Origin of the sequence: Bradyrhizobium sp. SZCCHNS3016 (assembly GCF_032484535.1) — a bacterium.
GTDB lineage: Bacteria > Pseudomonadota > Alphaproteobacteria > Rhizobiales > Xanthobacteraceae > Bradyrhizobium.
The window spans coordinates 1-48,419 of record NZ_JAUETE010000028.1 but is presented as its reverse complement, the minus strand read 5'-3'; the positions used below and the strand labels follow the sequence as shown (position 1 = coordinate 48,419).

Genomic DNA, 48,419 nt, shown 5'->3' with positions numbered 1-48,419 from the left:
CGGCTGCGCTTCATGCTCTGGTCCTCGTTGGGGCCAGAACGAACTTCAAGCTGGATTAAGCCCGAGGGGCAAGGTCATAGGATGACCATGCCGCATCGGTTCGCCCGCGCGGCCGACGCGATTGAAAATGATCGAGAGGCGCGGATGGAAACGACCTCGGCGGGGCAGCCGCATCGTCTGAGCGCAATTGCGAGCTTTCATGCCCACATCTATTTCGATGATGCCACTCGAACCGAAGCCGCACAGCTGCGGCAGTGGATGGCCGACCGCTTCCTCGTGACGCTCGGGCGTTGGCATGATGCGCTGGTCGGGCCTCACGAGCGGCCGATGTATCAAGTTGCCTTCACGGTCGACGTATTTCCAGTGCTGGTGCCATGGCTGATGCTCAATCATGGCCGCCTCAGCGTGCTGGTGCATCCGAATACGACGGAGCCGTTGGCCGATCACACCGCGCACGCGTTGTGGATCGGACAGCCGCTCGGCATCCGCGGCGAGAATCTTCCCTCGCACGGCGAGGCAGAGCTGCCGCGCGAGCCGAACACCACGCCGACGATCGCCGCCTGAGCTCGCGCGCGCACTGGTGACCGCGCCGTCTCCGCACGGTCGGAGCCTGGGCGGACTTGCCGGACTACAGCGTGCGCGCGAGATCGAACGCGCGGAGAATGACCTCGGCGGCATCGATGTCGAAATTGCTCGGGCCGAGCAGGCGCGGCGCCAGCGGGCGGCGGCCGGGCAGGACATGTCCGCCACCTTCGACGCGATACAGCGACACGCCGCCGATCACCTGGCAATCGCGCCAGCTGAGTTGCGTGACGGAGGTGTCGCTGGCGAGATCCCGATGAGGCAGCGCCGCGGCCTGGCGCGCGCCGCAGCCGTCGCGCCGCGCAAAGAACTCCGCCGTCTTTTCGGCGCTCCACACCCGGCCGCGCCCGCCGCGCAGCCCGACCTCGCCGCCGCGATAGGGCACCATCGGATCAGCCGTGCCGTTGATCATGACCACCGGCACCGGCCGCGCGGCGCAGGGCGCGATGCCATCCGGCATGTTGGCGATCACCGCGCCGATCCCGGCAAACAGCTCCGGCGCCTTGCAGGCCAGGGTGAAGCTCATCATGCCGCCATTCGAAATGCCGGCAAGATAGATGCGCCGGGGGTCGGCCGTACCGTCGGCGACGAGCTGCCGCACCAAGGCGCGGATGAAGCCGACATCATCGGGACCGCCGGAGCGGCCGTCGCGGCCGTCGTTCCATTGCCGGTCGAGGCCATCGGGAAAGACCGCGGCGAAGCCATGAGCTCTCGCGGCTTCGGCAAAACCGGTCGTGCGCGCGGCGCCGGCGCCGCTGCCGAGCGCGCCATGGAGCACGATCACAGTCGGCTGCGGCGTCTTGCCCGTGGTCATCACCAGCGCATGACGCGGACCGTCGCGTGTGTCGATGGTGATGCCGCGCTCCGCGGCGACCGCCGCGGTCGAGACGAGCAGAGCCGCCGCCATGGCGGCCATGAACGATCGGAGATGTGACGTCATGAGCATCCTTCTCGGCTGTCGGGTGACTCCCCGCGGTGGAGCTTCTGTCCGGGCGCAGCGGCCAGCACGCGCAGCCGCATCGCCCAGCTCCGGGCTGCCGCGAGGTCGCGGGCGATCGCAATCCATTCGCCAAATGCGATCCGCAACGGATTGAAGCTCGGCGCAACGCCGACGAGGCCGTAGCGCAAGGTTTCGCCGGCCGGGGCCTCGGCGAAGCTACCGAACAGCCGGTCGAAAATGATGAGCACGCCGCCATAGTTGCGATCGAGACAGGACTCGTTGGCAGCGTGGTGGACGCGGTGATGTCGCGGCGTGTTCAGCACATATTCGAGTGGACCGAGATGCGGCGCGAGCTCTGTATGGATGAAGAACTGGTAGAGAAGATTGACGCCGAGCATGCCGATGATGGCGAGCGGATGGAAGCCGAGCAGCGCCAGCGGCAGATAGAACAGGAAATGACCGGAGATCTCGCTCGTCCAGCCGAGACGAATGGCGGCGGTCAGGTTCAGATGCGTCGAAGAGTGGTGCACGGCATGCGTGGCCCACAGCCAGCGAACCCGATGCGAGGCGCGATGGTGCCAGTAGTAGACGAACTCGCTGGCGAGAAACAATGCGAGCAGGGCGAGCGGCCGGCTCGCGTCGAAATCGAAGATCCTGTCGCGATAGGCGATGGTGAAGGGAAAGGCCGCGACGAGCGCGACCATTGCGCGGATCAGATGCTGTCCGATCGCGATGGCGAACGAGGCTGCGGTCTCGCGCGGGTCGTGAGTCTCGCGGCCTGCGAGCCGGCCGAGCCCATATTCCAGCGTCATGAAGCCGAGTGCCGTCAGCAGCACGATCATGCGCGTCGACGGCGGCAGGGAAGAGAAGATGGGCATGGCGCGCATCCGACCTCATCGAATGGAGGCGGCGCGCCGGTCCGCCCCGGAGAGGCAGGCGGACCGGCGACATCGATGCTTCAGGGAGGCCGCGAGCAGCAACGCTACGGCGTCCGTTCAGCGCGTGACGGTGCGGCTGTAACTGTAGGAGTTGCCGCGCGGTCCCGTGCCCTGGCCCTGCCGGGTGCAGCTGCCGTCACTGCAGCTCGCGGAGCCGGAGCGCGACCAGCTGCGGCCGGCGGGACCTGTGCCGCCACCCTGCCAGGCGCAGGCGCCGCCGGAGCAGCTGCCGGAGCCGCCAAATGAGGTGGTGCCGCGCGGTCCGGCGACCGAGCCGCTGCGGGTCCAGGCATTCGCGTCGACCGCGGCTGCCGCCGAAAGGACTGCCACGAGCAAAAAGGTCGCGATGGATGTCTTCACGTCAGTCTCCCAATTCGTTCGCGCCGGCGATCGCGTCGCCTGCAGAGGGATACTGTGCGTTGGATGTCGCGGGCGGATGCACCGCCGGTGTCGTTTGGTCGCGGTGATTGGCCGGATTGTAACGGCTTGTCACGCGATCGCCGTCCGATACCGCAACATCGAGCGGCGCGGCGGGCTCTGGTCCAGCCGCACCCTCGACGTTCCGGCGCCTGTTCAGGCCGCTACCGGCCCGTCGGTGTGCTTCACCACCTGGTCTTCGTCGCCGTGTTGACGTTGGTCACCGCCGTGGCCGTGCTGGACGTCGTCGTCGCCGTGTTGTTGATCAGGGTCAGCAGCTTGTAGTAATCGACGACCTTGGCGTTGGCGACGTACATCACGTCCTTGCTGCGCATCTGGAAGCCCGAGGCCAGCAGCATGCCGGAGGGATCGCGCAGGTTGACGTGGTAGATGGTCGGAATGCGGTCGTAGATGAAGCGGCTGGTATCGATGCCGAGCTTCTGCAGCAGCGGGCGTTCCTCGTAGCGATAGAGGAAGACCTCGGCTGGATCCGATTGCTGATCGTTCAGGCCGCCCGCCTTGCCGATCGCCTGGGCCAGCGTCAGCGTCTCCGTATCGAACGAAATCTCGGAATTGAAGCCGAAGACGTTCTGATTGAGGGCGCCGAGGGCCGTGAAGGTGGGGGATTCCCGCGTGATGTAGACGACGTCGTTCGGGCGGATGAAGATGTTCTCGCGCGGATCCTGCACCACGCGGCTGAGCAGCACGCGCACACGTTTGCCGTCTCGCTGCAGGGTCACGTAGCTTTCGATGGCCTCGTGCTTCGGGCCGCCCGCACGTGCGATCACCGCCAGCAGGCGTTCGCCCACGCTGTTGAGGGCCAGCACGCCCGGCGTATTGACGTCGCCAAGCACGCTGACCACGCTGGAATGCTGCTGGTTCAGGCTGACGACGACCTGCGGCTCGAGGGCGCGCTTCTGGAGCCGGAAGACGATGTCCTGCTCGATCTGCGGCAGAGTCCGGCCGGCGGCGGCGATCTCGCCCGCATAGGGAACCCGGATATTGCCTTGCTGGTCTACCGCCTGCGCCGGCAGATCCACGAAGTTGCCCGGACGGGCGCCGGCGGCCGTGGGCGGCGTGAACAGCCCGCCTGGGGCGGCTTCGAAAATGGAAACGTTCAGCACGTCGCCGATGCCGGCGACCTGCACCGGCTTCGGCCGCTTGTCCGGAAACACGCCCTGGAACGTGACCATGTTGGGCTGCGACAGGAAGCCGATCGTCTCGGGGCTGACGTCGACCAGCGCATAGGGAAGCGCCGTGTTCGACCGCACGCTGGCCGTGGCATTGTCGTTCACTGCGTCGCTGGTCGGTCCTGTTCCGGGGAGCAAGGAACAGGCTGGCAGAAGCGCCAAGATCACCAGAGTTAGGAGCGCGCGCGAGCCACGGCAAAGGCTATGAAAGCCGCTCGGGTCCTCTGCGCTGTTGCGCACAGGAGACCCCCCGCCGCCGGTCGACCCGGGCGGATTGATCAAGGCCTTCAAACCCATCCCCGAATACAGCAAAAATACGTTTCCCCACGCTGCTCCCTCCACCAAGAAGGGAGAACGTCCACATATTTCAACCTACCCGGCGGCCATACTGGACGAAAGCGCACCGCCGTGCGGGTTGGTCCGCTTTTGCCCGGCCGTGCCAATTAGGTCACAGTCTGACCTTACCATATTACCGCAACGGGCTGACAACGCCGCCGGAGGTCCCGTGGTGGACGGATGATCCGTCCCACCTAACAGGAGCCGAGCAATTTTAAGCACAAAGCCGTTGCGCAACGGTTAGCCCGAGTCGCTTCGCTCAAGCAGGGGGCGACGACATCGCGGTCCGCGCAGCGAATCGGTGAGCCAAGGCCATCGGACGGGGCGTGTCGGGACCGCAAGCGGGCGGCCGGCTGTCCAAGGCCGCCGATCAAGTCTATGCTGCTGCGCCAGCCCTCGAGGCTCTTTGCAACGGAGCACGCAATTGTCGAACGTGATCAGGATCGCCGCAGCTGCTTTCGCGATCGCCTTCACGGGCCTATCCGATCCCGCGTCCGCGCGCGGCCTCTATCCGCTGACGGAGTGCGGGCCGGATCTCAGCAGACTCTGCCGGCTGCACGGGGCATTCGAGGCCACTCCGTTTCATTACAATCTCGCGATTCATCCCGGGTGCATTCGGCGTGTCGCCGTCCAGACGCCCCGGGGCGTGCTGTACCGCCGCGCGCTGGTGTGCGGAGCGCCGGAACGGCCCATGGTGTGGTAACCTCGGCCCCTTCCTCGGCGTCTCCGAAGGGCGCTGGACGCCCCGCTCGGCCGCTTCATGGTCAAGCTTGGCGCGAGATGGCGGCCGCGATGGTTGATGCGGGCCTTGCTCGTTCCGACGGCTGGCGCCCGCCCCAGCCGTGTTCGGGAGTGTCGATCATCGCGCAGACGATTAAATGGGCAGTTCCGCACCGTGTTTTTTACGTGATCTGAAATTAAATTAATCGTGTCCAGACGATTCCGCGCGGTCGGAGACATAAAACGGTAGACTGAACAAACTAAAGCTTCAATTGTACCGGACCAAAGGTGCTTAATAAGTCCTTTCTGGCAATGCGGTAGCATTTTACTGCAAACCGTAGCGAGTGCCGGAAGTATTTAATGTCTTGCTGTCAGATGGTAAATTAACTTGTCGCGAGTGGTTAATTTAATTTCTAAAATCGAATCCGTGCATCGTCGCGATGACGGTTTGCCGGAACTCGAGGAAAATCCCTCAAAACTCGCCAATGAGTGGGGTCCGTCCTTGTGTGACGAGCTTGGTACCGCGTTGATCGAGGATATTGAGACGGATGGCGGCGGTGGCGCTCTGAATGCTGTCCTGAAATCGCTGAATAAGATGCGCCTTGCGAAATCACGTTTCGGCCGGCCATCGTCGGGCCGTTCGCAGCAATCCGCGCTGCGGTCTCAGATCGAGCTTTGTGATGCCCTGCTCGAGGAGATCCAATCCATCAGCAGCAGCCTGGGCAAGCGCGCGAAGAAGTCCGCGGCTCCCAGGCGTCGCCCGATGGCCACGCGGCGCCGCCGCGGGACGGCTCATTTGATCGCGCCCCAGCCGGCGGTGCCGGGTCGGACCAGGCAGCAGAAATAATCGCATCGGAAATTGATCGGTGCGGCGGCCGGCCGTCATGGTCGCGCCGGTTGCCGGCGCGAGGCGACAGCCGCTCAGCATCGACCCCGACGGCGCATCAGATCGCCCAGTGCTGCTGTCGCTGGCAGCGACGGCCGGACGTCATCTGGACGTTCTTCAGCCGTCGTATCGCGCAAAGACGGCGCCCCGAGACGGTGCCGGCCGGAAACCATGTCACCGGTGGGCGGGGGATCGGGCCGCGGGGGGGGGGGCCGCAGCCGTCCTCCACGCCACAGCCGATCGCGCGGCAGTTAGTTTCCGCTGCCGGTGGTGTGCCTGTCTCACGCCGCGCGACCCCGGATGCCGTCGGCGCGACGTGTTTGAGTCTGATTCGCATGAGCGCGCCTGAAGATCCCGTGTTTGGCGAAGGCGCTTGATTCGCCGAATCGATGTCGGCGGCTTTGCGGCATGTTCACGGTGCGGGCTCAATTAAACCAGCTCGCGACATTTTGTGCGCATGCAAAAATATCTCGATCCGGGTTATCGGGATGCTCGCCCAAATAGGTTGTAAGCTCTCGCGGCAGCTTTGAAAAACATGTCGCGGTGAAAATGTTCAGCGACCGAATTCGGCACCGTTCGATCATCAAACCTACGTCACTTTGACGCGATCTTGCCTCAATACGCAGCGAATCCGCTGCAAATCGTGTTGATTCGGCGACTTCTTTCAGCGTGCAGACGAATGTTGCCACAATCTGGAGGCGGTGCGACACAATTTCGGAAAAGGGGGTTGCAGGTTGATAATTGTTTGAGTTACAACCATTAGGTCTAGCCGGGTTGGTATAAACTCAAATATTCAGTTTTTCCGAGCGTGAGCCACTTGCGGAACGAAATACCGAATTATATGACGTTAATTCGGCAGGATAGAGATCACAGACAAAGGTCGCTGCATGTCCACCAAGAAGATCGATTTCGAGGCGATGTCTTTCGATGACCTCTGGTCTCTCCATGAGCAGATCAGTCAGATCCTCGCCGTGAGGATCACATCGGAGAAGCGCGAGCTCGAACGTCGTCTGGCGGTTCTCAACCGCAGCCGCGGTGCCATCGAAGGCGCCGGCAGCGAGGGTGGGCAGTCCTACACCACCAGCGGCAAGGCGCGGCGGAAATATCCCCGGGTCCTGCCGAAGTATCGCAACCCACAGACCTCCGAGACCTGGTCCGGCCGAGGCAAGCAGCCGCGTTGGCTGGTGGCAGCGATCAAGACCGGGCATCGGATCGAGGAATTTGCGATCAATGGGGCTGGCGCTTCGAAAAGTCGCCGTCAGCGCGCCTGATCGGGGTAGCTTCAATCAAGCTCGCCGAGCCGATAGTTGAGCGACGCTGCGCGTCGATACTGGGCCTGATTCGCCCTCTCAGCATCCACGAACGACATGTGAGCGGTTTGACGCCGCAACGTCGCGATCCGCCGATCAAGACCTGACCGAAGTGGGCCCGTCCGATCTGCCCTGTACGGCTCCGCCGATTGGCTCGCGATCATCATCCGTTGCGAATGCGCCTAATAGGCATTGTTGCCGCGGATCAGCTCGATCGGCGTCCTCAGCAGGATCGCGACGTCGAGCGACAGGCTCCAATTGTCGATGTACCAGAGGTCGAATTCGACGCGCTGTTCGATCGACGCACGCGTGGGCGTCGGGCCGCGGCAGCCATGCACCTGCGCCCAGCCGGTCAGTCCGGGCTTGACACGGCGACGGAACGCGTAGTTGCGCACGAGCTTGTCGAATTCGTTGTCGTGCGCCAATGCGTGGGGGCGGGGGCCGACCAGGGACATGCTGCCGTCCAGGACGTTGAGCAACTGCGGCAGCTCATCGATGCTGGTCCGGCGCAGCCAGGTCCCGAGCCGGGTGAACCGGCTGTCGCCGATCTGGGCCTGGACGATCGAAGGCCCGTCCTCGAGAACGGACATCGTGCGAAACTTGTAGATCTGAAAAGATCGGCCGTTGAATCCGCAGCGTTGCTGCCGGAACAGCACCGGCCCGGCCGAGTCGAGCTTGATGGCGATCGCCACCAGCAGGAGTAGCGGCGACATCAATGCCAGCGCGATGCCCGCCAGCATGACATCCATGAGCCGCTTGGTGGCGTGTTCGAGCGGGCTCAGCAGGCCGCGCTGCAGCTCGATGCAGACCGCATTGCCGAGCTCGCGGCACGGCCGCTTGAAGATGTCCGAAGCCGTTCCGACCGGCACGAAACTCACTGGAAACGGCAGGACTCTCAGCTCCGCGCCGAGCGTTCGCAGATCGGACCAGGGTTCGGGATTGGCGCCAACGACGATCTCTTCGATATCGGAGCCGCGCACATAATCGATCACGCTCGAAACGATCCGCTGCCGCTGATCCGGATCCGCGTCGGGTTCAGGAAGCAGGAAGTGTCGCTGGACGCGAAAGCCGGTGTCGGTGAGCACCTGGGTCAGTCCGGCGTTGTCCTTGCTTGCTTCATCGGTGATCAGAACGATGTTTCGGCCGGAAAATCGTCTCTCCGCCAGCCCCTTTGCCAGCAGATATGCGGTGGTGCGGCGATGCAGGATCAGCGCCGCGAGCCCGAACATCGCGAATACGATGCTGGTGCCGCGCGAGAATTCGCTCCCGATCTTGAGCGCGAACAGCGCGCCGGCCAGCACGAGGAACGCCGTGACCCAGGTCAGGCAGGCCGCGCGGATCTGGCGCGGCAGGATCAGGAGCTCGGCCGGCCGGTACATCCCGCGGATCTTCATCAGCGAGACGAACAGCGCCGACACGAGGATCGCCAATCCGAGCGATTTACTGACGTCGTTGGCTCCCGCCGGATCCTGCAGATGATACAGAAACCCGGACAGGACGCTCGACATGGTAATCGTTGCAATGTCCGCCGCGATCGCGAAGGGCTCCACCGAGTCGTAGTGGACGGGCCATTTCCGCCCTTGGAATTGTCGTTCCAAGAGGACGGCCGGCATGCCATTTCGATCGAGAGTCTTGGGCTGATCCACGTAATGCATGGGATGTCGGTGTTCGAAACTCGGTTAAATAGCGATTAGCCGTCATTATATGTTTTGGCATTTAATTTAAACAATTAAAAAATGCCATTGGGATTTATTCGCGCCGTAGGACATCTCCCGATACCGCGACGAGGCCGGTGACGCCGGAATGCCGGTTCTGGAGGACGGAAACGAGGGCGCTCGCCCCCCTCGAAGTCGGTCCTGGCAATGCCCGCGTGACGATTTAATGTTCGTGAAACGGATATTTCAATGCGGGTGGCCAAGAATGGCATTTAAAAAGAGATATAATTGGATTATTAATCTGGTGCCGGGCGCCCGCGACGCGGGTGACACGTCCGTAGCCGACCGAATGCAGGGGAGGTTTTCCTCGTGCAGCCGGGAGGGCGAAGCGAGGGCACGGCGAGCTGTCTTCGAGGCCGGCCGGCGAGATTGGAAGATTATGATGCTCATTTCAAAGATTGAGAACCCGAAGGACGTCGCGCCATGAAGGTCGTATTATTCTGTGGAGGGCTCGGGACGCGGATCCGGGAATATTCCGAGAGCATTCCGAAGCCGATGATTCCGATCGGCCACCAGCCGATCCTCTGGCACGTCATGCAGTATTACAGCCAGTACGGGCACCGGGATTTCGTTCTGTGCCTGGGCTACAAGGCCAATGTGGTGAAGGACTATTTCCTGAACTACAATCAGGCGTCCGCCACCGACTGCACGATCTCGCAGTTCGGCAAGAAGGTCGAGCTGCTGGGCGATCGCCCCCCGGATTGGCGGGTCTCGCTGGTCGACACCGGAATCTGGCGCAACATCGGCCAGCGACTGCGGGCGGTCCGGCACATGGTCGAGGGCGAGGAGATCTTTCTCGCCAACTACAGCGACGGCCTGACGGACGCGCCGCTGCCGGAGATGATCGATCGTTTCAAGCGCAGCGGGAAGATCGGCTGCTTCATCGCCATCCATCCGCCGATCAGCTTTCACCTCGCCGAATTCGACGCCGACGGCACCGTGGGCCGCATGGCAGCGAGCAACGATTCCAACATCTGGATCAACGGCGGCTACTTCATCTTCCGCAAGGAGATATTCGACTATATCGACGAGGGTGATGAGCTCGTCGTGCAGCCGTTCAAGCGGCTGATCGACCGCGGCGAGCTGATGGCCTACCGCTACGAAGGGTTCTGGCGCGCCATGGACACGCTCCGTGACCGCCAGGTGCTCGAGGAGATGATCGAGCGCGGCGACACGCCCTGGCAGCTCGGCGCCAACCTTCCGGCGGTGGTGAACGGATGAGGGCGCTGCAGCTCGCCGGTCGCGGCGACCGGCTGTCGGTCCTGTGTCTCGGCGCGCACTCCGACGACATCGAGATCGGGGCCGGAGGCACGCTGCTGTCCTGGCTCGACCAGGGCGTCCGCCTGGATGTTCATTGGTGCGTGCTCAGCGGCAATGGCGAGCGCGGCGTCGAGGCGCGGGCGTCTGCCGACGATTTCCTTGCCGAAGCCGCCGGCCGCAATCTCGAGATCATGCAGTTCCGCGACGGCTTCTTCCCGGAGCAAGGCGAGGACATCAAGGCCTGGTTCGAGCAGCTGAAGGGCCGGATCAATCCTGATGTCATCCTCGCTCACCGCCGCGACGACGCCCATCAGGATCATCGGCAGGTCAACCGCCTGGTCTGGAACACGTTCCGCGATCATCTCGTCCTGGAGTACGAGATTCCGAAATGGGATGGCGATCTCGGACGGCCCAATCTCTACATGCCCGTCTCCGAGCGGATCATGAAGCGGAAGGTTGCGCTGCTGATGGCGCATTTCGGCAGCCAGCGCTCCAAGCAGTGGTTCGATCCGGAGACGTTCATGGGTCTGGCGCGACTGCGGGGCATGGAGTGCCGCGCCGCCGAGCGCTATGCCGAGGCATTCGTCGTGCGCAAGCTGTCCTTGGGGTGAACGGCGGCCGAAGCCGCCGTCCGCGAGGTCCTCGCGGAGGACGCATCAATGTCCGATCTGCGAGGAGATGATCGGCGCTTGGCCGCGATGCGTGGCTGCGGCCGGCGGTCAGCCGGCCGCCCGTCGGGGAAGTTCGACGATCTCCTCTGCCGGCGGACGCTCGATTGCGGTGGCCGGCACCTTCTCCAGCCAGACCTCGCGCCACCACGCATAGATGCCGCGCGGGCAGAACAATCGGTTCTCGCTGTAGCGCGACTGGCAATAGACGCCGTCGAGAATGACGGCCGGTGTCTTCATCCGCCGGATGTAGCCGGTGCGCTCGTCGATGAACTTCTCGACGCGCGTTCGCACCCGGAACACCTTTCCGCAATAGGGCACCATCTCGGCGTCGAAGCCCATGCCGCGGTTGTTGGTCTGCTTGTCGATGGTGGCCAGGATGTCCTTGTGCGGGCGGACGCGGACGAGATCGCCGGGCTGCAGCCCGAGATCGGCGATCGGCGCGTCCTTGTCCGTCAGGAGATCTCCGCGCTTGCGCGGAAACGGGACGCCGTCCCACAGCGACTGGACGCGGTCGTAGATCCAGCGCGCGGGCCGGCCGAGCCGCGGACGGCGCGCCATGGTGGCGCCGACATAGGCGAAGTAGAGAAAGCCCTTCAACATCTTCGCGAGCGAGACATTGCCGGACGCGACGTCCTCGGCATATTGCCGGGCGTCCCACCATTTGAGCGGCTGGGTGTAGGTCGGCAGCTCGGTTGCCTGGCAGGCGTAGCGCGGGCCTTTTCCCGGCTGCTGGTCCGGCGACTTCGTCGCGTCCCACACCGCGCGCACCGTGCATCCGCCGGACGGCTGAAGCGCAGCCGCATCGTGCGGGCCGGCCGGCGCGGGTTTGGCCGCATCCACCGGGGTGAGCCACGCCTCCTTCCAGAAGATCAGGCAGGCCGCCTGGCAGCCGCCATAAGCCTCGCCGTCACAGCGGTGCTCCAGATGCACCGCGTTGGGAAGGCGCCGGCCGAGCCATTCTCCGGTGTTGTATCCGGTGACCGTGTCGCAGGTCTTGTGAGCGCGCTTGTAGACCTGGAAGCGTTGGCCGCACCATTTGAACATCTGCGGCATGAACGGCAACCCTTCGAGACGCCCGTTGGCATCGAGCGTCGCCAGAATCTCATCCTTGCTGCGCACTTCGACCCAGTCGCCGGCGGATAGTGTCATGCTCTGTCTTTCAATGCTTAAATCAATGCGTCATCAATGCGGGTGGGGCATCCCGCGCGGGACGCCTCATTTGCCAGGGATCGAATTAAAGCTGCCGAGATCTGCGGTCAACATTTGTCCCTTTTGTGCCGTTATTTAATTTGAGTCAATTAATTAAATCAAGAGGGTGCCTGATGCCGCGCCGGCCGGATGGTCGCGACATCAGGCGGATCGGGGTAAATGCACGGGTTTTCCCGGAGTTTTGTGTGCCGCGCCGGAGGAAACGGCTGGCGACGTCGCTTGCTGACGGATTCACTGGACGCTGGCTAGAAAATTAAATTATAATCTATTGGAGGGTGATTTAAATTCTCGTTTTGGTTGGTGACATAGAGGGTGCGATTTTGAAGGTACTGATCACCGGAAACATGGGCTATGTGGGTCCGGTCGTCGCGCGGCATCTGCGGGCGCAGCGCCCGGATGCGACGCTACACGGCTTCGACAACGCCTATTTCGCGCACTGCCTGACCGGAGCGCCGGTTGTTCCGGAGCGATGTCTCGACGAGCAGATCCATGGCGACGTCCGCGACATGTCGCTCGACCTCCGTGGCTATGACGCCGTGGTCCAGCTGGCGGCGATCTCCAACGATCCGATGGGCAATCGCTTCCAGGAGGTGACTCTCGACGTCAACCAGAACGCCACCGTATCGCTCGCCAGGAGGGCTGCGGCGGCTGGTGTGAAGAATTTCGTGTTCGCGTCGAGCTGCAGCGTCTACGGCATCGCCGACGGACCGCCGCGCAAGGAGAGCGATCCGCTCAATCCCATCACGGCCTACGCCAAGTCGAAGATCGGATCGGAGCAGGAACTCGCCGCGATCGACACCGGCATGACCATTACCTGTCTGCGCTTTGCGACGGCCTGCGGCATGTCGGATCGGCTGCGGCTCGACCTCGTCCTCAACGATTTCGTGGCCTGCGCGCTCACCCGTCGCCAGATCAGCGTGCTCTCCGACGGCACCCCCTGGCGCCCTCTGATCGATGTCGCCGACATGGCGCGGGCGATCGACTGGGCGATTGACCGGCCGGCGGCGACGGGCGGCCGCTTCCTCACCATCAATGCCGGCTCCGACGACCGCAACTACCAGGTCAAGGATCTCGCCAATGCGGTGGCTGCGCGAGTGCCCGGGACCAGCGTATCGATCAACACCTCCGCGCCGGTGGACAGCCGCTCCTACAAGGTCGATTTCGGCCTGTACCGCTCCCTCGCACCCGATCATCAACCGCAGGTCACCCTGGACCAGTCGATCCAGAACCTGGTCGAGGGTCTCAAGAGAATGCAGTTCAAGGATGCCGAGTTTCGCTCGTCCGATCTGATCCGTCTCAAGGTCCTGCAGGACCACATGGAGACGGCCAGGATCAACGACAGGCTGCAATGGACGTGATCGCGCCGGGGCAGACGCTTCGCCTCGGCCGGCAAAGACAGTGACGGAGATACCATGGAACTGACCCTTCCCACCGCCGTCGGCGTCGCGCCCAAGTGCCGGCACTGCGGCGACGACCTGACCCTCAAGCTGATCGACCTCGGTGCCTCGCCGGTTGCGAACGACTACATCGATCCGGCCAACTACATGCGCGCGGAGCCATTCTATCCGCTGGAGACCTTCGTCTGCCGCGAGTGCCGTCTGGCGCAGACACGCGACCTCCTGGCCGCGTCCGAGATCTTCCGCGCCGACTATGCCTATTTCTCCTCGCACTCCACCTCATGGCTCGAGCACGCGCGGCGCTACGTCGAAGCCATGGCCGATCGCTTCAAGCTCGGTCCTGCCTCGCGGCATGTCGAGATCGCGTCGAATGACGGGTATCTGCTGCAATACTCCCTCCAGAAGGGGATCGACTGCCTTGGCGTCGAACCCTGCGAAAGTGTTGCGCTGGCTGCACGTACCAAGGGCATCGAGACCCGCATCGAGTTCTTTGGCCGCAACTATGCGACCCGCCTCCGGGAGGAGGGCTGGTCGGCCGATCTCCTCACGGCCAACAACGTGCTCGCGCACGTTCCTGATATCAATGACTTCGTCGGTGGCGTCAAAATTCTGCTGGCGCCGGAGGGCGTCGCGACCTTCGAGGTCCAGCACCTACTGACCCTGATGCAGCGGCATCAGTTCGACACCATCTATCACGAGCATTTCTCCTATCTGTCGCTGATCGCGGGCCTGCGCATCTTCGCACGGGCGGGCTTGCGCGTTTTCGACGTCGAGCTCCCGGAAACGCATGGCGGCTCGATCAGGTTCTTCGTCTGTCACGAGGGCGCCGCTCATGCGGAGAGCCCGAACGTCGCCGACGTCCTGGCACGAGAGCGGGCCTATGGGTTGCATGACGACGCGATCTATATGGCCTGGAACGAGCAGGTCAAAGAGACGAAGCGGGCTCTGCTCGAGCTGCTGACGGCACTGAAGCGCGACAACAAGAAGATCGTCGGCTACGGTGCCCCGGCGAAGGGCGTGACGCTGCTCAATTATTGCGGGATCCGCACCGATTTCCTCGACTTCACGGTCGATCGCGCCCCGTCCAAGCAGGGCCGCTACATGCCGGGCGTTCGCATTCCGATCCTGCCGCCGGAAGCGATCTTCGAAGCCAAGCCCGACTACGTCCTGATCCTGCCGTGGAACATCAAGAGCGAGATCAAGGCCCAGATGGCGGCCATCCGCGACTGGGGCGGCCGGTTCATCGTGCCGGTCCCCAAGGCGACCATCGAGGAGTAGAGCAGGGCATTGCCGCACGATTGCGCGAAGAGTTTTGAGCCATGAGGTTTGTCCAGCTGGGACGGTCGGATGCGCGGCTGATCGAGCTTACCGTTCGCTCCGACGAGCGCGGCAGCTTCACGCGGACTTGGTGCGCGAAGACCTTTGCGGAGCAGGGCATCGCGTTTATCCCGGTGCAGGGCAACAGCTCGGTGACCCGTCTCCGCGGCACCGTCCGCGGCATGCATTTCCAGCGCGCGCCGAAGCCCGACGCCAAGATCGTCCGCTGCAGCGCCGGCTTGATTCACGACGTCATTGTCGACATCAGGCCGAGTTCCGCGACGCGCGGCGAGGTCTATGCCTGTGAGCTCGGTCCCTCGACGGCGCGGATGCTCTACGTCCCCGCGGGCTTTGCCCATGGCTTCCAGACGCTGACCGACGACGTGACGGTCGAGTATCTGATGGGTGAGGACTATGTCGAGGAGCTCTCGGACGGTTTCCGGCACGACGATCCGATGATCGGCATCCGATGGCCGCAGCCGGTGACGGTGTTGTCGGCCAAGGATGCCGCCTGGCCCTCGCTTGCTGAGCGGGAGCTGTGGTGAAGCAGCATGACGGCAGCTCGGTGTCTTGGGGGAGGAATCTGGCGGCCCCGGAGCGGCCCGATCGCCTCGAACGTTCTGACTATTTGTCGAGGAGGATCACGGAATGACGAACATTTTCGTTGATGCCATCATGCCCGATGACGAGCGGCGCCAGAAACTGTACGAGGGTGCGCTGTTCCTGTACTCGCCGACGCCCTCGCTCGATGCGCTGGTTGCGTTCGCCAGGGAGCTGATCGAGGAGGCGTTTCATCCCTACGATCCGCGGACGGCGCAGTTCGAGCTCCCTGTCGAGCGATACGTCGAGATCCTCGCCAAGCTGAAGCCGTTCCTCATTCATCACGCCCGGTCGAAGGAGCTTGTGCAGGGAACGCTCCGCGAGCTCGGCTGCGATCCCGAGCTGACCTATTTCGACGTGCCGCGGCTGCGGTCGGCAACGAGCGACGACTATCTCACCACCGGGATCGCATTCGCATTCCACCCTCATCGCGACACCTGGTACTCGGCGCCGCCGTGCCAGCTCAACTGGTGGCTGCCGGTGTATGACATCGCGCCAGACAACGGCCTTGCATTCCACCCGCGCTATTTCGACGAAGCGATCAAGAACGGCTCCAGAAACTATAACTATTACGAGTGGAACCGGACCTCGCGGGCATCGGCGGCGCAGCACATCAAGACCGATACACGGGTGCAGCCGAAGCCGGAGCAGGAGATAGCACTGGATCCGCAGATCCGGGTGATTGCGCCGAGCGGCGGTGTCACGATCTTCTCCGGAGCGCATCTTCATTCGTCGGTGCCGAATACATCGGGCGTGACGCGGTTCAGCATCGATTTCCGCACCGTGCATTTTGCCGACGTCAGCCGCAGGCACGGCGCCGTCAACGTCGACTCGGAGTCCACGGGCACGAACCTGCGCGACTTCCTGCGGGTGACCGACCTCGCGCGGCTGCCTGAGGAGGTCGTCGCGCCGTATGATCAGGACGGGGCGCCCCGCGATCATCTGATCTATCAGCCGACAATCGTGCCGCTGGCGACCGGCGGTCTCGCAGCCGATGCCGCGCAGGCATCGGCCTGACGGATGATGCAAGGTTCGCAGGTCATGCTGGACATCCTCACATCATCGATTGGGCCGCGGGCGCCGGCGATCGATCTCCATGATCTGATTACGGAGCTGTTTCCAATCAACCGTAGCCTCACGGGAGCTGGGGTCCGTCAGACGCTCGAGATCGTCTCACGCTATGTCGACCTCGTGATTCACGAAGTGCCGTCCGGAACGCCCGTCCTCGACTGGCATGTGCCGGCGGAGTGGAACATTCGTCGCGCGACGATCTCGACCCTGTCCGGTCGCCGTCTCGTCGACTTCGCCGACAACAATCTGCATGTGATGGGCTACAGCAGGCCGGTCCAGGCGGTGCTCAGCCGCGCTGAGCTTGCGAAGCACGTCTATACCTTGCCGGAGCAGCCTGATCTCATTCCATACCGGACCGGCTATTATGCCGACGATTGGGGCTTTTGCCTGCCGGATCGTCTCTGGCGGGAGATGACGGACGACAGCTACCGCGTCGAGATCGACAGCGAGCTCTCGCAGGGATCGTTGACCTACGGCGAATTCTTCGTCCCCGGACAGACGGACAAGGAAGTCCTGATCACCTGCCACGTCTGCCATCCGAGTCTCGCTAACGACAATCTCTCAGGGATTGCCGTCATGACGGCGCTGGCGATGCGGCAAGCGCAACGGCCCCGCCGGCTCGGGTATCGATTTCTATTCCTGCCGGCAACGATCGGCGCGCTTGCATGGCTCGATCGCAACGAGTGGGATCTCGACCGTGTCGAACACGGCCTCGTCCTCACCTGTCTCGGCGACCCCAGTGGATTTCACTACAAGCAAAGCCGACGGGGCGCGACCATCGATCGCGCCGTCGCACATGTTCTGAAGCAGTCAGGCCATCCTCACGAGATTCTGCCGTTCAGTCCCTATGGATATGACGAGCGGCAGTTCTGCTCACCGGGATTCGATCTACCGGTCGGGTGCCTGATGCGCGGCGTGCACGGCACATTCCCCGAATATCACACATCGGCCGACAATCTGAATTTCGTCAAGCCAGGCTGTCTCGACCAATCCTACGCCGTCGTCGAGGAGGTGGTGGATCTGCTCGATCGTGACTGCATCTATGAGCGCGTCGATGGGCGAGGGGAGCCGCAACTGGGACGGCGCGGGCTGTATCGCGCGATTGCCGGCCAGCGCGAGGCAGGTGGCGCGACGCAGATGGACCTCCTCTGGGTTCTCAACCTGGCGGATGGCAGGCACAGCCTGCTCGACATGGCGATCCGTGCCGACGTTCCGTTCGCGCGCATCGAGGCCGCCGCGCGGATCGCGCTGGACGCCGGTCTGGTCATCGTGACGTCGCCGCCTTCTCCGGACAGCGCCGCAGCAAGTGATCCGAAAATCCAGGGTGAGGCGTCATGAGTTCGCAGCCGGGCAAGCCCCGCATCGCCGTCTTTTCACTCCGAAACATCTTCGGCAAAGCGCTCAATCGCGGTCCCCACGTCGAGTTCGAGGACATCATCTGCGAGATCGATTCCGCCGAGCTGTTCGCGCCCGAGCTCGATCCGTCGCGCAGACGGGCGAGCTTCGCCACCCGTCTGGGCTACCACGCTCCGGTGCTGTTGAACCCCGGGATCGCGCGGATCAGGCCACAGCAGCAATACGACGTTCTATTTGCAATCTGCGGATTCCCGCAGGATCTGATCATGTTCGACGCGATCGAGGATCTGAGAGGGGCGTGCAGGACCTCGGTGTGTCTGTTGGACGAGCTCTGGGTGAAGGAGATCGCCAAGCACCGGCATTTCCTGAAGATACTCGCCAAGTTCGACGTCGTGATGCCGTTCCAGATCAGTACGGTGCAGCCGCTCAGCGAGGAGATCGGCCAGGCATGCGTGCATCTTCCGCTCGCCATCGACGCGATCCGCTTTTGTCCCTATCCCGATCCCCCCGAAAGGGTCATCGACGTCTTCAGCATGGGGCGCCGCTCCCGCGTCACGCACCAAACGCTGCTCACGATGGCGCGGGACAGCGGCCTGTTCTATCTCCACGACACGATCGGCGGCAGCCAGGCCATCGACCTCCGGGAGCACCGGGCCCAGATGGCAAGCCTCGCCAAGAGGAGCAGGTATTTTCTGGTCAATCCCGGCAAGTTCGACGAGCCGCAGGAGACCGGGCGGCAGGTCGAGTTCGGTTACCGGTATTTCGAGGGCGCGGCATCGGGAGCCATCATGCTCGGCGAGCGTCCCGACAACGAACTCTTTCCGCGGCTGTTCGACTGGCCCGAGGCGATGGTCGACGTGCCGCACACGTCGCCCGACATCGACCGGATCATCAGGGAGCTGGACGGTGACCCGGTCCGACAGGACCGGATGCGGCGAGCCGGCATGGCCCAGACCTTGATGCGGCACGACTGGGTGTATCGATGGGAGACGATCCTGGGGACCACGGGTCTGCAGCCGATGCCGGGCGTCGCTGCACGCAAGGATCGGCTGAAGAGGCTGGCCGAGATGGCGGCCGGTCCGGGGGTGGCGCGCGAGCATGAATTAAATCGCGAGCCGGCATTGTTGGCGCAGTGATGTTTCAATCCTTTTCTCCGCCACAAAGTGGCGTCATCGCTCCCCGGCGGCCCATGTTTCGGCTGCGGACGATTTTATACCGGCTGCATTTCGACGATCGGATGTTTCATTGCCCTGTACGGATCTGTTTGGCCGTGACTGGGAATAGGAAAGTTGGTTGCAATGTTTGAAAGCGATTGAACGGAGATGTCGGAAGCCGTCGCCGCCTATTTCGAGGAACATCGGGAGTCGAACGATCTCGGACGCCGCGCGTTGCGCGGAGGTCTGATTTCCATCGTCATCCAATACGGCAATGCCGTGCTCCAGATCGGAGCGGCTATCGTGCTGGCCCGGCTGCTCGCGCCGGAGGATTTCGGGCTCGTCGCCATCATCACCGTGCTGACGAGCTTCGCGCCGCTCCTGATCGACTTCGGCTTGCTCGACGCCACCGCCCAGCGCAGCAGGATCACACCGGCCCAGGTCAGCGGCCTGTTCTGGGTCAGCACCGGCATCGGCGCGGCGGTGGCGATCGTCGTCGCTGCATCCAGTCCGCTGATTGCCTGGGTCTACGGTGATCCGCGACTGGAGCCGATCGCGCTCTGCGTCGCGATCACCTTCGTGCTGTCCGGGCTGACCAATCAGCACATGGCGCTGCTCCGGCGCACGTTGCAATTCGGCCGCATCGGTCGGATCCAGCTGTTCGGCACGCTGGCGGGGACGGTTGCCGCCGTCGCCATGGCGTTCGAGGGCTACGGCTATTGGGCGCTGGTCATTCGCCCCGTCGTGACATCGATCTGCGTCGTGGTCGCCGCGTGGTCGGCCTGCCGTTGGCGGCCCAGCGCGCCGGTGTTCGACGCCGAGGTGCGATCGATGGTGCGTTTTGGCCTCCATGTGGTCGGATTCACCGTGGCCTATACGCTGTCACGGGCGGTGGACCGGATCGCGCTCGGTCTGCTCTACCGGCCCGATCAGGTCGGGTACTACCAGAATGCGATGAACCTGTACGACAACTCGATCTATGCGGCGCTCAATCAGACGCATGCGGTGGGAAGCTCGGCGCTCAGCAAGCTGCAGACCAATCCGGTCGCGCTGCGGCAGAAGTACGAGGCGGCGCTCTCGATCCTGGCCTTCTTCCTGATGCCGGCGGCGGCGATCCTCTCCGTCACCGCCGAGGACCTGACCGTCGTCCTGCTCGGGCAGAAGTGGCAGGCTGCGGGAGCGCTGCTCAGCATCATCGCGCTGCGCGGCATTTCGCACGTCGTCGAGGGCTCGCAGGGCTGGCTGCATCTGTCGCTCGGAAGGGCGGACCGGTGGCAGACCTGGGGGATCATCTCGCTCGTCGCGCAGGTCGTTGCGGTGCTGGTGGGGCTGCCCTTTGGTCCGGTCGGCGTGGCCTGGGGCGTCGTGGTCGGATACTCGCTGATCGCCCTGCCGTCGGTCATGTATGCCGGACGTCCGATCGGCATCGGTGCGGAGGTCGTGATCCGGGCCGTCGGACCGCAGACCATCGGCGCCGTCGCGACCGCAGCTGCCGGCTGGTGGCTGCAAGCCGCGCTTCTGGCGGGCTATCCCGCCCTCCTGCGCATGTTCCTGTCCGGCTGCTTCTGCGGCTGTCTCTATCTCGCGATCGTCGTCGGCATGTTCCGGGTCCGCGAGCCGCTCAGGATCGCAGGTACGATCGTGCAGGATTTCGCCGGCAAACGCTGAGAGGAAGCGAAAGGAGGCTCGGACAGCACCGCACGTCGCGATTAACTATCGCAATCATTGAATACCCCATATAAAACATCCCGTGATTTAAATGATTTAAATGGTCATGGCCAGCGACAACCACCCGGACTTGGATGTGATGGAGGCGGCTCCTGCGCCGTCGGCGCAGCGCGAACCCGAATGGTCCGCAGCCGGTTTCGCCGACCGACGGCGGCTCAGCATCCTCAGCGTCTCGCACATGCCGGCGAGCCCGCCGCGGTTCGGGGCACAGGCGCGCATGCACGGGCTGATGACCCAGCTCGCGCGCCGCCACGACCTCACGGCGGTGATGCTGGTCGATGACGCCTTCGACATCGACGAGTGTCGGCGGGCCATGCAGGCCTATTGCCGCGACGTGGTGCTGGTGCCGAACCCCTACGGCCGTGACGGTCTGGCGAAGCGGCTGCTGCAGCTGCGCTCGCTGGTCTCGTTGCGCAGTTTCGATCGGCTGCGCGTGGCCCTGCCGGAGCTGCAGCGGGCGCTGGATCGGGTGCTGCGGACGACACCGTTCGACATCGTCAATCTCGAATTTCCCTATCTCGGCCACTGCATGTTCCGTCAGGCGCCGGCCGGCGCGCCGCCGCCGCGGCTGATCGTGGACTCGCATGAGATCGCCTATGATCTGGCGCGGCAGTTCGCCGCCACCGGTGCGAGCCTGGGCCGCCGGCTCTACGCCGGTGCGAACTGGCGCAAGCTGCGCCGCGAGGAGATCGCGGCCTATCGCGAAGCCGATGGCGTTTATCTGTGCAGCGCGGACGACGAGAAGCGTCTGCATGACGACATTCCGAACGCCCGCACTGCGGTCATTCCCAACGCCGCCGATATCGACTTCTATCAGCCGCGCAGCACCGACCCCGCGCCCGACGGCCGGACGCTGGTCTATTTCGGCCTGCTGTCGACGGTGCCGAACATCGATGCGGTCACGCATTTCGTGCGGGACATCTGGCCTCGTATCACCGCCCGGCATCCCGATGCGCGCTGCAAGATCATCGGCGGCCGGCCGCCGCCGGCATTGACGGCGCTGGCCGGGCCGCGGATCGAGCTGACCGGCTTCGTGCCGGACCTGCGGCCGCACCTCGCCGCGGCCGCGGCGGTGATCGTCCCGCTGCGGCTCGGTGGCGGCACGCGGCTGAAGATCGTCGAGGCCATGGCGATGGGCAAGGCGATCGTCTCGACCAGCCTGGGAGCCGAGGGCATCGAGGCCATGCCCGGGCGCGACATCCTCATCGCAGACGAGCCCGACGCCTTTGCGGATGCGGTCGATCGGTTGCTGGCCGAGCCCGATCTCGCGGCGCGGATCGGCGGCGCGGCGCGACAGGTGGCGGTCGAGAAATATGCCTGGAGCGCGGCGGCCCAGGCGCTTGAAGACTTCTACTGCGAGATCCTGGAGACAAGATCGTGATGAAGGCCGCGCTCATCGGGGCAGGGCAGATCGCCCGCCAGCATCTGGCCTGCCTCAACAGTTTGCCGGGCGTTCAACTGGTCGGCATCTGCGATCTGTCGCCGGCGACGGCGGAGGCCGCAGCCGAGCGTTACGCCATTCCGTCCTGGTTCACCGATCATCGTGCGATGCTGCAGACCGTCCGGCCCGATGTGGTGCATGTGACGACGCCGCCGACCTCGCATTTTCGGCTGGCGATGGACGCGCTCGAGGCCGGCGCGCATGTGATCGTGGAGAAGCCCGCGACCTCGACCTTCGACGAGCTGCAGACCCTGACGTTGCGCGCCAAGCAGACCGGCCGCCATGTCGTCGAGGACTACAACTACGTCTTCAACCGGGCACCGCAGGAGATCCTGCGTCGCATCGAGACCGGCGAGTTCGGCGCCGTCACCCATGTCGACGTGCAGATCTGCCTCGACATCCTCGGTCCCGACGGTTTTGCCGATCCGAACTCGCCGCATCCGGCGCTCAGCCTTGCGGGCGGGGCGATCGCCGACTTCCTGCCGCATCTCGCCTCGCTGTCACATGCATTCGTCGGCCCGCATCGCAAGGCGCATACCGTCTGGAGCAAGCGCAAGCCGTCGCCGCTGCCGTTCGACGAGTTTCGCAGCGTCGTCGAGGCCGAGCGCGGCACGGCGACGCTCGGCTTCAGCGCGAGCGCTCAGCCCGACGCGTTCTGGCTGCGGGTCTATGGCGAGCGGATGCAGGCGACCGCCAATCTGTTCGAGACGCGGCTGACGTTCGACGGCCCCCGCAACGTGCCGAAGCCGCTGCGCCCATTCTTCAGCGCACTGGAGGAGGGCCGCGACATCCGTCGTGCCGCGCTGTCGACCCTGCTGCGCAAGTTCAAGGGCCCAGGCGCCTATGAGGGGCTGTGGGAGTGCCTCGCTCGCACCTATCAGGCGCTTGGCTCGGGAGCATCCTTGCCGATCACGATGGAGGACGTCCTCGCGGTCAATCGGATGATCGAAGCGATGAAGCCGACGAAGCAGGCGGACATGAGGGAGCTGGCGATATGAAAGCCCTGGTCACGGGCGCCAATGGTTTTCTCGGCCGGCATGTCGTCGATGCGCTGCTCGCCCGCGGCATCGAGGTTCGCGCCATGGTGCGCCCGGCGACCCGCGTCGACGGGCTGGGCTGGCCGTCCTCGGTCGACATCGTCAGGGCCGACCTGCGCACCTCGCGCGACCTTGTTAGCGCGTTCGAGAATGCGGATGTGCTGATCCATCTGGCGGCGGTGGTCTCCGGCGGCGAGGACGCGCAATTCGCCGGCACGGTAGGCGGCACCGAGAGGCTGCTCGAGGCGATGGCGGGCAGCGCCTGCCGCCGGCTCGTGCTGTGCAGCAGCTTCTCGGTCTACGACTACACGGCGACGCGCGATATCCTCGACGAAAGCGCACCGCTCCAGCAGACACCTGATGTCTACACCCGCGGCGGCTACACCGTCGCCAAATGGTGGCAGGAGCGGGTGACACGCCGTTACGTCGAGAAGCACGGCTGGGACCTCACCGTCCTACGTCCCGGCTTCATCTGGGGACGCGGTCACGGCTATCTTGCGGCGCTTGGCCAGCAGATCGGGCGGCACCACGTCGTGATCGGGCCGCTGACCCGCATCCCCATGACCCATGTCGAGAACTGCGCCGACGTGTTCGCGCTGGCCGCCGCAGATCCGCGGGCGATCGGCCAGACGCTGAACGTCGTCGATGGTCCCGGCGAGCGGGTCTGGACTTATCTGTCGGACTACATGCGCGGCACCGGCGAGCGCGGCCTCCGGTTGCCCATCCCGCATTGGCTCGCCAGCAGCATCGTACGGCTGGCGTTTGCGACCGTGTTCAGGCGGGCGACCAAAGTGCCGGCGATCCTGACGCCCAAGAAATTCGACGCGATGCTCAAGCCGCTGCGCTTCGACAATCGCAAGCTGAGGGACACGCTTGGCTGGACGCCGCCGCTCGACTACGAACAGTGTCTGGCGCGGACCTACGGTCCGTTGCCGGCTTCGGCGGCAGCGCCGGCGTCCTGGTCGTCTGGAACGGCTGCTTCCATTTGAGGGCCGCGTCCGCCATTTTGACGTCGCGCGTCTCAAGCGGATTGTTCTGATGTGTGGCATCGCTGGGATCATCGGACGGGTGGACGACGACAACCGCGCAGCGCTGCAGCGGATGAACGACGCCATGCTCCATCGCGGTCCGGATGCCGGGGGAATTTGGGCCTCGGCCGCGGACGAGCGTGGCTGGGGCGCGCTGCTGGCGCACCGCCGGCTCGCAATCCTCGATCTGTCGCCCGCCGGTGTGCAGCCCATGATCGATCCGGTCACCGGGCACGTCATCGTCTTCAACGGCGAGATCTATAATTTTGCCGATCTGCGGCAGCGTCTGGTCAACGACGGCCAGCAGTTCAGTTCGACGGGCGATACCGCGGTGATGCTGCGCGCGCTCGGCCTGCATGGGCCAAAGGCGGTGGCCTGGTTGCGCGGCATGTTTGCGTTCGCCTGCTGGGACCCGAAGGAGCGCCGGCTGCTGCTGGCGCGCGATCCCCTCGGCATCAAGCCGCTGTACGTCGCCCGCGCGTCGAAGCCCGATGCGGGCTGGTCGGTGGCCTTCGCATCCGAGCTGCGCGCTCTCCTGGCGTCCGGTCTTCTGGGCAGGCCCCAGCTCGATCCGCAGGCCGTCGCCAGCGGCGTCTGGAACGGCTTCGTGGTCGGCCCCGGCACGGCGGTCAAGGGCGTCGAGCTGCTGTCTCCCGGCCATCTCACCGCGTTCGACGGTGTCGGCAACACCATCCGCGACGAGGATTTCTGGTTGATCCCCGAGCGCGCCCCGGACCCGACGATGGATGAGGATCAGCTTGCCGCGATCCTGGAGGAGGGGCTGAGGCTGCATCTCGCCAGCGACGTGCCGCTTGCGGTGTTTCTCTCGGGCGGCGTCGATTCCTCGGTCATGGCCAATCTGGCGCAGCGCGCGGCCACGAGTCCGATCCACACCTTCACGCTGGCGTTCGAGGAGCAGGAGCTGAACGAGGGGCCGATCGCGCGGCAGATCGCCGCCGCGATCGGGACCGAGCATCACGAGGTGGTGCTGACCGAGCAGCATTTCGTCGACAACCTCGAAGCGGCGCTCGACAGCCTGGACCAGCCGACCTTCGACGGCCTGAACTCCTACTACATGTCGCATGCCATCCGCGGCGCAGGCTTCACGGTGGCGCTGTCGGGTACCGGCGGTGACGAGTTGTTCGGCGGCTACACGTCGTTTCGCGACCTGCCGGTCCTGCAGCAATGGTCGAAGCGTACGGCCTGGGTGCCGGCCGGCCTGAAGGTTGCTGCGGCGAAGCTGGCTGCCAATATGCTGTCACCCTCGGGCGGGACGGTCGCGCCGCAGACGCGCTGGGCCAAGCTCCCGGAGATGGTTCGACGCGGCGATGATCTTCTGGCGCTCTACCAGATGGCCTATGCGCTGTTCCTGCCCGGTTTTCAGCGCGAGCTGCTCGCGCCGGACCTCGTCGATACGCTGAACGATGGGCTGCCGGCCGCGATGAGAGCGAAGATCACCGCGGAGACCCGCGCACGCGCCCCGCTGTCGGCGATCAGCGTCATGGAGCAGCGCCTGTTTCTGGGCGAGCGCCTGCTGCGCGACAATGACGTGGCGAGCATGGCGGCCTCGCTGGAGCAGCGGGTGCCGCTGGTCGATCAGGTGCTGTTCGAAAGCGTCGACCGGCTGCCCGACGCGACGCGCTATCAGCCGCTGCGAAGCAAGGCGATGCTCAGGCGGATCGGCCTGCGTGGCCTCGATCCGTCGCTGTTCGACCGGCCGAAGAGCGGGTTCGTGCTGCCGCTCGATCGCTGGATCCGGCGCGGCCTGCAGGATGCAATGGACCGAACCCTGCGGGATCCGCAGGCCGTTGCGCCGGTGGGGCTGGACCCCACGGCCGTGGAGCGCCTCTGGCGCGCCTTCCTCGATGGCGCGCCGGGGATCTATTGGTCGCGCGTATGGTCGATCTATGTGTTCGTGCGTTGGTGCCACCGTCACCGCGTCTTCCGCTGACGTCCGACATCAGAAGAGCCGGCGCCATCGAGGTGCGCGTGCTCAGGCCTCCGGCATGACGCTTCCGCCGCACACCGGCACGCGAACGCCGGTCACGAAGCCTGCGAGGTCCGAGGCCAGAAACGCGATCATGTTGGCGACGTCCTGATCGTAGCCGCGCCGTCCGAGCGGCACGGACCGCTCGTAGAGCGGCTGCACCTCGTCACGGTCACGACGGTCCTTGTCGGAGATGACCCAGCCCGGGGCGACCTGATTGACCGTGATGCCATGCGGTCCGAGCTCCCGCGCCAGGGACCGCAGCATGCCGTCCGTGGCGCATTTGGCTGCCGTGTAGGGCGCTCGGTTGGGCAGAGCCAGGCTCGTCATCTCCGTGCCGAGAGAGATCAGGCGTCCCCATTTTCGCTCGATCATTGGGCCGGAAAACACCCGCGCGGTGGCCCAGGCCTGCAGGACCGAGGAGCGAAACACCTTGTCGAACTGGTCGGGTGTCTGCTCGACGACGGGACGTTCGTCGAACCATGTCACTGCATTGTTCACGACGATGTCGACGGGGCCGAGCGTGCTCTCGGCGATGCGGCGCATCGCCTGGACATCTTCAAGCACGGCAACGTCACCCGACATCGTACACGCGTGCTGCGGCTGAAGCTCGTTCAGCTCATCGCAGAGTCGTTCGGCAGCAGCGCGTGCCGTCAGATAGTGGATGGCGACCTTGGCACCACAGGCCGCCAGCGTCCGGGCGATCGGACGGCCGAGTTCTCCGGCCGCTCCCGTGACCAGCGCGACCTTGCCCGACAGATTGATCTGGAGCGGTGACCTCAACGGTCTCAGCGCCGGATCGTCCGGCAGGGGACCGAGCGTATTTCGTCGAATTCGTCGTGCAACTGCGCTCGCGATCCGCATCCACCCGTCCCCGAAATTATTGATTGGCTCGGCCGAGTATTAAATACGCGATTAATTAATTAAACTGCACAATTTGCCGCATTCGTTCGGGCGGGTGCACTGACCGGTTCATGAGGGCGCCCGTGCCCGTGCTCTTGGTGCCGGCTGCAGCAGCCGGTGAGCGTTGACGAGGGCCGATGCGCTCAGGATGCGCGTGTCGTCGGACTCTCGACGAGACGGTCGCCAAGCGGCCAGTCTGCGCCAGATGTATCCTGCGCTTGGCCTGCAGCAGGCACCGGCCTGAACTTGTGCCGGAGCTGCCTGAAATACGGCTCGATGAAGCGCTCGATGGCCGCCGCATAGAGGACTGAGATCAGGAGCGCGAGCGGAAACAGGATGTAGGGTTTGGCGGCGATCGCGGGCAAGTTCTTGTCGATCGTTCGGATCACGACGTTGTGGATCAGATAGATCGCGTAGGAATAGGTGCCGAGCGTCATCACCCAGGCGTGATTGAGATGACGAAACAGCGGCGCGTCGGCGAAGCGGACCGCGAAGTAGAACAGCGGCATCAGCGCCAGTCCCTGAAGGCTGTAGCGGGCGGTCTCCCGGAACACCGGATCACGGTAGACCAGGGAGACCAGCAGCGCCCCCGCGGCGCCGGCGAGCAGCGCCCATTGAGCCGCCGACATCCGTCCGGAGGAAGAGCGCTGCCGTACCGGGGTCATGACCAGCGCCAGGATGCAGCCATAGGCGATCGAGTCGATGCGGGTGTCCGAGGCGTAATAGGTGCGGTCGGAGAAGAATTCCGGGGCGTGCACCAGATGGATGCGCCAAGCGAGGACGCCGAGACAGACGAGCCCGAGCAGCGCGCCGATGGTGCGCGGCCGCAGCGCCGATCCGAGCAGCAGGGTCATCAGCAAGGGATAGACGATGTAGAAGTGCTCCTCGACCGCCAGGGACCACAGAATGCCGGTGCCGTCGGGAACCGTATTGCCTGGATCGAAGAACAGGCCGTAGTAGTTGGCGAAATACAGGACCTGGGCCGCCAGCCCCTTGGCGGTCATTCCGCCGTCCAGCAGGCCCGCGGCGGTGAGACCGTAGGCGATCGCCAAGGACAGCAGCAAAGGCGGCATCAGCCGGAACACGCGCCGCGCATAGAAGCTGGGAACGTCGAGCGCGCCGGTGCGCTCATGCTCGGCCAGCATCAGCGTGGAGATCAGGAAGCCGCTCAGGAAGAAGAAGATGGTGACGCCGAAGCCGCCGGGGACCATGGCCTGAAGTCCGGAATGGCCCAGGACCACGATCAGCACCGACAGCGCGCGGATGCCGTCGAGTGATGGAATGAGCAGGGATGCGCTGCCATGCGCGTTCTTCCCGCGTGACGCTGTCGGCGCGGCCGCACCGCCGTCGACAGACGGCATCGGCGGCACGGCGGAAGCATCACGAAGGCGGCTGAACTCGAGAATGTTGGCCATGCTGTCCAAATGGAGTCGGAGAAACACCTAGCTTCGCAATTCTCGCGTCAGTACCGCGGCGATCTGTCCGCCGAGCGTCATCGCGTATCGGCTGCGGCGTGGCTGGCCCGCCAGAGCTGAGCCCGCTCCGCATCGATCCGGGCCGTCGCGGCGCGCTTGCCCAGGCGCAGGCAGGCGTGCTGATAGGCGCGGAGGAAGCGCCGGAACTCGAGATCGTCGTAGCGCGGCAGGCCTGCCAGCCAGCTCCGGAAATAGCCCCACAGCATCGCTGTGCTGCCGATCAAGGCGGGATAGGCCGGCAGGTGATAGACCGCCACCGCGAACTGGTACAGCGGCGACGTTCCCATGAAGTACTGGCCGAAGCCCTTCCGCAGGCGTCCAGTCCAGATGCCCTTGTGACTGGCGCCCTGCGGCCGCAGATGGATGAAGCGCAGTGCTTCGGTGTCGATGCTCTCGGCGATCCAGCCGAGCATGCGGCAGCGGTGGCAGTCGATACCGTCCCACATGACCTGGCGCACGAAGCCGCCGATCTCCTGGAAGCAGGCGACGCGGTAGAACTTGGTCATCCCGACCGACATCTCGTCGCCGCAGACCTCCGGCTCCAGGGCGCCGGTCTGCGGGTGGACGAACCACGGCTTGCCCGAGGTGGTCCCGACCCGCGGATCGCTCTCCATTCGCTCCATCAGCAGTTCGAAGTAGCGCCCGGGCAGATCGAGGTCCATGTCGAGCTTGCAGAGATAGTCGAAATCCTCCAGCCGCACGCTATCCAGGCCGGAATAGAACGCCTCGATCACGCCAGGACCGACCTTGCGTCCGCCGCGATCGGCGCGGCGGATCACGCGCAGATAGGGCAGGCGCTGGGCGTACTCCTCGAGAATGGCGGGGGTGTCGTCGGTCGATCCGTCGTCCACCACGATCCATAGCGACGGCGGCACCGATTGCGCAGCGACGCTGTCGAGAGTCCGGCGGAGGTATTGGCCCTCATCCCGGCAGGGCGAGACGAGCAGGTAGCGGCGCGATGGCGTCACGTATCAAATCCCTTGCGGAAGACGGAAGGACCGATGCAAACCTGCTGCGAGCAGGGGAGTCACCGGTCGCCTTTCAATAAATTAAATCGTGATTTAATATTATGTCATGTCGCGTGTCAAAGTCATGGTGTTTTTAGATCGGCGCGCCATTTCAATGTGTGGTCGGTCCTGCGAGAAGGTCCTATGGATAGCGTCCGCCTCGTGATCCCCGGTTGCACTCAGGCTCCGTCCCGGTCGTCTGCACGGGGGCCGCGCCGGATCGATGCCGTGGGCATCCGGGCGCTTTGCACGGCAGCGCTTGCCCTGCTGATCCTCAGCGGAGCTGCCGAGGCCGCCGAGCCGGCCGCGTCCACCCGGCCGGCATTGGCCGGCAGTCTCCTGCCGGCGGAGCGCCTGGCCGCCTGGAATCCGGGGTTGATGTCAGCCGGCGGTATTCCGAGCCGCACCATCATCTATCGCACGCTGTCTCCGAGCGGGAGAGACGACAGCGGCGCGATCCAGGCCGCCTTGAACGCTGCGCCCGCCGGCCAGGTCGTGATGCTCAACCCCGGGACGTTCATCGTCAACGAGCCGCTCTTGATCAGTCGCCCGGTCACGCTGCGCGGCGTGGGCGCAGGTGCGACCAGGCTGGCGAAAACCAACGGCGCACGCGCACGAACGTCGGCCGTGATTGCCGGCACGAAGGGAATCCTCACGCCGGTCGACCCGAGCTCGTACAGTTATGATCCCAAGCCTGTCATCATCGTCGGACCTTCGCGCTGGAACAATGGCCCCGACAGCAGCGCGTCGCAGAACCTGCTGGCCGACGGCGATCAGGGAACGTCGACCGTCACCCTCGCCAGCGCCGCGAACTTGAAGCCGGGCGATTTCGTCCTGCTCGACGAGGTCTCAGGCGCATCGTGGCAGGCGACGCCTGCCGGTTTTCCGGCGGGAGCGAAGGTCTGGCAAGGCGATCGCGTCGCCTGGAACATGCACGATCCGGTTCAGCCGGGCGATGACAATGGCGGGGCGAATGCCGGAGGTCCCTTTGACCAGACCCCCGGTGTGCTGCCGAAGCCGATGTCGTGGTTCGCCCGCGCCGACCGGGCGACCGCCGAGATCAAGGAGATCGCCTCGGTGACCGGGAGCACGGTGACATTCACCTCGCCGCTCACGATCAGCTATCGCAGGGATCACCAGGCGCAGCTCACGCCCTACAGCACCGACCCGAACAGCGGTCGCCACGCCGCCAATCATCGCGACATCCACGTTGCCAATGTGGGCGTCGAAGATATGAGCATCGTCGGTGGAGCGGACGGCGCGTTGCGGTTCGAAGCCGCCGCTTACTCCTGGGCCAGATCCGTCGAGGTGACGCAGTGGCTCGGCGAGGGCGTGGCGATCAATAATTCGTTCCGGGTCGAGCTCCGCGATTCCTACATTCATACCGGCTCGTGGCCGCAGCCGGGCGGCGCCGGATACGCGATCAGCCTGGCGGCGGGCTCCTCGGAGGTCCTGATCGAGAACAACATCCTCGTCGACGTCTGCAAGAACATGGTGTTCCGGTCGTCCGGCGCCGGCAGCGTCGTCGGCTATAATTATGTCGACGACTCGTTCGATTTCGACAACCCCGGCTGGGTCGAGGTCGGCATCAACGCATCGCACATGGCCGGCGCCCATCACGTCCTGTTCGAAGGCAATCTGTCCCACAATGCCGACAGTGACTACACCCATGGCAACGCGATCTATCTGACCTTTTTCCGCAACCATCTCACGGGGCAACGCCAGCGCTTCGTCGATCGTTCAGGCATTCGAGCCGTGGGTCTCGCATATGGCTCGTGGTGGGATTCGTTCGCCGGCAACGTGCTGGGTCGGCCGGGACGCATGAGCGGTTGGACCTACGACGATCCTTCGATGCAGGTCGGCACGGCGGTTTGGGGGCAGGGCGGTGTCGGCAACGTCTGGATGCTTGGTTACGATCCGGAGCGATGGACCATGGCGCCAGACCCGAAGACGCTGGCCACGGTGATCCGCGGTGGCAATTTCGACTATCTCACCAGCAAGGTGGTCTGGACCGACGGCCTCGCGGCGCAGCCGCTCCCGGCGTCGCTGTATCTGAGCGCCAAGCCGGGCTTTTTCGGCAATCATCCGTGGCCCTGGGTGGATCCGACCGGCGATACGAAGCTGCATACGTTGCCGGCCAAAGCGAGATTCGATGCGGGCACGCCGTTCGCGGCGACGCCGGGAACAACGCAATAGAGCTGGCGTGAGGCTCCAACGGGTTTCCGTCAGGTGCGGACACCGAGTCGCGGCCGCCATGCCGGTCGTGTGCGGCTCCAACGAGCCGGTAGCCTGCTCACCGGCTGAGGAGAGGCGGGCATGCTCTGTTGCGACCTCCGCCAGTATCGCGCGGCCTCGACCGTGACGAGCACGAACACGACCCAGGACACGTCGAAAGCGCGCAGCCACAAGGTCTCGAGAAAATCATACAACATTACGAACAAGGCGACGGACAGCAGGATCCACGCTCGCTTGTAGTCGTAGCGCGCCACGCGGCCGATGACGTGAACGGTGGCCGCCAGAAAGACGAGGAGAAAGGCAAGACCCACATAGCCCAGCTCGAGCATCGCATCATAATAGCCGTTGTGGGAGTTCGGCATGGCCTTCACCCAGCCAGGTGCCTCGGTGATGCTCGGTGCGTCTGCCCCGACCAGCCAGAAGCTCTGATAGCCCCATCCCAGGAGCGGCCTCTTCGCGATCTCCATCTCCGAAAAGGCCCATATGGTCGTCCGGCCGGTGAAGCTGGAATCGCCCGTCAGCAGATAGGCGATGCGGCCGGTCGTGAAGCCCGCGAGCTCGCCGAACATGAAGTAGCCAAGGATCATCGCGGTGAGAATCAGAATCGGCGCAAGCCGCAGCGTTCTCGCGATCGCGAGCGTCAGGATGGCCAGGACGGGAGCGACCAGAGCGAGACCGAGCGCGGTCTTCGAGCTCGAGAAGAAGATCAGGGCGATGGCAGCGACGGCAACGACGATCCCGAGCGCGCGGCGCGTTCCGGGATAGAGCAACTCGTGAACCGAGAGCAGGAACGCAATGGCGGCAAACTCGCCCAGCAGGTTCTTTCCTGAGAAATAGCCCTGGTAGCCGATGTCGACCAGCGTGTTGCCGTATAGCGCGTAGGTCGCATAGCCGCCGGGTAGCAACAGTATGTTGAGGATCACGCCGACCGCGAAGCAGAGGAACACCCCGCGCATGATGTTGGCGTTCGGGTTCGACAACAAGGCGGGCAGCACGACGGCCGTCAGAACCATCGCTTCCTGGACGAAGCGGACGAAGGCGAACTCGGGTTTGAATGCCCATCCGATGCTGGCGCCTGCCAATCCGAAGTAAGCGCAGAGAGCGATGATGTTGGGCGGAAGAGCAAGCCGGTCGCCGCGGGCCAGGCGTTGTATCGCAACGACGATGGCGACGGCTGCGAGGACCGGCCAGAAGACCCGGTTCTCAATCCGGCTCTCGAGCAGGCCCTGGAGCCCGGCCGACGGTGGGAAGCTGAAATAGATCAGCGGCTGAATGAGGGACGAGTAGGCGAAGGCCAGCACCGGTATCAGCGCGCAGACGTCGAACGTCCCCGCAGAGGCCCGCGGCCCGGCCGACATCGACGTCGTCGCTGAAATTCTCGGCATCACAATCTGGCTCAGACATTCGAACGGGGCGGCCGGGCCGGCAGCCGCCAGGAATATTGTCGAGCGATATTATCCAGAGATGCAATTAAATAAAAGCGCCTCGTTGTGTGCCTGGGAGACATTGCTGCGACTGCGCCGCAAATCTGCTCTGGCATTCACAAATAAATCGTATTAAATGCGTCGTGTGATTTAAAATTAAATAGTGATATTTTGGTCACCCGCCTCCGTCAGGGAGGTGCGGCCGGGGTCCGCAACCCGGCATCTTCGTGCGGCGGGGCAGATTGAGGGAGAGCGGCTGATGCTGACCACGCATGAATTGCAGGAGCCGGGATCCGCCCTCTATCGCGTGGGGCGCTCCGGGACGGGTCGCGGTCGGCCGGAGGCCGATGCTGCAGCCATGTCCGACCCCGCAGTTCCCGACGACCTCGCGCGCGACGTCTATTGCGTCCTCGGGATACCGGTCGATGCCATCGGCATGCGCGGCGTGCTGCGCCGCATCCGCGATGCTGCCCGACGCAGAACGCGGCTTCTCATCTCGACTCCCAATCTCAACTTCCTGGTCGCCAGCCAGTCGAACAGGAGCTTCAGGGAGTCGCTGATCCTGAGCGATCTCTGTACGGTCGACGGCATGCCGGTGGTCTGGATCGCCCGGCTGCTTGGGATTCCGATCAAGAGCCGGACGGCCGGCGCGGACATCTTCGACGCGCTGAAGTCGGAGGCCGGAGCAGCGAACGCGCTGAAGCTCTTTCTTTTCGGCGGCCCGGAGGGAGCCGCCGAACGGGCCGCCCGGACGCTGAACGGCCAGTCGGCGGGATTGCACTGCGTCGGCTGGTCGAACCCCGGCTACTTGTCGGCCGAGGAGTTGAGCCGGGATCACATCATCGACGAGATCAACGCCAGTGGGGCCGACTTCCTGGTTGCCTCTCTGAGCAGCGTGAAGGGACAATCATGGTTGCAGCGCAATCATGAGCGTCTCGAGATTCCGGTCCGCGCCCACCTCGGTGCCGCGCTCAACTTCCAGGCCGGGACGGTGAAGCGTGCACCCGCAATCCTGCGTCGATCAGGCTTCGAGTGGCTGTGGCGCATCAAGGAGGAACCCTATCTCTGGCGTCGCTACTGGAACGATGGGACGGCGATGCTCGGCCTCATGCTCACCCACGTGCTGCCGTTCGTGGTCTGGACCTGGTGGATGCGGCGCACGCATGAGCGGGGTGAGGCGCTGACCATCACGCAGGACTATGGAGTGCGAGCGGTCACGCTCAGCCTGTCGGGGCCCGCCGATGCGCGCCACGTGGACAGGGCCATCCCGGTTTTCCGTGCCGCTGCTGCGTCCCGCAAGCCGGTCACGCTCGATTTCTCGAACGTCTGCGCCATCGATGCGCGCTTCCTCGGATTGCTGCTGATGCTGAGGAAGCAACTGGAAGCCCATGGCTGCATAGCGACGTTCGTGGGCGTTTCGCCGCTGATGGCCCGCATCTTCCGCTTCGGCGGACTGGACCGGCAATGACAGGGGGAGGCTCGTCACCGATCGCATCACGGTTCCCGCAGTCGGTGGTTCGATGATCGCCGCCGCGGCGCTCGCCGGCGTTGCGAAGGATTGCCTGAGCCGTGAGTCCGACCGGCGCCCCTCGGCTGATTGCCGCCCATGGAGTGACTCGTGTTCGGAGATTGAGCGTTGAGCGCTGCAGGTCCAAAAGGACGCGAGCTTCTGATCGACTTCTATCGAAGCTGCGCGATGCTGTTCGTATTCTATCATCACACAGCCAACGTCTTTCCGGACTCCGTCGATCTGTTCACGAAATTCAACCCCTTCGCCGAACTGTTCGTCGTGATCTCGGGGTTCATGGTCGGGTACGTCTATCTGCACAAGGAGAGACACGGAGAGCTCGTTGTCCGCGGGTTGAAGGTACTCGCCGCCTATTTCGTCATCTCGGTGCCGGTCGCGATTGGCATGGCTGTCCTGGGGAAGAAGCGAGAGCCGGTGGGGCAGGCGATTTTCGACGTTCTGACGTTCCAGTCCGAGCCGACCTGCATCACGATCCTCAAATTCTACGGGTTGATGTTCCTGCTGCTTCCGTTGATCCTGCTGGTGTTCAAGCGCCGCAGGCTCCTGGTGCTCGCGTTGTCGGCTGCGATCTTCGTGGCCTGCACCTGGTTCAGCAATACGACCACGGCAACCGAGTTCGAGAATCCTGCCGTCATTCTGTTGCTGTTCTCGCTCCAGGCGCAGATGTTCTTCATGATTGGCATCTGGCTCGGAGATCTCCATCGGTCCAACCGCTTGATCGGACCCGCGTTCTACACGGCGCTGGCGGGGATCTTCATCTTCGGGCTGCTGCTCGACTACGGATTCGGCTTTCCTAGCAACGGCGAAAAATACCCCTATCGGTTCGACAAGCTCCTCAACCTGCTTTGGACATTGCCGCTGCTGTTGGCGCTGTTGTGGGCGGTGTTCGCGCGCACCCGGCGATCGCCGGCGGTCGCGCTCATCCTCAACGTCGGCCAGAACTCGCTGATCGCGTTCCTGGGGTCGGAGGTGGTGCGGCAAGCGGTCAAACTCGCGCTCCTCCTGGGGGGCGTTCACCCGCAGGTCTACGGCCAGACAATGATGGGCCTGTTCGATGTGGTCCTGGTGACCGCGGTGCTTTGGCTCTACCGGGCACGCTGGCAGAACCGCCAGACAGTGCTGCACCCGCTCAGCGGGCCGTAGCGGCGTCTTTCGCCTGGAAGTGTTGCTCCAGTGCGCTTGCTCGAATCCTCCCGGGCGGCTTAGCTCATCGCTAACCATTGGCCGCTAGCCTCTCGAGACGCCCGAGGAGGCATGAACTGATGTGGGTGATAACGCTTCATTTTGCAGCCGGGGTCGTTGCCGGGACGATGTTCACGGTTCGCACGCTGCTGGCGCTCGCCGCGATCGTCTTCATGGAGTCTATCGCGGCTTCGATCGTCAGCGGGCTGTCGGCCGCGCTGTATGCCGGCGCCGGTCTGATTGCAGTCCAGGTGGGCTATCTCTCAGGCGTCTATGTCCGCAGCGCTCTGGAGCGTGCCGGCATCGCCCATCCCTCCATTCGCCCCGAGCACCAGCGCTGACGGCCGATCTCTTCTCTGTCAGCGGCTCATTCGATGGCGCGCGCTGACAGACCTACTCGGCCATCACGCTCCCGTAACGAGCGTAATATTTGTGGTTGTAGTAGTCGCCGAAGTGATTGGCGTAGCGCTTCAGCGCCTTCATGTTCGTCTTGTTGAGCACGACGCCGAACAGGGCATCGTAGACGTTGGGAGCCGTGTTCAGCGCGTGCTCGACCACCTCGGCCGGCGTGCGTCCCCATTCCACGACGAGGACGAAGCTGTCGAGCAGCGCGGAGATGGCGCGCGCGTCGACAACGGGCGCGAGCGGCGGAAGATCGACGATGACGTAGTCATAGGCTGCCCGCAGCTGCTCGAACAGCTTGCGCATCTGCTCGTTGCCGAGGATATCGCTGGTGTCGCGATGTGCGGCGCCCGTTCCCGGCAGAAAATCCAGGCGCGTCACCGGGTCGGTCCAGACTGCGTCTGCGAGCTGGCATCCTCCGAGGACGATGTCGGCGATCCCGGTGCCGGCATCGGGGGCCAACATGGCGGAAAGCGACGGATTCCTGAGGTCGCAATCGACCACGATCACCCGCTTGCCTGAATTTGCGATGAGCTGAGCCAGCGACGCGGCGATGATCGACTTGCCTTCGTTGGGCAGGGCGGACGTCAGTCCGAAGACCTTCCGCGACGTCCGGCTCGGATCCTGGTCGATGGCGACTTTCAACGAGCGGATGGATTCGGCGAAGCGCGAGGTGGGCATGGCGGATGCGGCCCAACAGGTCCCGGGGCCTCTCGAGACCATGCGCCGGCTGCTATCGGGTTCGGCCTTGTCGGGGTCGGCCTTGGCAACGGCGTTGACCGTCGCCTTCTTGGTGAACCTGTCGACTTCGCCTCGTTTGAGCAGAGGGACGACTGAGAGGCAGGGCAGGCGCAGGCGATCCTCGACCTGGTCGGTCGTCCGAAAGCTGCGGTCCTTGACTTCTGCGAGCAGGCCCAGGCCGCCGCCGAGCGCCAGGCCGCCGAACAGGCCGATCGCCATCAGCACGATGGACTTCGGCTTGATCTTCTTCTTCGGCGGTGTGGCCGTTGAGATCACCCGCGCCTTCGCAATCGGGAAGGAGCCCTGCTGGACTGAGCCCATGTAGCGCTGAAGGAAGGTGTCGTAGAGGGAACGATAGCTCTTGGCGCTGGTCTCCAGCTCGCGGAGGCTGAGCTCGGCCGCCCTGGTATCCTGCGACCGGACAACGGCCTGCGCCAGCTGCTTCTCGATCTCCTGCTGCTGCTGCCTGGACTCCTCGTAATCGTGCTTGGCGACGTCGGCAAGGCGCCGCACCTCGTCGACGATGGCCTGGCGGATGCTCTTCATCGTCGCGCGGATATTGACGACCGCGATATGATCCTTGCCATATTTGGCGGAATACTCGTACTCGCGCTTGGCGCTATCGAGATATTGCTGACGCAAGCTGTTGATGATGAGCGTGCTGTTCGAATTGCTCAAGGAGAGACCGTCGGGCGGATTGACGTTGCCGCTGAGCTCTGCCGGGGAGAAGTCGGAGACCGCGGCTACGCGGTCGATCGTCATGTCGGCATTGCTCGTCGCGAGCATGTCGTCGAACCGATTGAGCCGGGTCATCAGCGAGGCGGTACGCGTGCGCACCGCCACCAGACGGTTGGTGAGCTCGGTGACCTGCTGCTGGTCCATGAACCTGCCGTCGGCCGAGACGATATTGTACCGGCTTTTCAGCTCGTTCACGGAACGTTCGGCGGCGGTCGCGTCGTTGCCGAGATCCTGCAGGCGGTCGTGAAGCCAGGCGGTGATTGTGCGGTGCTCGTTCGCCTCCGCCTTCAACTGCTGATCGAAATACTCCTTGACGATGGCGTTGGCGATCATCGCCGCCCGACTGGGGTCGCTGGCGCTGAAGTCGACCTCGACGACCGTGCTCGTGCCAATTCTGAAGGCGTTCATCCTGCGCTGGAATTCGTCGAGGAGATCGTCCATCGAGGGCCCGTTCGGCTGCGGCGCCGAACTCACGAGGCGGCGAACCGCATCAACCGCACCATGCAGCGGGCTGGCTTTGCCGTTGAAGTCGGGATCGTCCGCCAGGTTGAGCTTGTCGATGACCGCTGTCGCGATCGACTTCGATTTAAGGATCTCGATCTGCGATTCCATGTCGAGCGGCGGCTCGTCCTGAACCGGCGGTTGCGGCTGCACGACTGCGGCTTTCGAGGTGCCGAGCATGATCTTGACGTCCGCCGAGTAGGTGGGCGGTAGGATTTTCAGCAGGGCGAAGCTGGCCACGAGCGAAAGCACGGTGGTGATCGCGATCACCAGATAGTGCCGGCGCAGGAATCCCAGCGCCATGTCGAACGGTCCGGGTCCGCTACGTTCCCAACCTTGCTCCTGTGGAGAGGGGGAGGCAACCGTGCTCGCGTTAGGATTGTGCAGCATGTTTGTGAGGCTTTTCAGTTGCGCTTCGGACGTCGGAGCCGCCCGGTTGCCTGCGAGAACGAGGATCTTGTTTTATAACCATTAAATGATATTGGAGTGCCGCGCGATTTAATTTATATTAAATCTGATTTTGCTCAGCAAGTGGCTCTGCAAAATTAAATGTCGCCTGCATGGGCGTCCGGCTCGTCCGCATCCCGGTATTTGGCTGCCGCGTAACGGCTTGTAACAGTCGCTCCCGGCCCATTGCCAAGCCGCGGGTTTTGGGCATCAGTCCTGGCGATGAGCATGCCTGCGGCCACGCTTTTGATGGTGGAGGACGATCCGGAGATCAGCCGGCTCGTCAGCGATTTCATGCGCCGGGAAGGGTTCGAGATCGAGGTCGCCGCCACGGCGCCGGCGATGGATGCCGTGCTGCGAAGGCTGCGGCCTGATCTCATCATTCTCGACCTGATGCTGCCGGGAGAGGACGGGCTTTCGATCTGCCGCCGGCTGCGGCAGAGCGACGACATTCCCATCCTGATGCTGTCGGCCAAGAGCGACGAGATCGATCGCGTGGTCGGGCTGGAGCTCGGCGCCGATGATTACATGGTCAAGCCTTTCGGACCGCGCGAGCTTCTGGCCCGCGTTCGCGCGCTGCTGCGGCGCTCCCAGGCGAGCCCACCGCGTGACGCGAGCCGGCGTTTCGGTTTCGACCGGTTCGTGGTCGATGTCGATGCCCGCAGCATCGAGATCGTGGATGCGCAGGCCGCGCCGATCCAGCTGACCTCGGCGGAATTCGACCTGCTCGCCTGCTTCGTGCAGCGGCCACGGCGGGTGTTGAGCCGCGACCAGATCCTGGACTGGACGCGCGGCCGCGCCGCCGACCCGTTCGACCGCACCGTCGACATGCTGATCTCGCGGCTGCGGCGCAAGCTCGATGCCGCAAGCCCGGGAACGAACCTGATCACCACCGTCCGCAACGGCGGATACCTGTTCACGGCGACGGTGAGGCCGGTGGCGTGATGATGCGGCTGACGCTTGCGATGCGTATCGGCCTCATCGTCATCATCGGCCTGCTGGCGATCTGGATCGTCACCCTGGCGCGGTTCTACCGCGCCCGTACCGCCGAGCTCGAAGGCGCGACGCCGCCGCCGACGCGGCTGGCTGCGCTCGCCGAGCTGATCGAACGAACGCCCGGGACGGAGCGGGGCCGGGTCGTCGATGCCGTGTCCTCCGACCGCTTCGAGGTCCGGCTGGTCGGGGCCGACGCGGCGGTCCGGCCTCCGCGGACAGAGCCCGCGCCGGTCCGGTCCGGATTGCGCGACGCCTATGCCCGCGCGCTGGGTGCGCGCCCGCTGACCATCACCTCCGTGCCCGAGCCGGAGGGCCGGTGGTTGCCCCGGCTCGCGCGGGCGCCGCAGAATGCCCTGGAGTTTCGCATTGGCCTGAACGGCGGCGATGTTCTCGTCGTGGACTCGCGCTCGTCGCTGGTGCTGACCCAACAGGGGCTGCCGATCGGCTTCGGCGCAGGCCTGTTCGGAACGGTGGTCGCGCTGTTCGCGCTCCTGATCATGCAGCGTGAGACGCGGCCGCTGGTGCGCCTTGCGGCCGCCGTCGACCGGGTCGACCCCGGCGGGGCGGCGGTACCGCTGCCCGACGTCCGCCGCAATGCGCCAGAGGTTCGCGCCGTGGTCACGGCGTTCGGACGACTGCAGGACCGGCTCGCCGATCTGATGCAGGCGCGCATGGCGCTGGTCGGCGGCATTGCTCACGACGTTCGCACCTTTGCCACGCGGCTGCGACTGCGTACCGACCAGATTCCAGATGACGCCGAGCGGCAGCGCGCCGTGGTCGATATCTCCGACATGATCCGTCTGCTCGACGACGCGCTGCTCGCGAGCAGGGCGGGTGCCGGCGAGCTGCCGCAAGAGCTTATCGCCTTCGACGAGCTGGTGCGCGCCGAGGTTGAGGATCGCCGCGCGCATCGGGCGCGGGTGCGCTTCGACAATGCAGGCGACGGGCGCGAGCTGCTGATGCTGGGCGATCGCGTCGCGCTGCGCCGTATCGTCGCCAACATCATCGACAACGCGCTCAAATATGGCGAGGCGGCGCACGTCTCGCTGCAACGCCAGCCGGAGCACGCCGTGCTGACGGTCGATGACGAGGGGCCTGGGATTCCCCGCGACCAGCGCAAGGCCATGCTGGAGCCGTTCACGCGCCTGGACACGTCGCGCAATCGCGGCACCGGCGGAGCCGGGCTCGGGCTGGCGGTGGTGCGGACGCTCGTGGAGGCCCATCGCGGCAGCATCGAGATCACCGACGCGCCGCGCGGCGCCCGCATCGTCGTGCGGCTGCCGATGTTTCTCGACGGACCCGGCGACGTGCATTCCGATCCGGCGTGATCGACGGCGGCGTGATCGGGGCGCTGTCTTTGAGTGGTGGCAATCCGCCGATCTTCTCGTAAAAGTTGAGGGGAGCGACGTCGCCGGCGGGAAGGATGCCATGGCCTCCGTCGTCGCCTCACGTGAGGTCGACGATGCGCCTTGCGCCGCTTGATGATCGCGTGGAGATTGTGATAGGTATTCGATGCATCCTCATTGCATCGCCGCGCGGATTGAACTGGGCGCGGCGCCGATTTTGTAAACCCATAGTACCGAATGTCATTCAACCGCACGGGCCGCGCGGACCGCGGACCCGCGCGCCGATGGACGACGTCGTACCGGCTCGCCCGGGCACGAACGTCCGAGGTCAGGGCAGGATCATCGACATGGCAGCAAGAAAGACCCGCGTGGCGATATTGGGCGGCGGCATCGGCGCGTTGAGCGCGGCCTTCGCCTTGAGCGAGATCGATCCGCGCGGCGAGCGCTACGAGATCACTCTCTATCAGCTCGGTTGGCGCCTCGGAGGCAAGACTGCCAGCGGACGCAACGCCAAGCAGGGCCAGCGCATCGAGGAGCACGGGCTGCATATCTGGGCCGGCTTCTACGAGAATGCCTTCACCATCCTGCGTGCAGCGCTGAAGGCACTCGATGCGCCGCCGAGCGATCCGATCAGGACGATCGATGATGCGTTCAAGCGGCAGAACGAGATCTTCTACGCCGAGGACATTGATGGCCAATGGTTGCCCTGGCCGTTCTGGTTCCAGCCGGACGTCGATGAATCGGTCTATCCTGGCCGGGACAGCCTGTGGGCACCCGCCGACAACATCGTGCCGCCGCTCTCGACCCTGCTGCTGCGGACCATCGCCAGCATCATCTTCAACCTGAACTACTACCTCAACGACTGGCCGGGCGACCAGAATGCCGAGCTGGCGAAGGTGATCGCCACCATGCCCGCCGAGCGGCGGGCCCGGCTGGCGGCCGTTGCGCCTGATGGCAAGGGCCATCCGCTGCTGCTGCTGGCCCACCGCGTCGGCGAGAAGCTGCACAGTGACGTCGAAGCGATCCGGCGAGATGCCCAGGGCGACATGGCGGCGCTGCTCCATGCGTTCCGCGGCATCGTCAAGGAGCACCAAACGATCGACGGCCTCGAGGAAGGCCTGCGGCGGCTGTTGATCCTCACCAATCTCGGCATCTGCATGCTGCTCGGCATCATCGAGAATGACTGCCTGACGGACGGCCTGGAGGTTCTCGACCGGTACGAATTCCGCAGTTTTCTCGCGCAGCAGGATGAAGAGGCCGCCAACAACGCCATCGTGACCGCTCTCTATGAATACATCTTCGCCTTTCGCAACGGCTCCCGCGAGCCGTCGCAGCAGCAGGTGTCGGCCTGCTCGGCCGTTCAGGGACTGCTGCGGCTGTTCTTCACCTACAAGGGCGCGTTCTTCTATAAATCCGTCGTTGGCATGGGGGATACGATCTGCACGCCGATCTACCAGGTGCTGGCGCGGCGCGGCGTGAACTTCAAGTTCTTTCACAAGGTCACGAGTCTCGAGCCGACCGAGGACGGCAGCAACATCGCGACCATCCACATCGACAAGCAGGTCGAGTTCGTCGATGGCAAATATGATCCCCTGGTCCTGGTGAAGGATTACTGGTGCTGGCCGTCCGAGCCCAAATGGAAGGAGATCGAGAATGGCGAGTACTACGCGCTGAAAGGCTACAATTTCGAGAACGCCTATGGTCCTCCCAACCCGCCGCAGCCGCCCCCGGCGGCGCGGCTCAGCCTGCAGCTCGGCGAGGATTTCGACAAGGTGGTCCTCGGCATCTCGGTCGGCGCGCTCAATGAGATATGCCAGTCTCTGGTGCAGCAGAAGCCGGCCTGGGCCGACATGGTCGACAATCTCCCAACCGTGCGCACCATGGCGCTGCAGCTCTGGCTCGACTGCGCGGTCGCAGATCTCGGCGGTCCCTACGTGGCGCCTGGGCCGTCGCTCGAGACGATGGGGCCGATCGTCACCACCTGCAAGCCGCCGCTCGACACCTATTCCGACATGTCGCAATTGCTGCCGGCCGAGGACTGGCCGGCGCCGGGGCCGCGCTCGGTCGCCTATTATTGCGCCATCATGAGCGACGAGAGCGCGCCGAACAATGAAGAGCTGGCTGCTGATTATGTGAAGAGCGCATCCAACGACTGGATGACCTCGTGGCTCGACACGCTGTGGACCAACATCGGCAGCGGCAGCACGTTCCGATGGGATCTCCTGCACGCGCCGAGTGATATCAGCGGATCGGCGCGGCTCGACTTTCAGTTCTGGCGCGCCAACATCAATCCCAGCGAGCGCTATGTGCTGAGCCTGCCGGGCACGCTGCGGCATCGGATGGAGCCCGGCAAGTCCGGCTACGACAATCTCTTCCTCGCCGGCGACTGGACCCGCGTGCCCGAGATCAACGCCGGATGCGTGGAGGTCGCGGCGATGTCCGGTCTTGCCGCCGCATCGGCGCTGTCGGGCGTCTACATTCCGATCGTCTCGACCAGTCCCGAACCCTACATCACCAACGCCTACGTCAACTACGCCGGATGGATCACGCTTCCGCCGGCTCCCTACCTCTGCAACGACTCGACCTTCTACGGCTTCGCCGTGCCGGCGGACCTCGGCGCCTGCCAGCGATTTCTCGACCGCTCCTTCAACCGCGTCGCCGGCCGCGACCAGTTCCGCGTGATGCTGGACATGGCCTTCGTCAACGTCATCCAGGTGCGCAAGAGCCAGGCCGCCACGCCGCCGTTCGCGGAGCAGGGGACGATGTCCGAGACCGATATCGGGCTGTGGCTCTTGGTGGGCAGCTATGAGCGGGGCGCTTTGCTGCCGAAATCGATCGGTTTCGTGCCGGCCTATCTGTTCGTCGACAATGCCTGGTCGGTGGTTGCGGGGCAGGAGCTCTGGGGCTTTCCCAAATATCACGCGACCATCGCCCAGCCGACCAGCGCACCATCGAACGATCCGTTCGACGTCTCGGGGCTGGCGATTGCCAGCTACGGGCCGGAGGCCCATGCCTCCCAGCAGCGCATCATCCGAATCGAAGGCACGGCGGGATCGACCCCGACGGCAGCGGCCTCTCCGGCGGATGCGTTCCGGCAGCTCTGTGCCGGGGCCGACCAAGAGCGAATGAAGCAGCTCACGAGCGGGCCGGGCATGGCGTCGTTCCTGGGCGGCGTCTGGGGCCTGCCGATCCCCGTGTTCTATCTCAAGCAGGCGCGGTCGGCGGACAGCCTCACCGCGGCGAGCTACAAGACGCTGTTGAACGGCGCGCTCGACCTGACGGGGCTGCGCGGCTGGCAATTGCAGTCGGGCAACTGGTCGATCGAGATGAGCGCTCTCGACAGCCTGCCGTTCATTCGCGACCTCGGGCTCGGCACGCCCGTCGATGGCAAGCTCGTGCTGACCGCGACCACGCGCATCTGGGCCGAGATCGATTTCACGGTCGCCAGGGCCAGCCCCATGGCCTGAGCAGGTCGTCACGCCGATTGTCGCCTCGGCGCGTCATCGTCGATGGCGGCGAGCCGCGCCGCCGCCCGGCGCAGGAACGCCGACGCGCCCTGCGCCTCGGCGACCGTGACGGCCTCGCGTAGCGCGGCCGTCACCTGGCCGGGTGCGGTGTCGGGGAGGGCGGCCAGGATCTCGGCGCGCCGCCGATGCAGCGGCGACAGGAAATAGCCGTCGCCATAGCGCCGCGCGGCGTCGATCGCCGCGTCGATCGTCTGCATCGCCTCGGCCGTCTTGCCGACGATCAGTTGCAGGCCGGCGACCTCGCCGAGATAGAAGCAGGAGAAATGCATCATGCCGAGCGTCTGGAACGCCGGCAGTGCCTCGCACGCAGCCGCGAGCGCCTCGTCTGGATTCTTGCCGAGATGGCCGCGGGCGTGCGCCTCCAGGCTGCCCGCCACCAGCTGATAGAGCGGATAGCCATGGTCGCGGCAGATGCTCAGGGCCTCCTCGGTCGCGAGGAGGACATCCTCATAGTCGCCGCGTGCGAGCTGATAGAAGGCGAGCCACGACAGCGCCCAGGCGAGGTCGAACGGGCGTCCGAGCCGGCGCGCATGCGCGATGAGATCGCTGGCGATCGCGGCCGCGCCGGCATCGTCTCCCATCGCATGCAGCACCTGCAGCAGCGAGGCCTGGCCGGCGACCAGCGGATCCTGCGAGGACAGTTGCGGCAGCCGCGCCCCGTTCGACACCTGATAGAGCTGCACCGCGGCGGCCAGGAGCCGGCGCGCGGCGGGGAGGTCGCCTCTGGCGAAGAGAATGTAGCCCAAGGCAATGCCGCTCTCGATCCGGTGCTCGGGGAGGCCGGTCTGTTCGCCGATCCCCAGGCACAGATGCGCCATCTCCTCGGCACCGTCGAGATCGCCCGCGATGATCAGGAAACTGCAGATGCCGCGCAGCACGGCGAACAGACCGGCGGTGTTGCCGAGCGCGTCGCAGATCGCCCTTGCCTCGGAAAGCGCCTTGCCGACCTCGGGCACGGTGTAGCCGCGCGAGGCGGCGAGGCTGACGGCAAGCCCGATCAGGAGCTCGAGCTCCAGTCCGGCGCGCTCGCCCTCGGCGGATTGATGACGCAGCAGGTCGAGCGCCGTTTGCAGATGTCGTGCCGCTTCGACATGCGCGGCGCGCGAGGCGGCACGCCGACCCGCGGCCGCCCATAATGGGATGGCCTCGGCGATCGCGCCACTCTCGGTGAAATGGTAGGCCAGCAACTCCGGCTCGGTGTCCCGCGTCTCGGGAAAGCGATCGCGCAGCACGGCCGCGATCCGGCCGTGCAATGTCTGGCGTTCGCGCCGGAGCAGGGACTCGTAGGCAGCGTCGCGGATCAGCGCGTGCTTGAACGTGTAGAGGCTGTCGGGCGGCGCGCCGCTGCTCTCCACGAGGCCGGACTTGACGAGCTGATCCAGGCTCTCGCCGAGCCTGGCTTCGGGCTCCGCCACGATGGCCGACAACAGATCGTAGCTGAAGCGGCGGCCGATGGCGGCGCCGAGATTGGCGATCCGTCGCGCCGGTCCCAATCGGTCGAGCCGCGCCACAAGGGAATCCTGCACCGAGGCGGGGATGGCCACGCTCGCATGACCGTCCCAAGCCGGCGCCGCCGAGGCTTCGATGACGTACTTCGCGAGCTCTTCCAGGAACAGCGGGATGCCCTCGCCGCGGCTCACGATCTGGTGCAGCGTCGTCGCGGGCAGCGCGGCCGAAGCGGCCACATGGGCGCAGATCCGCTCGGCGTCGCCGTGACTCAATCGTCCGAGCTGGAGCCGCGTGACCTGCGGGCTCGCGGCCCAGGGGGGCTCATATTCGAGCCGCGCCGTGACCACGATCAGCCAGCGGCGTTGTCCGGCGCGCCGGATCGCCCGATCGAGCAGCTCCAGCGTGGTCGTGTCGCTCCAATGCGCGTCTTCCAGCACCAGCAGCGCCGGCCCGGTCGGCACCATCAGGTCGATCAGCCGGAGCAGCGTCTCCCGCGTGACCTCCGAGCGCTTCTCGACGGTCATCGTCTGCAGGGGACTGTCCGGCTCGGGAGCGACGCCCAGGACATCGGCGAGCACGGCGCGCGCCGTGGCGTCGCCGACGCCGTGCTCGTTCATGAAGCGATCGAGCTTGTCGCGACGCGTCGCAGCGCCGTCGGAGCGGTCGAAGCCGGCGATGAGCGCGAGCTGTTCCGAGATCGGATACAGCACGCTGTCACAGCGGGTGGGGCTGCAGTACCAGATCATCTGCAGTTGGGAGACGTCGGCCACGCGCCGGCGCAGCTCCTCGACCAGCCGCGACTTGCCGATGCCCGGCTCGCCATGGAGCAGCACCACTTGTCCGCTGCCGAACCGCGCCGCCGCCCAGCAATCAAACAGACGCGCCAGCTCCTGGTCGCGGCCGACCAGAGGGGAGCTTTCGCCGCGAATGCGGGCGTGGAAACGGCTCGCGACGGCGGCTTCTTCCAACACCTCGAACGCCTCGACAGGTGCGGCGAATCCCTTCAGCGCGAACGTGCCGAGATCGCGGAAGTCGAACATGCCGCGCGCGATGCGCTCGGTCGTCCGGGCCACGACGATGCTGTCGGGGGCGGCGATCGATTGCAGCCGCGCCGCGAGATTCGGCGTCTCGCCGACGATGTCGACCGGGCGGCCGTCGGCGCGGGGTAGCAGGTCGCTGACCACGACGAGGCCGGTGGCGATGCCGATGCGCAGACGCAGCGCCTGTCCGTGCGGCGCCTCGAGCCGGCCAACGGCGTCGCGCAGGGCGATGGCGGCGCGGATCGCGGTGGCCGCATCGTCTTCCCCGGCACGCGGATAGCCGAAATACGCGAGCACGCCGTCGCCGGCATATTGCGTGATGGCGCCGCCATGGCGGCCGATGACGTTTTCGCAGGTCGTCAGGAAGGCGTCGATGACGCTGGTCATATCCTCCGGATCGAGCCTGACGGTGAGCGAGACGGAGCCGACGAGATCGCAGATCAGCGCCGTGACCTGCCGCCGCTCGGCGCGATGCATGCCGAGCAGGCGCGAACTCGTCGTCGTATCGGATGACGGCTGCCGCAACACCCCGCCGCACCCGCTGCATACGTCCGAGCCCGGTGGATTGGGGCGACCACAGGTTTCACAATCCATCTGCGTTCGGGCTCCCGGACACGGCTACGGAATGCGAATGAGCGCGAAGCGCGGAGCTGGCGATGCGGGCGCGGTCACGGCGTCCGTATCGACCGACGTCGCGCGCCGAGCGCGATGCATCGGTTTGCGGTACTGGCATTTTGAGCGCGACCAGGACCGGCTGATCATGTCCAACTCATAGCGCATTCGTGGCAGGGTAGCAACGGTGCCGCAATACTCGCGATCGCTCCGGGGAGCGGGAACGATGTCGGACGGCTCCCTCGGGAGTCCTCGATGCTGGCGGGACCGTTCAAGGCTGCGACGATTTGCCTTCGATGTGGGCACAACAGGTCGCCTCTCCTGCGGAGCGAGTCGCGCATGATCTCGCGATCCCGCGGCGGATGGCCCGTCCGGGCGATGCATCGTGAGGCCCCCGGGAAAGCGTGAGGGCGCAGGGAAGGCCGGACCTCGACTGAGGCCCGTGGCCCGCCTGCGAAAAAAATGCAGGCGGCAGGTACCACAGGTCAGCCGGAAACCCGGGGCGGGCTCAAGCGGTGGTCGCAACACCAAGTGTTTTCATTCGTGACAGCAGCTCGTCAAGCGCCTCTGCTGGAG

Annotated in this window: 36 protein-coding genes; 24 read left to right on the top strand and 12 right to left on the bottom strand. The window is 64.9% G+C overall.

From position 1 onward, the window contains the following. Positions 1 to 144: 144 nt before the first annotated feature. Positions 145 to 564, top strand: a complete 420-nt coding sequence (locus tag QW881_RS31780) for a DOPA 4,5-dioxygenase family protein (protein WP_315758311.1) — start codon at positions 145 to 147, stop codon at positions 562 to 564. Positions 565 to 628: 64 nt separating this feature from the next. Here the strand turns inward: QW881_RS31780 and QW881_RS31775 are convergent, their stop codons facing one another. The 4 genes from QW881_RS31775 to QW881_RS31760 all read right to left on the bottom strand — a co-directional run bounded on the left by QW881_RS31775 (position 629) and on the right by QW881_RS31760 (position 4,172). Then, entirely contained in the window at positions 629 to 1,522 is an 894-nt protein-coding gene (locus tag QW881_RS31775) for an alpha/beta hydrolase family esterase (RefSeq protein WP_316159235.1), read from the bottom strand. Then, positions 1,519 to 2,400: a sterol desaturase family protein gene (locus tag QW881_RS31770; protein ID WP_315758309.1), complete on the bottom strand. Its 882-nt coding sequence runs from the start codon at positions 2,398 to 2,400 to the stop codon at positions 1,519 to 1,521. The genes QW881_RS31775 and QW881_RS31770 overlap by 4 nt, the downstream gene beginning before the upstream one ends. A 117-nt stretch (positions 2,401 to 2,517) precedes the next feature. After that, entirely contained in the window at positions 2,518 to 2,820 is a 303-nt protein-coding gene (locus QW881_RS31765; protein WP_315758308.1) for a hypothetical protein, read from the bottom strand. Positions 2,821 to 3,062: 242 nt separating this feature from the next. Then, complete coding sequence (locus QW881_RS31760) at positions 3,063 to 4,172, bottom strand: polysaccharide biosynthesis/export family protein (RefSeq protein ID WP_315758307.1); 1,110 nt, start codon at positions 4,170 to 4,172, stop codon at positions 3,063 to 3,065. Positions 4,173 to 4,836: 664 nt separating this feature from the next. Here QW881_RS31760 and QW881_RS31755 point away from each other — a divergent pair. The 3 genes from QW881_RS31755 to QW881_RS31745 all read left to right on the top strand — a co-directional run bounded on the left by QW881_RS31755 (position 4,837) and on the right by QW881_RS31745 (position 7,280). Continuing rightward, positions 4,837 to 5,106: a hypothetical protein gene (locus tag QW881_RS31755; RefSeq protein ID WP_409997705.1), complete on the top strand. Its 270-nt coding sequence runs from the start codon at positions 4,837 to 4,839 to the stop codon at positions 5,104 to 5,106. Positions 5,107 to 5,511: 405 nt separating this feature from the next. Continuing rightward, positions 5,512 to 5,970: a hypothetical protein gene (locus QW881_RS31750; protein WP_315758305.1), complete on the top strand. Its 459-nt coding sequence runs from the start codon at positions 5,512 to 5,514 to the stop codon at positions 5,968 to 5,970. A gap of 926 nt (positions 5,971 to 6,896) precedes the next feature. Further along, positions 6,897 to 7,280 (top strand): H-NS histone family protein, encoded by a 384-nt coding sequence (locus QW881_RS31745; RefSeq protein WP_315739468.1) that lies wholly within the window; start codon positions 6,897 to 6,899, stop codon positions 7,278 to 7,280. A 221-nt stretch (positions 7,281 to 7,501) separates the two neighbouring features. Here QW881_RS31745 and QW881_RS31740 read toward each other — a convergent pair whose 3' ends face one another. Beyond that, positions 7,502 to 8,974, bottom strand: coding sequence for an undecaprenyl-phosphate glucose phosphotransferase (locus tag QW881_RS31740; protein WP_315758304.1), 1,473 nt, complete (start codon positions 8,972 to 8,974; stop codon positions 7,502 to 7,504). Positions 8,975 to 9,457: 483 nt separating this feature from the next. On the opposite strand from QW881_RS31740, the gene QW881_RS31735 reads away from it, so the two are divergent. Then, the gene (locus QW881_RS31735) at positions 9,458 to 10,255 is read left to right on the top strand and encodes a glucose-1-phosphate cytidylyltransferase (RefSeq protein WP_315758303.1); all 798 of its coding nucleotides are present in this window, start codon (positions 9,458 to 9,460) and stop codon (positions 10,253 to 10,255) included. Further along, positions 10,252 to 10,905 (top strand): PIG-L deacetylase family protein, encoded by a 654-nt coding sequence (locus tag QW881_RS31730; RefSeq protein ID WP_315758302.1) that lies wholly within the window; start codon positions 10,252 to 10,254, stop codon positions 10,903 to 10,905. The genes QW881_RS31735 and QW881_RS31730 overlap by 4 nt, the downstream gene beginning before the upstream one ends. Positions 10,906 to 11,013: 108 nt before the next feature. On the opposite strand, the gene QW881_RS31725 is transcribed toward QW881_RS31730, so the two are convergent. Continuing rightward, the gene (locus QW881_RS31725) at positions 11,014 to 12,114 is read right to left on the bottom strand and encodes a hypothetical protein (protein WP_315758301.1); all 1,101 of its coding nucleotides are present in this window, start codon (positions 12,112 to 12,114) and stop codon (positions 11,014 to 11,016) included. A 380-nt stretch (positions 12,115 to 12,494) separates the two neighbouring features. On the opposite strand from QW881_RS31725, the gene QW881_RS31720 reads away from it, so the two are divergent. The 11 genes from QW881_RS31720 to asnB all read left to right on the top strand — a co-directional run bounded on the left by QW881_RS31720 (position 12,495) and on the right by asnB (position 26,254). After that, on the top strand, positions 12,495 to 13,532 hold the full coding sequence (locus QW881_RS31720; RefSeq protein WP_315739475.1) for an SDR family oxidoreductase: 1,038 nt from the start codon (positions 12,495 to 12,497) through the stop codon (positions 13,530 to 13,532). A gap of 54 nt (positions 13,533 to 13,586) precedes the next feature. Then, entirely contained in the window at positions 13,587 to 14,849 is a 1,263-nt protein-coding gene (locus tag QW881_RS31715) for a class I SAM-dependent methyltransferase (RefSeq protein WP_315758300.1), read from the top strand. 41 nt (positions 14,850 to 14,890) lie between these two features. Beyond that, positions 14,891 to 15,433, top strand: a complete 543-nt coding sequence (locus QW881_RS31710; RefSeq protein ID WP_315758299.1) for a dTDP-4-dehydrorhamnose 3,5-epimerase — start codon at positions 14,891 to 14,893, stop codon at positions 15,431 to 15,433. Between the two features lie 103 nt (positions 15,434 to 15,536). Next, entirely contained in the window at positions 15,537 to 16,505 is a 969-nt protein-coding gene (locus tag QW881_RS31705; protein ID WP_315758298.1) for a phytanoyl-CoA dioxygenase family protein, read from the top strand. Positions 16,506 to 16,529: 24 nt separating this feature from the next. Next, a complete protein-coding gene (locus tag QW881_RS31700) occupies positions 16,530 to 17,897 on the top strand; it encodes a DUF4910 domain-containing protein (RefSeq protein ID WP_315758297.1) in 1,368 nt (455 codons plus the stop codon). Beyond that, positions 17,894 to 19,051, top strand: coding sequence for a glycosyltransferase (locus tag QW881_RS31695; protein ID WP_315758296.1), 1,158 nt, complete (start codon positions 17,894 to 17,896; stop codon positions 19,049 to 19,051). Before QW881_RS31700 ends, QW881_RS31695 begins: the two co-directional genes overlap by 4 nt. 186 nt (positions 19,052 to 19,237) lie before the next feature. Continuing rightward, positions 19,238 to 20,737, top strand: coding sequence for a lipopolysaccharide biosynthesis protein (locus QW881_RS31690; RefSeq protein ID WP_315758295.1), 1,500 nt, complete (start codon positions 19,238 to 19,240; stop codon positions 20,735 to 20,737). A 106-nt stretch (positions 20,738 to 20,843) separates the two neighbouring features. Beyond that, positions 20,844 to 22,178: a glycosyltransferase family 4 protein gene (locus QW881_RS31685; protein WP_315758294.1), complete on the top strand. Its 1,335-nt coding sequence runs from the start codon at positions 20,844 to 20,846 to the stop codon at positions 22,176 to 22,178. Continuing rightward, on the top strand, positions 22,178 to 23,236 hold the full coding sequence (locus tag QW881_RS31680) for a Gfo/Idh/MocA family oxidoreductase (RefSeq protein ID WP_315758293.1): 1,059 nt from the start codon (positions 22,178 to 22,180) through the stop codon (positions 23,234 to 23,236). Before QW881_RS31685 ends, QW881_RS31680 begins: the two co-directional genes overlap by 1 nt. Next, positions 23,233 to 24,264, top strand: coding sequence for an NAD(P)-dependent oxidoreductase (locus QW881_RS31675; RefSeq protein ID WP_315758292.1), 1,032 nt, complete (start codon positions 23,233 to 23,235; stop codon positions 24,262 to 24,264). Before QW881_RS31680 ends, QW881_RS31675 begins: the two co-directional genes overlap by 4 nt. A 49-nt stretch (positions 24,265 to 24,313) precedes the next feature. Further along, positions 24,314 to 26,254, top strand: a complete 1,941-nt coding sequence (gene asnB / locus QW881_RS31670; RefSeq protein ID WP_315758291.1) for an asparagine synthase (glutamine-hydrolyzing) — start codon at positions 24,314 to 24,316, stop codon at positions 26,252 to 26,254. A gap of 42 nt (positions 26,255 to 26,296) precedes the next feature. Here asnB and QW881_RS31665 read toward each other — a convergent pair whose 3' ends face one another. From QW881_RS31665 to QW881_RS31655, 3 genes are all read right to left on the bottom strand, one after another. Continuing rightward, entirely contained in the window at positions 26,297 to 27,073 is a 777-nt protein-coding gene (locus QW881_RS31665) for an SDR family NAD(P)-dependent oxidoreductase (RefSeq protein ID WP_315758290.1), read from the bottom strand. A 263-nt stretch (positions 27,074 to 27,336) separates the two neighbouring features. Continuing rightward, positions 27,337 to 28,608 carry an acyltransferase gene (locus tag QW881_RS31660; protein WP_315758289.1) on the bottom strand — a complete coding sequence of 424 codons (1,272 nt, stop codon included), beginning with the start codon at positions 28,606 to 28,608 and terminating at the stop codon, positions 27,337 to 27,339. A 77-nt stretch (positions 28,609 to 28,685) separates the two neighbouring features. Continuing rightward, complete coding sequence (locus QW881_RS31655) at positions 28,686 to 29,636, bottom strand: glycosyltransferase (protein WP_315758288.1); 951 nt, start codon at positions 29,634 to 29,636, stop codon at positions 28,686 to 28,688. A 267-nt stretch (positions 29,637 to 29,903) separates the two neighbouring features. On the opposite strand from QW881_RS31655, the gene QW881_RS31650 reads away from it, so the two are divergent. After that, positions 29,904 to 31,871: a glycosyl hydrolase family 28-related protein gene (locus QW881_RS31650; RefSeq protein WP_315758287.1), complete on the top strand. Its 1,968-nt coding sequence runs from the start codon at positions 29,904 to 29,906 to the stop codon at positions 31,869 to 31,871. Between the two features lie 29 nt (positions 31,872 to 31,900). Here the strand turns inward: QW881_RS31650 and QW881_RS31645 are convergent, their stop codons facing one another. Next, positions 31,901 to 33,295 carry an O-antigen ligase family protein gene (locus QW881_RS31645; RefSeq protein WP_316159234.1) on the bottom strand — a complete coding sequence of 465 codons (1,395 nt, stop codon included), beginning with the start codon at positions 33,293 to 33,295 and terminating at the stop codon, positions 31,901 to 31,903. Positions 33,296 to 33,593: 298 nt separating this feature from the next. Here QW881_RS31645 and QW881_RS31640 point away from each other — a divergent pair, with 298 nt between their 5' ends. From QW881_RS31640 to QW881_RS31630, 3 genes are all read left to right on the top strand, one after another. Then, complete coding sequence (locus tag QW881_RS31640; protein WP_315758285.1) at positions 33,594 to 34,802, top strand: WecB/TagA/CpsF family glycosyltransferase; 1,209 nt, start codon at positions 33,594 to 33,596, stop codon at positions 34,800 to 34,802. Positions 34,803 to 34,970: 168 nt separating this feature from the next. Continuing rightward, entirely contained in the window at positions 34,971 to 36,005 is a 1,035-nt protein-coding gene (gene opgC, locus QW881_RS31635) for an OpgC domain-containing protein (RefSeq protein WP_315758284.1), read from the top strand. 119 nt (positions 36,006 to 36,124) lie between these two features. Beyond that, a complete protein-coding gene (locus QW881_RS31630) occupies positions 36,125 to 36,385 on the top strand; it encodes a hypothetical protein (protein ID WP_315739498.1) in 261 nt (86 codons plus the stop codon). 52 nt (positions 36,386 to 36,437) lie between these two features. Here QW881_RS31630 and QW881_RS31625 read toward each other — a convergent pair whose 3' ends face one another. Beyond that, entirely contained in the window at positions 36,438 to 38,816 is a 2,379-nt protein-coding gene (locus tag QW881_RS31625; protein WP_409999029.1) for a polysaccharide biosynthesis tyrosine autokinase, read from the bottom strand. A gap of 279 nt (positions 38,817 to 39,095) precedes the next feature. Here QW881_RS31625 and QW881_RS31620 point away from each other — a divergent pair, with 279 nt between their 5' ends. The 3 genes from QW881_RS31620 to QW881_RS31610 all read left to right on the top strand — a co-directional run bounded on the left by QW881_RS31620 (position 39,096) and on the right by QW881_RS31610 (position 44,682). Next, on the top strand, positions 39,096 to 39,818 hold the full coding sequence (locus QW881_RS31620) for a response regulator transcription factor (protein WP_315758282.1): 723 nt from the start codon (positions 39,096 to 39,098) through the stop codon (positions 39,816 to 39,818). Then, complete coding sequence (locus QW881_RS31615) at positions 39,818 to 41,197, top strand: ATP-binding protein (RefSeq protein WP_315758281.1); 1,380 nt, start codon at positions 39,818 to 39,820, stop codon at positions 41,195 to 41,197. Before QW881_RS31620 ends, QW881_RS31615 begins: the two co-directional genes overlap by 1 nt. 365 nt (positions 41,198 to 41,562) lie before the next feature. Further along, a complete protein-coding gene (locus QW881_RS31610; protein ID WP_315758280.1) occupies positions 41,563 to 44,682 on the top strand; it encodes an NAD(P)-binding protein in 3,120 nt (1,039 codons plus the stop codon). Between the two features lie 8 nt (positions 44,683 to 44,690). Here the strand turns inward: QW881_RS31610 and QW881_RS31605 are convergent, their stop codons facing one another. Continuing rightward, the gene (locus tag QW881_RS31605; RefSeq protein WP_315758279.1) at positions 44,691 to 47,759 is read right to left on the bottom strand and encodes an ATP-binding protein; all 3,069 of its coding nucleotides are present in this window, start codon (positions 47,757 to 47,759) and stop codon (positions 44,691 to 44,693) included. Positions 47,760 to 48,419: the final 660 nt, after the last annotated feature.

Excerpts from the sequence above, each read along its gene's own strand:
- QW881_RS31780 (WP_315758311.1), top strand. The coding sequence starts at position 145 with ATGGAAACGACCTCGGCGGGGCAGCCGCATCGTCTGAGCGCAATTGCG.
- QW881_RS31775 (WP_316159235.1), bottom strand. The coding sequence starts at position 1,522 with ATGACGTCACATCTCCGATCGTTCATGGCCGCCATGGCGGCGGCTCTG.
- QW881_RS31770 (WP_315758309.1), bottom strand. The coding sequence starts at position 2,400 with ATGCCCATCTTCTCTTCCCTGCCGCCGTCGACGCGCATGATCGTGCTG.
- QW881_RS31745 (WP_315739468.1), top strand. The coding sequence starts at position 6,897 with ATGTCCACCAAGAAGATCGATTTCGAGGCGATGTCTTTCGATGACCTC.
- QW881_RS31740 (WP_315758304.1), bottom strand. The coding sequence starts at position 8,974 with ATGCATTACGTGGATCAGCCCAAGACTCTCGATCGAAATGGCATGCCG.
- QW881_RS31735 (WP_315758303.1), top strand. The coding sequence starts at position 9,458 with ATGAAGGTCGTATTATTCTGTGGAGGGCTCGGGACGCGGATCCGGGAA.
- QW881_RS31730 (WP_315758302.1), top strand. The coding sequence starts at position 10,252 with ATGAGGGCGCTGCAGCTCGCCGGTCGCGGCGACCGGCTGTCGGTCCTG.
- QW881_RS31725 (WP_315758301.1), bottom strand. The coding sequence starts at position 12,114 with ATGACACTATCCGCCGGCGACTGGGTCGAAGTGCGCAGCAAGGATGAG.
- QW881_RS31715 (WP_315758300.1), top strand. The coding sequence starts at position 13,587 with ATGGAACTGACCCTTCCCACCGCCGTCGGCGTCGCGCCCAAGTGCCGG.
- QW881_RS31710 (WP_315758299.1), top strand. The coding sequence starts at position 14,891 with ATGAGGTTTGTCCAGCTGGGACGGTCGGATGCGCGGCTGATCGAGCTT.
- QW881_RS31705 (WP_315758298.1), top strand. The coding sequence starts at position 15,537 with ATGACGAACATTTTCGTTGATGCCATCATGCCCGATGACGAGCGGCGC.
- QW881_RS31700 (WP_315758297.1), top strand. The coding sequence starts at position 16,530 with ATGCTGGACATCCTCACATCATCGATTGGGCCGCGGGCGCCGGCGATC.
- QW881_RS31695 (WP_315758296.1), top strand. The coding sequence starts at position 17,894 with ATGAGTTCGCAGCCGGGCAAGCCCCGCATCGCCGTCTTTTCACTCCGA.
- QW881_RS31690 (WP_315758295.1), top strand. The coding sequence starts at position 19,238 with ATGTCGGAAGCCGTCGCCGCCTATTTCGAGGAACATCGGGAGTCGAAC.
- QW881_RS31685 (WP_315758294.1), top strand. The coding sequence starts at position 20,844 with ATGGCCAGCGACAACCACCCGGACTTGGATGTGATGGAGGCGGCTCCT.
- QW881_RS31680 (WP_315758293.1), top strand. The coding sequence starts at position 22,178 with ATGAAGGCCGCGCTCATCGGGGCAGGGCAGATCGCCCGCCAGCATCTG.
- QW881_RS31675 (WP_315758292.1), top strand. The coding sequence starts at position 23,233 with ATGAAAGCCCTGGTCACGGGCGCCAATGGTTTTCTCGGCCGGCATGTC.
- asnB (WP_315758291.1), top strand. The coding sequence starts at position 24,314 with ATGTGTGGCATCGCTGGGATCATCGGACGGGTGGACGACGACAACCGC.
- QW881_RS31660 (WP_315758289.1), bottom strand. The coding sequence starts at position 28,608 with ATGGCCAACATTCTCGAGTTCAGCCGCCTTCGTGATGCTTCCGCCGTG.
- QW881_RS31645 (WP_316159234.1), bottom strand. The coding sequence starts at position 33,295 with ATGCCGAGAATTTCAGCGACGACGTCGATGTCGGCCGGGCCGCGGGCC.
- QW881_RS31640 (WP_315758285.1), top strand. The coding sequence starts at position 33,594 with ATGCTGACCACGCATGAATTGCAGGAGCCGGGATCCGCCCTCTATCGC.
- QW881_RS31630 (WP_315739498.1), top strand. The coding sequence starts at position 36,125 with ATGTGGGTGATAACGCTTCATTTTGCAGCCGGGGTCGTTGCCGGGACG.
- QW881_RS31625 (WP_409999029.1), bottom strand. The coding sequence starts at position 38,816 with ATGCTGCACAATCCTAACGCGAGCACGGTTGCCTCCCCCTCTCCACAG.
- QW881_RS31620 (WP_315758282.1), top strand. The coding sequence starts at position 39,096 with ATGAGCATGCCTGCGGCCACGCTTTTGATGGTGGAGGACGATCCGGAG.
- QW881_RS31615 (WP_315758281.1), top strand. The coding sequence starts at position 39,818 with ATGATGCGGCTGACGCTTGCGATGCGTATCGGCCTCATCGTCATCATC.
- QW881_RS31610 (WP_315758280.1), top strand. The coding sequence starts at position 41,563 with ATGGCAGCAAGAAAGACCCGCGTGGCGATATTGGGCGGCGGCATCGGC.